The 56,737-nt window shown below is 71.4% G+C and carries 51 protein-coding genes, 1 tRNA gene and 1 pseudogene (2 of these 53 running past the window's edge); 26 read left to right on the plus strand and 27 right to left on the minus strand.

Annotated features, from left to right (window positions below):
- On the plus strand, positions 1-1,166 hold the 3' portion of the coding sequence (locus tag ACGF5O_RS02960) for a lysine N(6)-hydroxylase/L-ornithine N(5)-oxygenase family protein (RefSeq protein WP_393808145.1). It extends 241 nt beyond the left edge of the window; only the last 1,166 of its 1,407 coding nucleotides appear in the window; its start codon lies beyond the left edge, outside the window; it ends in the stop codon at positions 1,164-1,166.
- Between the two features lie 67 nt (positions 1,167-1,233).
- Here the strand turns inward: ACGF5O_RS02960 and ACGF5O_RS02965 are convergent, their stop codons facing one another.
- Positions 1,234-3,030, minus strand: coding sequence for a bifunctional metallophosphatase/5'-nucleotidase (locus tag ACGF5O_RS02965; protein WP_393808146.1), 1,797 nt, complete (start codon positions 3,028-3,030; stop codon positions 1,234-1,236).
- A 244-nt stretch (positions 3,031-3,274) separates the two neighbouring features.
- Between ACGF5O_RS02965 and pyk the strand changes: the two genes are divergently transcribed.
- Positions 3,275-4,711 (plus strand): pyruvate kinase, encoded by a 1,437-nt coding sequence (pyk, locus tag ACGF5O_RS02970; protein WP_393808147.1) that lies wholly within the window; start codon positions 3,275-3,277, stop codon positions 4,709-4,711.
- Between the two features lie 88 nt (positions 4,712-4,799).
- On the opposite strand, the gene ACGF5O_RS02975 is transcribed toward pyk, so the two are convergent.
- Positions 4,800-4,874, minus strand: a tRNA-Leu gene (locus tag ACGF5O_RS02975).
- 100 nt (positions 4,875-4,974) lie between these two features.
- On the opposite strand from ACGF5O_RS02975, the gene ACGF5O_RS02980 reads away from it, so the two are divergent.
- Complete coding sequence (locus tag ACGF5O_RS02980; protein ID WP_393808148.1) at positions 4,975-5,628, plus strand: ANTAR domain-containing response regulator; 654 nt, start codon at positions 4,975-4,977, stop codon at positions 5,626-5,628.
- A gap of 139 nt (positions 5,629-5,767) precedes the next feature.
- On the opposite strand, the gene ACGF5O_RS02985 is transcribed toward ACGF5O_RS02980, so the two are convergent.
- From ACGF5O_RS02985 to ACGF5O_RS03025, 9 genes are all read right to left on the minus strand, one after another.
- A complete protein-coding gene (locus tag ACGF5O_RS02985) occupies positions 5,768-6,484 on the minus strand; it encodes an ABC transporter ATP-binding protein (RefSeq protein ID WP_393808149.1) in 717 nt (238 codons plus the stop codon).
- A complete protein-coding gene (locus ACGF5O_RS02990) occupies positions 6,481-7,383 on the minus strand; it encodes an ABC transporter ATP-binding protein (RefSeq protein ID WP_393808150.1) in 903 nt (300 codons plus the stop codon). The genes ACGF5O_RS02985 and ACGF5O_RS02990 overlap by 4 nt, the downstream gene beginning before the upstream one ends.
- A 5-nt stretch (positions 7,384-7,388) precedes the next feature.
- Positions 7,389-9,230 (minus strand): branched-chain amino acid ABC transporter permease, encoded by a 1,842-nt coding sequence (locus ACGF5O_RS02995; RefSeq protein WP_393808151.1) that lies wholly within the window; start codon positions 9,228-9,230, stop codon positions 7,389-7,391.
- Between the two features lie 5 nt (positions 9,231-9,235).
- On the minus strand, positions 9,236-10,168 hold the full coding sequence (locus ACGF5O_RS03000; protein ID WP_393808152.1) for a branched-chain amino acid ABC transporter permease: 933 nt from the start codon (positions 10,166-10,168) through the stop codon (positions 9,236-9,238).
- A 112-nt stretch (positions 10,169-10,280) separates the two neighbouring features.
- A complete protein-coding gene (locus tag ACGF5O_RS03005) occupies positions 10,281-11,519 on the minus strand; it encodes a branched-chain amino acid ABC transporter substrate-binding protein (protein ID WP_393808153.1) in 1,239 nt (412 codons plus the stop codon).
- A 306-nt stretch (positions 11,520-11,825) separates the two neighbouring features.
- Complete coding sequence (locus ACGF5O_RS03010) at positions 11,826-12,443, minus strand: Tat pathway signal sequence domain protein (RefSeq protein ID WP_393808154.1); 618 nt, start codon at positions 12,441-12,443, stop codon at positions 11,826-11,828.
- Positions 12,440-12,859 carry a hypothetical protein gene (locus ACGF5O_RS03015; protein WP_393808155.1) on the minus strand — a complete coding sequence of 140 codons (420 nt, stop codon included), beginning with the start codon at positions 12,857-12,859 and terminating at the stop codon, positions 12,440-12,442. The genes ACGF5O_RS03010 and ACGF5O_RS03015 overlap by 4 nt, the downstream gene beginning before the upstream one ends.
- Positions 12,860-12,932: 73 nt before the next feature.
- Positions 12,933-13,418: a PaaI family thioesterase gene (locus ACGF5O_RS03020; protein ID WP_393808156.1), complete on the minus strand. Its 486-nt coding sequence runs from the start codon at positions 13,416-13,418 to the stop codon at positions 12,933-12,935.
- Positions 13,419-13,506: 88 nt separating this feature from the next.
- The gene (locus ACGF5O_RS03025) at positions 13,507-15,801 is read right to left on the minus strand and encodes an FdhF/YdeP family oxidoreductase (protein WP_393808157.1); all 2,295 of its coding nucleotides are present in this window, start codon (positions 15,799-15,801) and stop codon (positions 13,507-13,509) included.
- 233 nt (positions 15,802-16,034) lie between these two features.
- Here ACGF5O_RS03025 and polA point away from each other — a divergent pair, with 233 nt between their 5' ends.
- The gene (gene polA, locus ACGF5O_RS03030; protein WP_393808158.1) at positions 16,035-18,764 is read left to right on the plus strand and encodes a DNA polymerase I; all 2,730 of its coding nucleotides are present in this window, start codon (positions 16,035-16,037) and stop codon (positions 18,762-18,764) included.
- A gap of 651 nt (positions 18,765-19,415) precedes the next feature.
- Positions 19,416-19,793: a hypothetical protein gene (locus ACGF5O_RS03035; protein WP_393808159.1), complete on the plus strand. Its 378-nt coding sequence runs from the start codon at positions 19,416-19,418 to the stop codon at positions 19,791-19,793.
- Here ACGF5O_RS03035 and ACGF5O_RS03040 read toward each other — a convergent pair.
- The gene (locus tag ACGF5O_RS03040) at positions 19,729-20,568 is read right to left on the minus strand and encodes a DUF4184 family protein (RefSeq protein WP_393808406.1); all 840 of its coding nucleotides are present in this window, start codon (positions 20,566-20,568) and stop codon (positions 19,729-19,731) included. The genes ACGF5O_RS03035 and ACGF5O_RS03040 overlap by 65 nt on opposite strands.
- Before the next feature lie 326 nt (positions 20,569-20,894).
- On the opposite strand from ACGF5O_RS03040, the gene ACGF5O_RS03045 reads away from it, so the two are divergent.
- The 3 genes from ACGF5O_RS03045 (at position 20,895) to ACGF5O_RS03055 (ending at position 23,952) form a co-directional block, all read left to right on the plus strand.
- Complete coding sequence (locus ACGF5O_RS03045; RefSeq protein ID WP_393808160.1) at positions 20,895-22,652, plus strand: lytic transglycosylase domain-containing protein; 1,758 nt, start codon at positions 20,895-20,897, stop codon at positions 22,650-22,652.
- A gap of 151 nt (positions 22,653-22,803) precedes the next feature.
- Positions 22,804-22,938 (plus strand): SPW_0924 family protein, encoded by a 135-nt coding sequence (locus ACGF5O_RS03050; RefSeq protein WP_362581481.1) that lies wholly within the window; start codon positions 22,804-22,806, stop codon positions 22,936-22,938.
- A gap of 21 nt (positions 22,939-22,959) precedes the next feature.
- Complete coding sequence (locus ACGF5O_RS03055; protein WP_393808161.1) at positions 22,960-23,952, plus strand: DUF3068 domain-containing protein; 993 nt, start codon at positions 22,960-22,962, stop codon at positions 23,950-23,952.
- On the opposite strand, the gene hrpB is transcribed toward ACGF5O_RS03055, so the two are convergent.
- Together hrpB and ACGF5O_RS03065 are read right to left on the minus strand one after the other, a co-directional pair.
- Entirely contained in the window at positions 23,942-26,449 is a 2,508-nt protein-coding gene (gene hrpB, locus ACGF5O_RS03060; RefSeq protein ID WP_393808162.1) for an ATP-dependent helicase HrpB, read from the minus strand. The two genes, ACGF5O_RS03055 and hrpB, sit on opposite strands and share 11 nt — an antisense overlap.
- Before the next feature lie 105 nt (positions 26,450-26,554).
- Entirely contained in the window at positions 26,555-27,403 is an 849-nt protein-coding gene (locus ACGF5O_RS03065) for a class I SAM-dependent methyltransferase (protein ID WP_393808407.1), read from the minus strand.
- Between the two features lie 368 nt (positions 27,404-27,771).
- On the opposite strand from ACGF5O_RS03065, the gene rpsA reads away from it, so the two are divergent.
- The 5 genes from rpsA (at position 27,772) to ACGF5O_RS03090 (ending at position 33,465) form a co-directional block, all read left to right on the plus strand.
- Positions 27,772-29,268: a 30S ribosomal protein S1 gene (rpsA, locus tag ACGF5O_RS03070; protein WP_123977983.1), complete on the plus strand. Its 1,497-nt coding sequence runs from the start codon at positions 27,772-27,774 to the stop codon at positions 29,266-29,268.
- A 357-nt stretch (positions 29,269-29,625) separates the two neighbouring features.
- Positions 29,626-31,152 carry a flavin monoamine oxidase family protein gene (locus tag ACGF5O_RS03075; protein ID WP_393808408.1) on the plus strand — a complete coding sequence of 509 codons (1,527 nt, stop codon included), beginning with the start codon at positions 29,626-29,628 and terminating at the stop codon, positions 31,150-31,152.
- A 157-nt stretch (positions 31,153-31,309) separates the two neighbouring features.
- Positions 31,310-32,248: a PAC2 family protein gene (locus ACGF5O_RS03080; RefSeq protein WP_393808163.1), complete on the plus strand. Its 939-nt coding sequence runs from the start codon at positions 31,310-31,312 to the stop codon at positions 32,246-32,248.
- Positions 32,249-32,395: 147 nt separating this feature from the next.
- Positions 32,396-33,028: a dephospho-CoA kinase gene (gene coaE, locus ACGF5O_RS03085; protein ID WP_393808164.1), complete on the plus strand. Its 633-nt coding sequence runs from the start codon at positions 32,396-32,398 to the stop codon at positions 33,026-33,028.
- Positions 33,029-33,078: 50 nt separating this feature from the next.
- Entirely contained in the window at positions 33,079-33,465 is a 387-nt protein-coding gene (locus ACGF5O_RS03090; protein ID WP_393808165.1) for a tetratricopeptide repeat protein, read from the plus strand.
- A 252-nt stretch (positions 33,466-33,717) separates the two neighbouring features.
- Here the strand turns inward: ACGF5O_RS03090 and ACGF5O_RS03095 are convergent, their stop codons facing one another.
- The gene (locus tag ACGF5O_RS03095; RefSeq protein ID WP_393808166.1) at positions 33,718-34,017 is read right to left on the minus strand and encodes a DUF6343 family protein; all 300 of its coding nucleotides are present in this window, start codon (positions 34,015-34,017) and stop codon (positions 33,718-33,720) included.
- 65 nt (positions 34,018-34,082) lie between these two features.
- Here ACGF5O_RS03095 and ACGF5O_RS03100 point away from each other — a divergent pair, with 65 nt between their 5' ends.
- Together ACGF5O_RS03100 and ACGF5O_RS03105 are read left to right on the plus strand one after the other, a co-directional pair.
- Positions 34,083-34,997, plus strand: a complete 915-nt coding sequence (locus tag ACGF5O_RS03100; protein WP_393808167.1) for an acyltransferase domain-containing protein — start codon at positions 34,083-34,085, stop codon at positions 34,995-34,997.
- Between the two features lie 127 nt (positions 34,998-35,124).
- Positions 35,125-35,814 carry a class I SAM-dependent methyltransferase gene (locus ACGF5O_RS03105; protein ID WP_393808168.1) on the plus strand — a complete coding sequence of 230 codons (690 nt, stop codon included), beginning with the start codon at positions 35,125-35,127 and terminating at the stop codon, positions 35,812-35,814.
- Between the two features lie 67 nt (positions 35,815-35,881).
- Here the strand turns inward: ACGF5O_RS03105 and ACGF5O_RS03110 are convergent, their stop codons facing one another.
- Positions 35,882-36,505 (minus strand): RNA-binding S4 domain-containing protein, encoded by a 624-nt coding sequence (locus ACGF5O_RS03110; RefSeq protein ID WP_393808169.1) that lies wholly within the window; start codon positions 36,503-36,505, stop codon positions 35,882-35,884.
- Positions 36,506-36,717: 212 nt separating this feature from the next.
- Here ACGF5O_RS03110 and ACGF5O_RS03115 point away from each other — a divergent pair, with 212 nt between their 5' ends.
- Entirely contained in the window at positions 36,718-37,419 is a 702-nt protein-coding gene (locus tag ACGF5O_RS03115; protein ID WP_393808170.1) for a uracil-DNA glycosylase, read from the plus strand.
- Between the two features lie 48 nt (positions 37,420-37,467).
- Here the strand turns inward: ACGF5O_RS03115 and ACGF5O_RS03120 are convergent, their stop codons facing one another.
- Together ACGF5O_RS03120 and ACGF5O_RS03125 are read right to left on the minus strand one after the other, a co-directional pair.
- On the minus strand, positions 37,468-38,946 hold the full coding sequence (locus ACGF5O_RS03120) for a LamG domain-containing protein (RefSeq protein ID WP_393808171.1): 1,479 nt from the start codon (positions 38,944-38,946) through the stop codon (positions 37,468-37,470).
- 182 nt (positions 38,947-39,128) lie between these two features.
- Entirely contained in the window at positions 39,129-39,797 is a 669-nt protein-coding gene (locus ACGF5O_RS03125; RefSeq protein ID WP_393808172.1) for a GntR family transcriptional regulator, read from the minus strand.
- Between the two features lie 138 nt (positions 39,798-39,935).
- Here ACGF5O_RS03125 and ACGF5O_RS03130 point away from each other — a divergent pair, with 138 nt between their 5' ends.
- Together ACGF5O_RS03130 and ACGF5O_RS03135 are read left to right on the plus strand one after the other, a co-directional pair.
- Positions 39,936-41,417: an NCS1 family nucleobase:cation symporter-1 gene (locus tag ACGF5O_RS03130; protein WP_393808173.1), complete on the plus strand. Its 1,482-nt coding sequence runs from the start codon at positions 39,936-39,938 to the stop codon at positions 41,415-41,417.
- 5 nt (positions 41,418-41,422) lie between these two features.
- The gene (locus tag ACGF5O_RS03135) at positions 41,423-42,151 is read left to right on the plus strand and encodes an aspartate/glutamate racemase family protein (RefSeq protein ID WP_393808174.1); all 729 of its coding nucleotides are present in this window, start codon (positions 41,423-41,425) and stop codon (positions 42,149-42,151) included.
- A 36-nt stretch (positions 42,152-42,187) separates the two neighbouring features.
- On the opposite strand, the gene ACGF5O_RS03140 is transcribed toward ACGF5O_RS03135, so the two are convergent.
- Complete coding sequence (locus ACGF5O_RS03140; protein WP_393808175.1) at positions 42,188-42,640, minus strand: GNAT family N-acetyltransferase; 453 nt, start codon at positions 42,638-42,640, stop codon at positions 42,188-42,190.
- Positions 42,637-43,050: a RidA family protein gene (locus ACGF5O_RS03145; RefSeq protein WP_393808176.1), complete on the minus strand. Its 414-nt coding sequence runs from the start codon at positions 43,048-43,050 to the stop codon at positions 42,637-42,639. Before ACGF5O_RS03145 ends, ACGF5O_RS03140 begins: the two co-directional genes overlap by 4 nt.
- An 89-nt stretch (positions 43,051-43,139) precedes the next feature.
- Here ACGF5O_RS03145 and ACGF5O_RS03150 point away from each other — a divergent pair.
- From ACGF5O_RS03150 to ACGF5O_RS03160, 3 genes and pseudogenes are all read left to right on the plus strand, one after another.
- Positions 43,140-43,307, plus strand: a pseudogene (locus ACGF5O_RS03150) (nucleotidyltransferase domain-containing protein); the annotation flags it as partial.
- 75 nt (positions 43,308-43,382) lie between these two features.
- Positions 43,383-44,114, plus strand: coding sequence for a hypothetical protein (locus ACGF5O_RS03155; RefSeq protein WP_393808177.1), 732 nt, complete (start codon positions 43,383-43,385; stop codon positions 44,112-44,114).
- 541 nt (positions 44,115-44,655) lie between these two features.
- Positions 44,656-46,518, plus strand: coding sequence for an FUSC family protein (locus tag ACGF5O_RS03160; RefSeq protein WP_393808178.1), 1,863 nt, complete (start codon positions 44,656-44,658; stop codon positions 46,516-46,518).
- A 24-nt stretch (positions 46,519-46,542) separates the two neighbouring features.
- On the opposite strand, the gene ACGF5O_RS03165 is transcribed toward ACGF5O_RS03160, so the two are convergent.
- Complete coding sequence (locus ACGF5O_RS03165) at positions 46,543-47,499, minus strand: endonuclease/exonuclease/phosphatase family protein (protein ID WP_393808409.1); 957 nt, start codon at positions 47,497-47,499, stop codon at positions 46,543-46,545.
- 301 nt (positions 47,500-47,800) lie between these two features.
- Here ACGF5O_RS03165 and ACGF5O_RS03170 point away from each other — a divergent pair, with 301 nt between their 5' ends.
- Positions 47,801-48,457 carry a DUF899 domain-containing protein gene (locus ACGF5O_RS03170; RefSeq protein ID WP_393808179.1) on the plus strand — a complete coding sequence of 219 codons (657 nt, stop codon included), beginning with the start codon at positions 47,801-47,803 and terminating at the stop codon, positions 48,455-48,457.
- Between the two features lie 165 nt (positions 48,458-48,622).
- The gene (locus tag ACGF5O_RS03175; RefSeq protein ID WP_362581441.1) at positions 48,623-48,802 is read left to right on the plus strand and encodes a hypothetical protein; all 180 of its coding nucleotides are present in this window, start codon (positions 48,623-48,625) and stop codon (positions 48,800-48,802) included.
- Between the two features lie 14 nt (positions 48,803-48,816).
- Here the strand turns inward: ACGF5O_RS03175 and ACGF5O_RS03180 are convergent, their stop codons facing one another.
- The 3 genes from ACGF5O_RS03180 to ACGF5O_RS03190 all read right to left on the minus strand — a co-directional run bounded on the left by ACGF5O_RS03180 (position 48,817) and on the right by ACGF5O_RS03190 (position 52,274).
- On the minus strand, positions 48,817-50,805 hold the full coding sequence (locus ACGF5O_RS03180) for an ABC transporter ATP-binding protein (protein ID WP_393808410.1): 1,989 nt from the start codon (positions 50,803-50,805) through the stop codon (positions 48,817-48,819).
- Positions 50,806-51,105: 300 nt separating this feature from the next.
- Positions 51,106-51,543: a hypothetical protein gene (locus tag ACGF5O_RS03185; RefSeq protein ID WP_393808180.1), complete on the minus strand. Its 438-nt coding sequence runs from the start codon at positions 51,541-51,543 to the stop codon at positions 51,106-51,108.
- A complete protein-coding gene (locus tag ACGF5O_RS03190) occupies positions 51,540-52,274 on the minus strand; it encodes an ATP-binding protein (RefSeq protein ID WP_393808181.1) in 735 nt (244 codons plus the stop codon). Before ACGF5O_RS03190 ends, ACGF5O_RS03185 begins: the two co-directional genes overlap by 4 nt.
- Before the next feature lie 369 nt (positions 52,275-52,643).
- Here ACGF5O_RS03190 and ACGF5O_RS03195 point away from each other — a divergent pair, with 369 nt between their 5' ends.
- From ACGF5O_RS03195 to ACGF5O_RS03205, 3 genes are all read left to right on the plus strand, one after another.
- Positions 52,644-53,504, plus strand: coding sequence for a helix-turn-helix transcriptional regulator (locus ACGF5O_RS03195; RefSeq protein WP_393808182.1), 861 nt, complete (start codon positions 52,644-52,646; stop codon positions 53,502-53,504).
- A complete protein-coding gene (locus ACGF5O_RS03200) occupies positions 53,505-53,780 on the plus strand; it encodes a DUF397 domain-containing protein (protein ID WP_089100964.1) in 276 nt (91 codons plus the stop codon).
- Between the two features lie 104 nt (positions 53,781-53,884).
- Entirely contained in the window at positions 53,885-54,667 is a 783-nt protein-coding gene (locus tag ACGF5O_RS03205; protein WP_393808183.1) for an SAM-dependent methyltransferase, read from the plus strand.
- A 36-nt stretch (positions 54,668-54,703) separates the two neighbouring features.
- Here the strand turns inward: ACGF5O_RS03205 and ACGF5O_RS03210 are convergent, their stop codons facing one another.
- The 3 genes from ACGF5O_RS03210 to ACGF5O_RS03220 form a co-directional block, all read right to left on the minus strand.
- Positions 54,704-54,829, minus strand: coding sequence for a hypothetical protein (locus ACGF5O_RS03210; protein ID WP_393808184.1), 126 nt, complete (start codon positions 54,827-54,829; stop codon positions 54,704-54,706).
- A gap of 55 nt (positions 54,830-54,884) precedes the next feature.
- Positions 54,885-56,372, minus strand: a complete 1,488-nt coding sequence (locus ACGF5O_RS03215) for a glutamate synthase subunit beta (protein WP_393808185.1) — start codon at positions 56,370-56,372, stop codon at positions 54,885-54,887.
- A gap of 244 nt (positions 56,373-56,616) precedes the next feature.
- Positions 56,617-56,737: the 3' end of a DUF1772 domain-containing protein gene (locus tag ACGF5O_RS03220; RefSeq protein WP_393808411.1), read on the minus strand. The gene runs 359 nt beyond the window's last position; only the last 121 of its 480 coding nucleotides appear in the window; its start codon lies beyond the right edge, outside the window; its stop codon occupies positions 56,617-56,619.

A 56,737-nucleotide genomic window follows, 5' to 3' on the forward strand; every position in this document is an offset into this window, starting at 1 on the left:
TCCTCAACTACCTCAAGGCCCGCGACCGGCTCTTCCCCTTCTACTTCGCCGAGCGGTTCCACATCCGACGCGCCGAGTACGACGCCTACTGCCGCTGGGTCGCCGAGAGCCTGCCCGGACTGTGCTTCTCCCACCAGGTCGACGCCGTCCGCTGGAACTCCGAACGCGACCTGTTCGAGGTCGACTTCACCCGGCTCGACGCCGAGGGCGAGGCCGAGTCGCTCGGCCGTACGTACACGAGGAACGTCGTGCTCGGGGTCGGGACCGTCCCCTACGTGCCGGACCCGCTCAGGCCCCTCGTGGAGTCCCCGGGCGTCCCGGTCATCCACGCGGCCGACTACCTCGACCACCGCGAGGCCTTCCTCGCCGCCGAGCACGTCACCGTCGTGGGCTCGGGACAGTCCGGCGCCGAGGTCTTCCTCGACCTGCTGCGCAACCGGCCCGCCGGCCGCGAGAAGCTGCACTGGATCGGGCGCGGCGAGGCGTTCGCGCCCATGGAGTACTCCAAGCTCGGCCTGGAGCACTTCACCCCCGACTACACCCGCTACTTCCACGCCCTCGCCGAGCCCGTCCGGGACCGGCTCGTCTCCGCCCAGTGGCAGCTGCACAAGGGCATCGACGCCGACACCATCGCCGCCATCCACGACGAGCTGTACCGCCGTACGCTGCACGGCGGCTGGCCCGAGGCGGTCCTGACCCCCGGCGTCCAGGTCCGTACCGCCGGACGCGTCGCCACCACCAAGGTCGAGCTCCACCTCGAACACGTCCAGCAGGGCAACCGCTCCCGGCTCACCACCGACGCCGTCGTCCTGGCCACCGGGTACCGCGAGCGCCCCCTCGGCCGCCTGCTCGCCGGACTCGACCCCTACCTGCGCCGGGACAACAGCGAACGGCCGCGCGTGGACGAGCGGTTCCGGCTCGTCCTCGACCCGTCGGTGACCGGAGCGGCCTACGTCCAGAACGCCGAACTCCACACCCACGGCGTCGGCGCCCCGGACCTCGGCCTGGCCGCCTGGCGCAGTGCCACCATCCTCAACACTCTGACGGGCAAGGACCCCTACCCGCTGCCCGCGCGCACGGCCTTCACCAGCTTCGGCCTGGAGCGGCCGGAGGAGCGGGTTCCGGCGCAGCAGCAGCCGAGGCAGCTCACGCCGCTGGTCGACTGAGCGGCGGGGCGCCGGTCCCCGGACCGGCGCCCCCTCGAATCCGTCAGAGACTGCCTCAGAGACTCCGTCAGAACACCGGCGTGCCGTCGCGGGTCAGCTTCCAGTCCACCGACGCGAAGTCCTTCGGGTCCAGGACGCCCTTGGCGGTGACCCACTCCGCGATCCGGGTGCGGATCTCCGTCGACTCCGACCACAGCTCCTTGGCCGAGGCGACATGCGGGAACGCACCGCCGCCGTTGGCACGGTAGTTGTTCACCGCGAGCACGAACTGCTGGGCGTCGTCGAGGGCGGCACCCTGGTAGGTGAGGTTCCTGATCCGGGACCCGGCCGCCTGCGCGACGTCGATCTCGTACGTCAGGCCCGAGACGTAGTCGTAGTTGTAGTCCGGGCGGCTGTTGGCGTTCGTCAGCTTCTCCACGTCGACGGTGACGTCGGCGGCCGTCCGGACGAAGTACTCCGCCGAGTACTCCAGGTACGCGCGGATCTGGGCGCCCGTCATCAGCTTGGCGACCAGCGTGTTGTCGTACACGTACAGGCTCGACAGGTCCCGGATGGTGACCTGGCCGGCCGGGATCTCGGAGGTCCGGGAGAACGGCGAGGCCTGCGCGAGCACCGGCAGCGACGCGTACTCGGTGCCCGCCAGGGCCGCCTTGACCACGTCCTCCTGGACCTTGGTGATCAGGTCGATGATCGGGGCGTCCTTGTAGCGGGCCTCGACGGTGGTGAGGGTCTCGGTCGCGGTGCCGACGACCTGGTTGACGTACGCGACGACCTCGGCGTGCTCGTCCTTCAGGAGCCGGGTGATCCTCGGGTCGTCGGCGACCGTGCCGGAGTTCAGCAGCGAGGCCGCGACCGACTCGACCTGCCAGGCGCCCTTGTCGAACACCAGCTCGATGTCGAAGAGCGAGAGGCGCTCGGCGTAGCACAGCGGCTCGGAGAGGACGACGGTTCTGCCGGTGGCCTCGTTGACGACCTTCAGCTCCGGGATCTCCACGTGTGCGTGCCCGACCAGGATCGCGTCGATGCCCGGCACCTGCCTGGCCACGTTCGCCGCCGCGTTCTCCACGTACGGCACCTGGTCGCCGTAGGAGGACGTGCCCGAGGAGCCGGAGTGGGCCGAGACCACGACCACGTCCGCGCCCATCGCCTTCAGCTTCGGCACCCACTTCGCGGCCTGCTCCTCCAGGCCGGGGAAGGCCAGCTTGCCCTGGACGTAGGCCTTGTCCCAGATCGCGATGCCCGGGTTGGTCAGGCCGAGGACGGCGACCTTCACCGGCGGGGCGCCCGGGACGTGGAACTTCTTGATGAGGTACGGCGGGAAGGCCGGCCGCAGGGTCTTCGCGTCGACCGCGTTGGCGCCGAGCAGCGGGAAGTCCAGCTGGTCCTCGAACTTGCGCAGGGTCTCGATGCCGTAGTTGAACTCGTGGTTGCCGAGCGCCGCCGCGTCGTACCCGATCGCGTTCATGGCCTGCGCCATCGGGTGCACCGGGCCGCCCTTGGCGGTGATCGGGTCGACCTTGGCGTAGTAGTACGTCAGCGGGGTGCCCTGGATGGTGTCACCGGCGTCGAGCAGCAGGGTGTTGCGGCGGCCCTTCGCCTTGCGCACCTGCTCGACCAGGGTGGAGATGCGCGCCAGGCCCATCGCGTTGCCGGCCTTGTCGGAGTACTCCGCGTCCTTGAAGTAGTCCCAGTTGAAGACGTGCCCGTGCAGGTCGGTGGTGCCCATGACGGTGAGGGAGTACCGCCTCGGGTGCCGGGCGGGCCTGCCCGACGCCTGCGCCGGGGCCGCCGCCGCGCCGGCGACCGCCACCCCCGCTCCGGTCGCGGCCGAATTCTCCAGGAACTTCCGGCGGTTCAAGGGCATGTCTGCATCTCCTCGGGATTTGGTCAACGACGCGCGTAGATTCTGTCCTGCGCACGACCGTCGACAACAGGCCCGGGAGGTTTCGATCTGGTGACCTGAGCATGCCGCATTCAACAAGTGCGAGATGCTCATAGGAGCGGGGTGCCGCACAATTCAACACTTGTCAATAGGCCTTCACGCAAAGGTTGTTGGGTCGTCATGTGCGACCAATTCTCTACCCGCCGGTAAGGCCTAGGCTCGAAACATGCGCCGAGCAAAGATCGTTTGTACTCTGGGGCCCGCCACCGACTCGTACGACCAGATCAAGGCCCTGGTCGAGGCCGGCATGGACGTCGCCCGATTCAACCTCAGCCACGGCAGCTACGCCGAGCACGAGGAGCGCTACCAGCGCGTCCGCAAGGCCTCCGACGAGACCGGTCGCAGCGTCGGGATGCTCGCCGACCTTCAAGGCCCGAAGATCCGGCTCGGCCGTTTCACCGAAGGCCCCGTACTCCTCGAACGCGGTGACACCTTCGTCATCACGGTGGAGGAGGGCGCCGAGGGCGACCGGCACCAGTGCGGAACGACGTACTCGGGCCTCGCGGGTGACGTCACCCCCGGTGAGCGCGTCCTCGTGGACGACGGCAAGGTCTGCCTGGAGGTCACCCACGTCGACGGCCCCCGGGTGCACACCACGGTGGTCGAGGGCGGCATGGTCTCCGACCACAAGGGCCTCAACCTCCCCGGCGTCGCCGTCTCCGTACCCGCGCTCTCCGAGAAGGACGAGGCCGACCTGCGCTGGGCGCTGCGCACCGGCTTCGACGTCATCGCCCTCTCCTTCGTGCGCAGCGGCCGGGACATCGAGGACGTCCACCGCATCATGGACGAGGAGGGCCACCGCCTCCCGGTGATCGCCAAGGTCGAGAAGCCGCAGGCCGTCGAGAACATCGACGGAATCGTGGCGGCCTTCGACGGCATCATGGTCGCCCGCGGCGACCTCGGCGTGGAGATGCCGCTGGAGCAGGTGCCGATCGTGCAGAAGCGCGCCGTCAAGCTGGCCAAGCGCAACGCCAAGCCGGTCATCGTCGCCACCCAGATGCTCGACTCGATGATCGAGAACTCGCGCCCCACCCGCGCCGAGGCCTCCGACGTCGCCAACGCGGTCATCGACGGCACGGACGCGGTGATGCTCTCCGGCGAGACCAGCGTCGGCAAGTACCCGATCGAGACCGTCCGGACGATGGCGAAGATCGTCGAGGCCGCGGAGGAGGACATCCTCGCCCAGGGCCTGCCGGAGCTGACCGAGAGCAACAAGCCCCGCACCCAGGGCGGCGCGGTCGCCCGCGCCGCCGCCGAGATGGGCGACTTCCTGGGCGCGAAGTTCCTGGTCGCGTTCACCCAGTCGGGAGACACCGTCCGGCGGCTCTCCCGCTACCGCTCGCCGATCCCGCTGCTCGCCTTCACCCCGGAACCGGCCACCCGCTCCCAGCTCAACCTCACCTGGGGCGTCGAGACCTTCCTCGGTCCGCACGTCGACTCGACGGACAAGATGGTCGACCAGGTGGACGAGCTGCTGCTGAAGTACGGACGCTGCAAGAAGGGTGACGTCGTCGTCATCACGGCGGGCTCCCCGCCCGGTGTCTCCGGCTCCACCAACATGGTCCGGGTCCACCACATCGGTGAGGACGACAGCCCCAAGTGACGCGCGAAGGGCCCCTCCGCCCGGCGGAGGGGCCCTTCGACCACGCGATCGGCCACGCAATTACGCGACCTTGGAATCCAAGGAAAAGTGCCCCGGGTCGGACTCGAACCGACACTGTACGGGTTTTGAATCCGTTGCCTGCTGCCAATTGGGCTACCGGGGCTCGAAGAATCAAAGGTGATCCCCGACCCTCCGCGCGTCCACCATACCGTAGCTAGGTAGGCTCTTGTCAGCAGTACCCCTGCCCTGAACGAGGAGCCCCCGTGACCGCCGCCGAGTCGCCCCAGCCAGTCGACGCACCCGACGACAAGTCGCATGTGCCTCCGCTGACGACCCGTGTCGTCATCGCCGAGGACGAGGCCCTGATCCGGCTCGACCTCAAGGAGATGCTGGAGGAGGAGGGCTACACGGTCGTCGGTGAGGCCGGGGACGGCGAACAGGCCGTCGAGCTGGCCCGCGAGCACCGCCCCGACCTGGTCATCCTCGACGTCAAGATGCCCAAGCTGGACGGCATCTCGGCGGCCGAGAAGATCGCCGAGGAGTCCATCGCCCCGGTCCTGATGCTCACCGCCTTCTCGCAGCGCGACCTGGTCGAGCGGGCCCGCGACGCCGGCGCGATGGCGTACCTGGTCAAGCCGTTCAGCAAGAGCGACGTGGTCCCGGCGATCGAGATGGCCGTCTCCCGCTTCAGCGAGCTGAAGCAGCTGGAGGCGGAGGTCGCCGACCTCTCCCAGCGTCTGGAGACCCGCAAGCTGGTCGACCGCGCGAAGTCCGTCCTCCAGACCGAGTACGGCCTGACCGAGCCGGCCGCGTTCCGCTGGATCCAGAAGACGTCGATGGACCGCCGCATGTCGATGCAGCAGGTCGCGGAGGCGGTCATCGCGGACAGCGACGAGAAGAAGTCCGGCAAGGGCTGACCCGCACCCGCACCAACGCCAAGGCCCGTGCTCCTGAGAAGGGAGCACGGGCCTTTGTGACACCGCTCGGGGGGCGCCCCTGAAAGGGGCGCGGGGAACTGCGCGACCAGCCCCCACCGACCGTCAGGCGACCGACTGCCTAGTCCTCGCCCAGGTAGGCCTTCCGCACCGACTCGTCGGTCAGCAGATCCTGCCCACTGCCCGACAGCACGATGTTCCCGACCTCCATCACATGCCCCTGGTCGGCCAGCGACAACGCCGCCTGCGCGTTCTGCTCGACCAGCAGGATCGTCGTCCCCTGGGCCTTCAGCTCCGCGATCGTCGCCATGATCTTCTGCATCATGATCGGCGACAGACCCATCGACGGCTCGTCCAGCATCAGCAGCTTCGGCTGGGACATCAGCGCCCGCCCCATCGCCAGCATCTGCTGCTCACCGCCCGAGAGGGTGCCCGCGGCCTGCTTGCGCCGCTCACCGAGGATCGGGAAGAGCTCGTAGGCCCGCTGGATGTCCTTCTCGATGCCCGGCTTGTCGTTGCGCAGGAACGCCCCGAGGCGCAGGTTGTCCTCGATGGTCATGCGCGGGAAGATGTGCCGGCCCTCGGGGGAGTGGGCCAGGCCCAGCGACACGATGTTGTGCGCCGGGACCTTCTTCAGCGACCTGCCGTTGAACCGGATCTGCCCGCCGACCGGCTTGAGCAGCCCGGACAGCGTGCGCAGGGTCGTCGTCTTGCCGGCGCCGTTGGTGCCGATCAGGGTGACGACCTGGCCGGCCTCGACCTTGAAGGAGATGCCCTTGACGGCCTCGATCTTGCCGTAGGCGACCCGCAGGTCCTCTACTTCGAGCAGTGCGGTCATCGGTCGGTCTCCTTGCCGGGCACGGCGTCGGTCGGGTTCTCGGCGTCGGCTGCCGCTTCCGCCGCCTCGACCTCGGCGACCTCCTCGTCGCCGGGCGCGTTCTCGAAGGGCTCGCCCAGGTAGGCGGCGACGACCCGCTCGTCGCCCTGCACGGTCGCGCTGTCGCCCTCGACGAGCTTCTCGCCCTGTACCAGGACGGCGACACGGTCGCAGAGGTTGAAGATGAAGCGCATGTCGTGCTCGATGACGAGCACGGCGATGCCCCTGTCGCGGATCGCGAACACCAGTTCCTCGGTGGCGCGGGTCTCCTGCGGGTTCATGCCGGCCGTCGGCTCGTCGAGCAGCAGCAGACCCGGCTCGCTCGCCAGCGCCCGCGCGATCTCCAGCTTGCGCTGCTCGCCGTAGGGCAGGTTGCGGGCGAGGTGCTCGGCCTTCTTCTCCAGGCCCACGAACTCCAGGAGTTCCATGGCCCGGGCCCGGGAGGCCGCCTCGGCCCGGTGGAAGCCGGGGCCGCGCAGCAGGGCGGACCAGAGGCCCTCCTTGGTGCGGGTGTGACGGCCGACCAGCACGTTCTCCAGGACCGTCATGTTGGCGAACAGCCGGATGTTCTGGAAGGTACGTGCGATGCCGGCGGCCGTCACCTTGAAGGACTTCGGCGGCAGGACCTCGCCCTTGTAGCGGACCTCGCCCTCGGTGGGGATGTAGAGGCCGGTGAGGCAGTTGAAGAAGGTGGTCTTGCCGGCGCCGTTCGGGCCGATCAGGCCGACGATCTCACCGCTGCGGACGGTGAAGTCGACACCGCGTACGGCGGTGAGACCGCCGAAGCGCATGGTCACGCCGCGTGCGTCGAGCACGACCTCGCCGGGGGCGGCGTCCTTGACGGTTGTTTCCGTGGTCATCGTGGTCAGGCCCCTGCCTTGGTGAGGACGGCGGGCGCTTCGGCCTCTTCGTGGAACTCGAGCTGGCGGCGCCGGTTGGGGATGAGGCCCTCAGGACGGAAGCGCATCAGCAGGATGAGCGTGACACCGAAGGCGAAGAGCTGGTAGTCGCCGAGGAACTGGAGCTTGGCCGGGATCAGGTACAGCAGGGACGCGCCGACCAGCGGGCCGGAGATGGTGCCCATGCCGCCGAGGACCACCGCGGCCAGCAGGAACGCCGAGTTGGGCGGCACCACGTAGGCGAACTGGTACTGCTCCGGGGTCACCGTGTAGGTGACGTGCGCCTGCACCGAGCCGGACAGGCCCGCGAGGCAGGCGCCCAGCGCGAACGCGATGAGCTTGACCCGGAAGCCGTTGATGCCCATGGCGAGCGCGGCGGTCTCGTCCTCGCGGATGGCGACCCAGGCGCGGCCGATACGGGAGTCGCTGCTGCGCCGGAAGACGATGACCACGATGAACGTGATGATCAGCATCAGCAGCAGGTAGTTGGCGAACCGCCCGATGGTGGAGCCGAGGATCTGGTGCTCGGCGCCGAAGTCGAAGCCGAGGATGTCCAGGTTCGGGATCGAGGAGATGCCGTTGGAACCGTTGGTGACGTCCGGGCCCGAAGTGCCGTCCAGGTTGAGGACGGTGATCCGGAAGATCTCACCGAAGCCGAGGGTGACGATGGCCAGGTAGTCGCCGCGCAGTCGCAGGGTCGGGGCGCCGATGACGACACCGAAGATCATGGCGACGACGGCGCCGAGCAGCGCCGAGGCCCAGAACGGCCACTGCACGTGCAGCGGCGAGGACGGCGAGCCGGAGACCAGGGCCGCGGTGTAGGCGCCGACACCGAGGAAGGCGACGTATCCGAGGTCGAGGAGGCCGGCGAGGCCGACGACGATGTTCAGGCCGAGCGCGACGGTCGCGAAGATCAGGATGTAGACGCCGATCGTCGCGTACTGGTCGTTGGACTGGGTGAACGGGAAGGCCGCGGCGGCGAGGAAGGCGCCGGTCATGGTGATGTTCCGGTGCTTCCCGGTGATCGCCGAGACCCGGGCCACGATCCCGGCCTTGGAGAGGGAGGCGAAACCGAAGCCGGCGGTGATCAGGAAGCCGATGAACAGCTGGTCGTACGACGTGCCGATGCCGTAGCTGAAGACGATCAGGCCCACGGCCATGGCCGCGACGATGACGAGGATCTCGGCCCAGGACGGCAACGGGGCCGCGGGGGCCGGGGTTTTGGCGGCGAAGGCCGCGCGGAAGGTGTTCCAGTTCTGCCGGGAGTTGTGCCTGAACAGCTCCCAGCCGGTGTCGTCCGGGTCGACCGGGTCGGGCTCCGGCCGCTCGAACGGCAGGGCGAGCGCGCCGACCAAGGAGGCCAGGGTCGCGATCGCGACGATGAAGCCGCCCGGGTCCAGGTTCACCACGCCGCCGAGTTTCACGCTGATGGCGATCACGGTGTACCAGGCGGTGCCGAAGGTGCCGAGCGCGGCCATCTTCAGCGCGCTGTCGGCGCTGCCCGGGGTCAGCGCGCCCAGGCCCTTCACGCCGTAGGAGGCGAGGCCGAACAGGGTGGTGAGGATGCCGCCGATCAGCACCAGGACCTGCAGGCCGCCCGGGTAGCCGTAGACGGTGAGGTCACCGGGGAATTCGGAGGTCCAGGTCCACGACATGAACGTGGAGACGATGGCGAGGACGCCGCCGCCGGTGGCGAGGGCCCGGCCGATCGGGGCCGGCAGTCCGATCAGACCGGACGCGGCGGGCGCCGGGGCGCTCGCGGTCTCGGGGGTCTCGGGGGTCTCGGATGCGGTGGTCTCAGTGGTCATCGGTGTCACGCCCTGTCCGCGACGCGTTCGCCGAGCAGGCCCTGAGGCCTGAACAGCAGTACGAGGATGAGGAGTACGAACGCCCAGACGTCGGCCCAGGACTGGCTGCCGAACTGGCTCATGCCGGGGATGTCCGAGATGTAGGCGGTCGACAGGGCCTCGGCGACGCCGAGGACGAGGCCGCCGAGCATGGCGCCGTAGATGTTGCCGATACCGCCGAGGACGGCCGCGGTGAAGGCCTTCAGGCCGAGCAGGAAGCCCATCTTGAAGTCGATCTGGCCGTACTTGAGGCCGTAGGCGACACCGCCGACGGCGGCGAAGGCGGCACCGAGGGCGAACGCGATCACGATGATGCGATCGGTGTTGACGCCCATCAGCTTCGCGGTGTCCGGATCCTGGGCGGTGGCCTGCATGCCGCGGCCGGTGCGGGTGCGCATCACGAAGTACGCGAGGAAGGCCATGCTGAGCGGGGCCACGACCACCAGGAAGATGTCACCGGTCTGGATCGTGACGTTGCCGATGTTGAAGGGGCCGCCCGGAATGGTGGGGAAGGTACGGGCGGACTTGGCCTCGGGGTACCAGGCCCACACCGCCTGCTGCAGGGCCAGCGAGAGGCCGATGGCGGTGATGAGGGGGGCGAGACGCGGGGCGGTGCGCAGTGGCCGGTAGGCGAACCGTTCCGCTCCGACGGCTACCAGGACGGCGACGATGATGGCGCCCACCAGCATCAGGGGGAGAGCTATCCACATCGAGGTGCCGCTCGGCAGTACGTACGCGTAGACCGTGAGCGCGCCGAAGGCGCCGGTCATGAAGATCTCGCCGTGGGCGAAGTTGATGAGCTGGACGATGCCATAGACCATCGTGTAGCCGATGGCGACCAGCCCGTACATGGATCCCAGTAGCAGGCCGTTGACCAGCTGCTGCGGCAGTTCGTTCACCGCATGTCCTCCGAGACGTTCGGAAAGTTCGACGAATGAGGCCGGATGCGAGTCCGCGCGGGGCGCCAGTGGAACAGCGCCCCGCGCGGCTCGGTGATGCGTGCGGGTTGGGTCAGCTGCTCGGCGTGAACGTGCCCGAGGTAGCCGCCTTCCAAGCCCCGCCGTCGACCTTGTAGACGGTGAGCTGCTTGTTGGTCGCGTCACCGTACTCGTCGAAGGAGACCTTGCCGGTCACACCGTCGAAGGAGACGTTCTGCACCGCGGCGGTGATCTTCGCGCGGGCGTCGGACGGCAGCTTGCCGCCGTTGTCGTCGACGACCTTCTTCACGGCCTCGATGATCGCCCAGGCCGAGTCGTAGGAGTAACCGCCGTAGGCGCCGTACGCCTCGGTGTAGCCGCCGGCCTTGTAGTTGGCGACGAACTCCTTGGCGGAGTCGAGGGTCTCGACCGGGGCGCCGACCGAGGTGGCCATGTCGCCGGTGGCCGCGGTGCCCGCCAGCTTGATGTAGTCGTCGGCGTAGATGCCGTCACCGCCGACCAGCGGGACCTTGGCGCCCGCGGCCTTGAGCTGCTTGCTCAGCGGACCGGCCTGCGGGTACTCGCCGCCGTAGTAGACCACGGTGGCGCCCGAGTTCTTCACCTTGGTGACGACCGCGGAGTAGTCCTTGGAGTCGGGGTTGATGTGCTCGGTGCCGACCACCTTGCCGCCGAGCTTCTTGAACTCCCCGGTGAAGGTGGCGGCGAGGCCCGCGCCGTAGGTCTTCTTGTCGTCGATGATGAAGGCCTTGGTCAGCTTCGCCGTGTTGTATACGTACTGCGCGGCGAACGGGCCCTGGATGGCGTCCGTGGTCGCGGTACGGAAGTACGACTTGTACGGACGGGCCTTCGACGTCTGCCAGTTGTCGCCCTGGGTCAGCGCCGGGTTGGTGTTGGCCGGCGAGACCTCGACCAGCTTCGCGTCGTCGAACACCTTCTGCATCGACTGGGCGACGGAGGAGTTCAGCGGGCCGACCACGCCGTAGACGCTGTTGTCGCCGACGAACGCGGAGGCGTTCGCCTGGCCGGAGGAGGGCTGCGCCTGGTCGTCCTTGGCCTCGATCTTGAAGGTGACGCCGTCGACGTACTTCTTCTTGTTGGCCTGCTTGACCGCGAGGTCCACCGAGTTCTTGATGCCCAGGCCGAGCGCGGACAGGTCGCCGGTCAGCGGGGCGTCGACGCCGATCGTGACGGTGGTGCCACCGCTGCCGGAGTCGGAACCCTTGTCGCCGCTGTCGCGCGAACCGCAGGCCGTGAGGGTGAGCGCTCCCGCTGCAAGCGCGGCGGTGATGGCGATGAGCGAACGTTGACGCACGATCAGTCCTTTCCCCTGAACAACCGCATCCCCGTGGAAACGGTCGAGTCCCGCGCGTCTGGTTGAGGTAAGAATCCGGTGACGCCGTGACTGGCCGTGACTCTAGGCGGGCGCGGGGAATGTGGAGGAGGGTCTGACCCATGCTGTGACGCTCTTGTTATGACACGAGGTAATGCAGAGCGGTACACGGTGCGGAGAAGAGTGGAATTCAGGCCGATTCGCCCCGTCCGCATGCTGAGAACCCGCAGGACCCGCCGCCGTTGTATCAGGCGTCTCGGGAGTTTTGGTAGTTACCGGGATCGGTCGCTAACTGTTGCTACAGGCGACTTTCAAGGCGTGCGAGAGGTGCTGTGCGTAGCGGGACCCCAGGATGAAACTCTGTACTTGTATTGCACGGGTATTACGCAGAGTTACGTCCAGGAAAGGCAGTCCGGCATCCTTCGGAACCGTCGCGCAATCGGTCACATGCATCGTGATCGTGATCTCGCGGGGTGAGCCCGCTTTTGTCCGAAAGGGGGCGGGTGGCGACTCGGTCAGGGTGAGGCCGGCGTAGGGCTGGGTCACCCTGGGTACGGTGACCGGCGGCCCGTCCGTCACGGTCATGCGCACCGCGAAGCTGAAGCTGCGTGGCGGGGCACCCGGGGGAGTGGCCCGGCCGTCCAGGAAGGCGAACGCCACCGCCTGTGCGGGGTAAGGGACTTCGGGCGGCGCCGGCGTCGGTGGGTGCGGGCGGGTCGCGATCAGATAGCCGCCGCCGGCGAGGAGGGCGGCGGCCGCGGCGACGGCGAGGGCGCGGCGGCGGGCGGGGTGCGGGGGAGGGGAGACGGCCGCCTCGGGGGCGTCCGGTGCGTCCTGGGCCTGGGTGCCCTCTCCCGGTTCGACGGGGCCGATGCCGCTCGTTCCGCTCGTGCCGCCCATGCTCATTGCCAGGGGCCTCCCGTCGGTGTCCCGTTGCGGTAGCGCCCGGCGCAGGCGGCACGCGACCGACGGTCGATCAACCGGTAGGCGGCAGCGGCCCCTTGGTCGCGTTCCACGGCCCGTGCGGCGTCCACGACGGTCCGGAGGATCTCGTACTGCCCGTTGGACAGTCCCATCGACTGGTAGTCCCCGTAGGTGTCGCTGTCGAGCACCTCGCGCGACCAGTGGGCGACGATCGAGGCGCACAACTCGGCGGCGGAGGTCGTGGAAGGGGACGCGGAGGGAGGAGCGGCGGCGGGCGCGGAGGGTGTGGGGCCCGTCGAATCGCGATCGGGGGCACCGGGATCGCCGCAGCCGGTCAGCAGAGCGAGCCCGAGCACCAGTGCGGTCGGCCCGGGCAGGCCGCTTCCTCGCCGTCCCATGCCCCGAAATTACGGGGGCGGACGGCGGGGAGCAATGGCTTCGGTGCCCGGCGGGCCCCGGCTCGGGGCCGGGTCAGCTCCTGACCTCGGAGGGGAGCCTCGTGCCGTCGAGGTCCCGCAGCAGGCAGGTCAGGCGGGCCGTGCACACCCGCCGGCCCTCCTCGTCGCTGATCACGATCTCGTAGGTCGCCGTGGAACGCCCCCGGTGTACCGGCGTTGCCACGCCGGTGACCAGGCCGGAGCGGGCCCCGCGGTGATGCGTGCAGTTGAGGTCCACGCCGACCGCGATCTTCGAACTGCCGCCGTGCAGCATCGAACCGACCGAGCCCAGGGTCTCCGCCAGCACCGCGCTGGCACCGCCGTGCAGCAGCCCGTACGGCTGGGTGTTGCCCTCCACCGGCATGGTGCCGACGACCCGCTCCGCCGAGGCCTCCACGATCTGCACGCCCATGCGGTTGCCGAGGTGGCCCGCCGAGAACAGGGCCTGCAGGTCGACACCGAGCGCGGCGTACTCGTCGATGACCTCCTGCGGGAACTTCACGTGCTGCTGCTCGCCCATGGGCCGGCTCCGTTCGTCGTGCGGCTGTCTCCCTACTGAGCAAACGCTCAGTAGGCCGCCGATTCTTCCAGACGCGCTGAACAGGCGCTCAGACGGCGGCCGTCGGCCCCCGCACTCCGGCCTCCAGGCGGATCACCACGGACTTGCTGGCCGGCGTGTTGCTGGTGTCCGCGGTCGCGTCGAGCGGCACCAGCACGTTGGTCTCCGGGTAGTAGGCGGCCGCGCAGCCCCGGGAGGTCGGGTAGTACACCACCCGGAAGCCCGGCGCCCGGCGCTCCACGCCGTCCTTCCACTCGCCGACCAGGTCCACGTACGACCCGTCGGCCACGCCCAGCAGCCGCGCGTCCTCCGGGTGCACCAGGACCACCCGGCGGCCGTTCCTGATGCCCCGGTAGCGGTCGTCCAGGCCGTAGATCGTGGTGTTGTACTGGTCGTGCGAGCGCAGCGTCTGCAACAGCAGCCGCCCCTCGGGCAGTTCGGGGTACTCGACCGGGGCCGCCGTGAAGTTCGCCTTGCCGGTGGCCGTCGGGAAGCGCCGCTCGTCGCGCGGGGCGTGCGGGAGCGCGAAGCCGCCCGGGTGCGCCACGCGCGCGTTGAAGTCGTCGAAGCCGGGGATCACGCGCGCTATTCGGTCCCGGACCGTCGCGTAGTCCTTCTCGAACTCCTCCCACGGCGTACGGCTGTTCTCGCCGAGCACCCGGCGGGCCAGTCGGCAGACGATGGCCGGCTCCGACAGCAGGTGCGGACCTGCGGGCGCCAGGCGGCCCCGCGAGGCGTGCACCATGCCCATGGAGTCCTCGACGGTGACGAACTGCTCGCCGCTGCCCTGGAGATCGCGCTCGGTCCGGCCGAGCGTCGGCAGGATCAGCGCCCGCGCCCCCGTGACGACGTGTGAGCGGTTGAGCTTGGTCGACACGTGCACGGTCAGCCGGGCCCGCCGCATCGCCGCCTCGGTGACCTCCGTGTCGGGGGTCGCGGAGACGAAGTTGCCGCCCATGGCGAAGAAGACCTTCGCGTCGCCGTCGCGCAGCGCGCGGATGGCCCGGACCACGTCGAAGCCGTGCTCGCGCGGGGGCGCGAAGCCGAACTCCTTCTCCAGGGCGTCCAGGAAGGCCGGGGCCGGCCGCTCGAAGATGCCCATGGTGCGGTCGCCCTGCACGTTCGAATGGCCGCGGACCGGGCACACGCCCGCGCCGGTACGGCCGATGTTGCCGCGCAGCAGAAGGAAGTTGACGACCTCACGGATCGTCGGCACCGAGTGCTTGTGCTGGGTGAGCCCCATGGCCCAGCAGACGATGGTGCGCTCCGAGGCGAGCACCATGTCGAGGGTCTGCTCGATCTCCGCGCGGGTGAGTCCGGTCGCGGTGAGCGTCTCGTGCCAGTCGGCGGCGCGGGCGGCCTCCGCGAACTCCTCGAACCCGTGGGTGTGTTCGCGCACGAACTTCTCGTCGACCGCGCCCTCGGTCTCCAGTACGAGCTTGTTGAGGAGACGGAACAGGGCCTGGTCGCCGCCGATGCGGATCTGCAGGAACAGGTCGGTGAGGGCGGCGCCCTTCACCATGCCCTGGGGGGTCTGCGGGTTCTTGAACCGCTCCAGGCCGGCTTCCGGGAGCGGGTTGACACTGATGATCTTCGCGCCGTTGGCCTTGGCCTTCTCCAGCGCGGAGAGCATCCGGGGGTGGTTGGTGCCCGGGTTCTGCCCGGCCACGATGATCAGGTCGGCCTTGTACAGGTCCTCAAGGCTGACACTGCCCTTGCCGATGCCGATCGTCTCGCTCAGCGCCGAGCCCGAGGACTCGTGGCACATGTTGGAGCAGTCCGGCAGGTTGTTGGTGCCCAGCTCGCGCGCGAACAGCTGGTACAGGAACGCGGCCTCGTTGCTGGTCCGCCCCGAGGTGTAGAAGACCGCCTCGTCGGGGGAGGAGAGTGCCGCGATCTCCTCGCCGATGATGTCGAAGGCCTGCTCCCAGCCGACCGGCTCGTAGTGCTCGGCGCCCTCGGCGAGATACATGGGGTGGGTGAGCCGGCCCTGCTGGCCGAGCCAGTAGCCGCTGCGGTGGTGCAGGTCGGCGACCGAGTGCGCGGCGAAGAACTCGGGGGTCACCCGCCGCAGGGTCGCCTCCTCGGCCACCGCCTTCGCGCCGTTCTCGCAGAACTCGGCCGCGTGCCGGTGATCGGGCTCCGGCCAGGCGCAGCCGGGGCAGTCGAAGCCGTCCTTCTGGTTCACCCGCAGCAGCGTCAGCGCGGTGCGCTTCACGCCCATCTGCTGCTGGGCGATGCGCAGCGTGTGGCCGATGGCGGGCAGCCCCGCGGCCGCGTGCTTCGGCTCCGCCACCTGCGGGGCGTCCTGGACCGGGTCCTCCTTGGGCGGCTTCGTCGCCATCGCACGCTCTCCCTCTACGCCGGCACCACTGCCATGTGCACCCGATACTCGCACGCGCCACCGACAACCATCGAGCACGGGCGGCCGAGGAGGGAGCAGCGGAGGGAGCCGAGGAGAGGGGCGAGGAGGGAGTCGCGGAGAGAGGGGAACGGAACCGGTGTCCGACCGCCCGGGCCCGCCGCAACCCGAACCGTCGGCCCTCACTGTCAGTGCGGCGTGGCAGGATCGGGGGCGTGGCAGAGACAGCAGCGAAGCAGACCGACAAGACCCCCGGCGGCCCCCGTCCCCGGCTGATGCTCATGGACGGGCACTCGCTGGCGTACCGCGCGTTCTTCGCGCTGCCCGCGGAGAACTTCACGACCGCGACGGGGCAGCCGACGAACGCGATCTACGGCTTCGCGTCGATGCTGGCCAACACCCTGCGTGACGAGGCGCCCACGCACTTCGCGGTGGCGTTCGACGTCTCCCGCAAGACCTGGCGCTCCGCGGAGTTCACCGAGTACAAGGCGAACCGTTCGAAGACCCCGGACGAGTTCAAGGGCCAGGTCGAGCTGATCGGCGAGCTGCTCGACGCCATGCACGCGCAGCGCTTCGCCGTCGAGGGCTTCGAGGCCGACGACATCATCGCCACCCTCGCCACCCAGGCCGAGGCGGCGGGCTTCGACGTCCTGATCGTCACCGGCGACCGCGACTCCTTCCAGCTGGTCACCGAACACACCACGGTGCTCTACCCGACGAAGGGCGTCTCCGAGCTGACCCGGTTCACCCCGGAGAAGGTTTTCGAGAAGTACGGCTTGACGCCCGCCCAGTACCCCGACTTCGCGGCCCTGCGCGGCGACCCGTCCGACAACCTGCCCGGCATCCCGGGCGTCGGCGAGAAGACGGCCGCGAAGTGGATCAACCAGTTCGGCTCCTTCGCCGAGCTGGTGGAGCGCGTCGACGAGGTCAAGGGCAAGGCCGGCCAGAACCTCCGCGACCACCTGGAGTCCGTCAAGCTCAACCGCCGGCTCACCGAGCTGGAGCGCGCCGTGGAGCTGCCGAGGACGGTCGCCGAGCTGGAGCGCGCGCCGTACGACCGCAAGAACGTCGCGATGATCCTGGACACCCTGGAGATCCGCAACCCGTCGCTGCGCGAGCGGCTCTACGCCGTCGACCCCGGCGCCGAGGAGACCGAGTCGGCGCCGGTCGCCGAGGCGGGCGTGGAGGTGGACGGTTCCGTCCTCGGCACCGGCGAGCTGGCCGGCTGGCTGGCCGAGCACGGCACGGAGCAGCCGCTGGGCGTCGCCACCGTCGACACCTGGGCGCTCGGCACCGGTTCGGTCGCCGAGGTCGCGCTGGCCGCGGCCGGGGGACCGGCGGCCTGGTTCGACCCGGCGGAGCTGGACGAGGCTGACGAGAACGCGTGGGCGGCCTGGCTGGCCGACGCCGCCCGGCCCAAGGTCTTCCACAACGCCAAGGGCGCGATGCGGGTCTTCGCCGAGCACGGCTGGACCATCGAGGGCGTCACCATGGACACCGCGCTCGCCGCGTACCTGGTCAAGCCCGGCCGCCGCTCCTTCGACCTGGACGCGCTGTCCCTGGAGTACCTGCACCGCGAGCTGGCCCCGGCCGCCGCGGCCGACGGCCAGCTGGCGTTCGGCGCGGACGACGGCGCCGAGGCCGAGGCCCTGATGATCCAGGCCCGCGCGATCCTCGACCTCGGCGAGGCCTTCGAGGAGCGGCTCCAGGAGGTCGGCGCGGCGGACCTGCTCCGTGACATGGAGCTGCCCACCTCCGTCCTGCTCGCCCGGATGGAGCGGTACGGCATCGCGGCCGACCGCGCGCACCTGGAAGCGATGGAGCAGATGTTCGCGGGCGCGGTCCAGCAGGCGGTGAAGGAGGCGCACGCGGCGGCCGGCCACGAGTTCAACCTGGGCTCGCCCAAGCAGCTCCAGGAGGTCCTCTTCGGCGAACTGGCGCTCCCGAAGACGAAGAAGACCAAGACCGGCTACACCACCGACGCCGACGCGCTCGCCTGGCTCGCCGGCCAGACGGAGAACGAGCTGCCGGTGATCATGCTCCGGCACCGCGAGCAGGCCAAGCTGCGGGTCACGGTCGAGGGCCTGATCAAGACCGTCGCCGCCGACGCCCGCATCCACACGACGTTCAACCAGACCGTCGCCGCGACCGGCCGCCTCTCCTCCACCGACCCGAACCTCCAGAACATCCCGGTCCGCACCGACGAGGGCCGCGCGATCCGCCGTGGCTTCGTCGTCGGCGAGGGCTTCGAGTCGCTCATGACCGCCGACTACAGCCAGATCGAGCTGCGCGTCATGGCCCACCTCTCCGAGGACGAGGGCCTGATCGAGGCGTTCACCTCCGGGGAGGACCTGCACAACACGGTCGCCTCCCAGGTGTTCGACGTCGACCGCTCGGCCGTCGACGCGGAGATGCGCCGCAAGATCAAGGCGATGTCGTACGGCCTCGCGTACGGGCTCTCCGCCTTCGGCCTCTCCCAGCAGCTGAACATCGACGCGGGCGAGGCCCGGGCCCTGATGGACACGTACTTCGAGCGGTTCGGCGGGGTCCGCGACTACCTGCGCCGCGTCGTCGACGAGGCCCGCGCCACCGGCTACACGGCGACCCTCTTCGGCCGCCGCCGCTACCTCCCCGACCTCAACAGCGACAACCGGCAGCGCCGGGAGGCGGCCGAGCGGATGGCGCTCAACGCGCCCATCCAGGGCACGGCGGCGGACATCGTCAAGATCGCCATGCTCCGGGTGGACGGCGCGCTGCGCGAGGCGGACCTGAAGTCCCGCATGCTGCTCCAGGTCCACGACGAAATCGTCCTGGAGATCGCCCCCGGCGAGCGGGACCGGGTCGAGTCCGTCCTCCGCGACCAGATGTCCAACGCGGTCCACCTCCGGGCCCCTCTGGACGTCTCGGTGGGCGTCGGCCCGGACTGGGAGTCGGCGGCCCACTAGCGCCTCCGGCGAGCGCCGGCAGAGGGCGCGTTTCCGAGGCGGCCGCCAAAGGGCGTGTCTCCGAGGGGCCGACAGGAGGCGTGTTCCCGAGGGGCCGACAGGAGGCGTGTTTCCGAGGCGGTCGACAGAGGGCGCCGTTCCCCGATCCTGGTGGAGCGGCGCCGTCCCTTCTTGCGGTCCTGCGGCGACGGTGCCGTCGCCATCACCGCCTTCCGCCTCCGCCTTCCGCCTCCGCCTTCCGCCTCCGCCTTCCGCCTCCGCCCTCCTTCTCCGCCTTCCGCCTCCGCCCTCTGCCTCCGCCCTCTGCCTCCGTCCTCCGCCTCCGCCCTCTGCCTCCGTCCTCCGCCTCCGCCCTCCTCGTCTCCCTTTCTTCTCCTCTCTCGCTCCTTCTTCTTCGCCGCCCCCCTTCCTTTTCCTTTCTCCGCCGCAACGGTGCTCAGCCACGACGGCGGCCTCCGGCGGTGCCGGACCCGCCGGATGCGCATCGTTCGGCATCGCCGGAAAGCGCCGCTGGGGCTGCTCGCCGTTGCGGCGGAGAAAAGAGGGGGCGCTGGAGCGAGGGGAGCCGGAGTAAAAAAGGGGGCGCCGGCCCGTCACTCGCGTGGACCCCGTCAGAACGCCTCGGCTTCCGCCACCGGCAAGGATGCGGCCATGGGTATACGTATGGTTCACCGCCGGACGCCCCAGAGCAGGCCCCCGGCCAAGGCCCGTTCCGCCTCCGCCTCCGCCGAGGTCACGGCGTCCCCGTCGGCCCCGGCCCTGGCGGCCGGCGCCAGCTCTGCCCGCATCCCCGCCGACCTCGCCGTCACCGTGCGCCGAGCCGTCACCCGGCTCCGCCGCAGGCTCCGCGCCCGCCCCGGCCTGCGCCAGTGGTTCGACCTCGCCCGCAGCTACCTCGCGCTGCTCCTCACCGCGCTCCCCGGCCCCCGCCGCCCCCGCACCATGACCGTGTTCGTGGCGAGCCTCACCGAACGGCAGACGCGCTCCGCCGCACGCCGTCGGGCACCGGAGCCGGACGCCACACCCTGACCGCCACGGCGTACCCCAGAACCCCCGCCAGCAGCCCCGCGCCCGCTCCGAAGAGCACGGTGGGGAGCAGCTCCCAGGGCTTCGCCGTAGCCCCCCGGTACTCCCACCACCGCGTCGCCCGCTGCACCGCCGCGAGCAGGGGGCAGCCGGTGATCGCGGCGCCGGCCCAGCACCGGTCCCGCACCGACAGCAGCGGCACCCCCACCGGCTCCCCGGCCGGCGCCCGCCGTACCGCGCGGACCGCGAACACGGAGACCACGGCCGCACCGACCACCGAACTGCCGTACTGGAGCAGGGTGTACAGCGGCATGCCCGCGACGCTCCGGCCGATGGCCGGGATCAGCCGCGTCCCCCAGCGGTCGTGGTGCGTGAACGCGTCCCAGACGACGTGCGTGAGCCCGCCGGCCACGGCGGAGACGTACCACCACGCGGCGACCGGGAGCCCCGCACGCGCGCGTGGCGCCCCGCAGCGCAGCAGCGCGGCCACCCGCCCCTGCCGGGCCCGGGGCGCGAGGGCCACGAGGGGTTCCCGCACCAGCAGCCACAGCGCCACCAGCGCCCAGGCGAACAGCACGTCGACGGTGAGGACACCGGTGAAGGAGTGCGTGACATCGCCGAACTCCATCGCGTCCGGCACCGCGCTCGCCGCGTAGTAGGTGAGGTCGGGCGCGAAGGACCCCGCGACCAGCACCGCCGGCACCAGCCGCCCGCGCCCGGTCCCGTCGCCCCGCACGGCGGGCAGCACGGCGGCGGCATGGCTGAGAGTGAACGGCACCCGGGCCCCCTGGAGGAAGTCGTCGAAACGGTCGCCGGCCGTAGCGCCGAACAAGTGATCGCGTACGACAAGTATCCGCCACACCACCATCGTTCAACGGGGGATGGCCAACTGGTGAAAATCGGGCACCGCCGGGTGTCCGCGGAAGGGAAGTTGTCGTAGGGTCGCCTGGGTCGCCGCCCCGGCGTGCATGGCCGGATGCGCTACCTCATCACGCGAAAGAGGTAACAGGGGGCAACCACAGCACCGGGTCGACCGTCACACCAGGGGCGAGCGGACAGACGGAGACGGGCGCTCAGAAGGCGTCCATGGGAGGGGTTCACCTTATGGCGGCGCAATTCGGCAGGCGGCTGCGCAAGGGAGCGGCGACGACCGCCGCGGCCGCGTTGGCGGTGGCGGCTCTGTCCGCGTCCCAGGCACCGGGCGCCACGTCCGGAGACACGGGCAGACAGGCCAACGCCGGTGCCAGCACCTCCGCGCCGGACGGATCCGGGGCCGCCGACGGCGCCACCGGCAACTCGCCGTACTACACGGACCTGCCGCCGCTCAACAGCCCCAACCCCAGCGCGAGCCCCTCGGCCTCCGCGCCGAGCATCGGCACCGCCGTCTCCCGCGGCGCGGCCGAGGCCGGCATCCCCGCCACCGTCCTCGACGCCTACAAGAAGGCCGAGGCGGAGCTGCGTAGTTCCAAGCCGGGTTGCAACCTGCCCTGGCAGCTGCTCGCCGCCATCGGCAAGGTCGAGTCCGGCCAGGCCCGCGGCGGTGACGTCGACGCCGAGGGCAACACCCTGCACCGGATCCTCGGCCCCGAGCTCGACGGCAACGGCTTCGCGCTCATCAAGGACACCGACGGCGGCCAGTACGACGGCAACAGCCAGTACGACCAGGCCGTCGGCCCCATGCAGTTCATCCCCTCGACCTGGGCGTGGGCCGGCCGCGACGGCAACGGCGACGGCGTCAAGGACCCCAACAACGTCTACGACGCGGCGCTCGCCGCCGGCCACTACCTGTGCCGCTACGGCTGGGACCTGTCCGTCCAGGCCGACATGAACAGCGCGATCCTCAGCTACAACAACTCGCAGGACTACCTCAACCTGGTGCTGTCCTGGTACGAGTTCTACCGCAAGGGCACCCACTCGGTCCCGAACGGCACGGGAACGCTGCCCACGCACCGCAGCGACGGCTCGACCGGCTCCGGCGGTTCCGGTTCCGGTTCCGACGGCTCCACGACGAAGCCGACCACCAGCACGCCGAAGCCCACCGAGCCCACGCCGAGCACCCCGAGCACGACGCCGACCGTGCCGCCCACGGCCACCGACACCGTGGACCACCTGGAGGACGCGGGCACCGCCACGCTCACGGCGATGGCAGGCGACGCGTTCGGCAAGCAGATCAGCACGCGCGCGGAGACCAAGGCCGGCCGGACCGTCGCCAAGGTCCGGGTCCGCTTCACCATCGTCGGGGACACGGACGCGACCTTCAGCGGCGGCGAGGACACCGCCACGGTCACCACCGACAGCAAGGGCGTCGCCGTCGCGCCGGCGCTCCAGGCGGGCGAGAAGACCGGCGACTTCACGGTCCACGCGAGCGTGGTCGGCCGCACGGTCAAGGGCGTCGACTACGACGCGACCGTCACCGCGCGCGCCGCCGACACCCTCGCCCTCGTCAACACCACGGCGCTGACCTGCACCCCGGGCGGCGAGTTCGCCGACCAGGTGCAGACGAAGGCCACCTACCAGGGCGCCGTCGCCGACAAGGTCGCCGCCACCGCCACGCTGGTCAAGTCGGCGGACGACCCGAGCGAGAACGACAAGGGCCCGTACTTCAAGGACGCGAACGGCAACGCCGTCCGCACCCTCACGGACCTCCAGACGGACGCGGACGGCCTGCTCACGCTGCCCAAGCTGTACGCGGACGACACCACCGGCACGTTCCTGCTGCGCATCACCACCACCGGTGGCGCCACGCTCACCGTCGAGCTGACCGTCGCCGCGGCCGACTCCTCGTCGAGCCCGTCGCCGAGCGCCTCCGCCTCCGCGTCGGCCTCCTCCTCCGCCTCCCCGAGCGCCTCCGCCTCCTCCTGATCCACCGTCGCACGACCACCAGGGCGCCCTCCCGCCGACGCGGGACGGCGCCCTCGTCGTCGTACGACCTGTTCTCATCTCACCCTCCCGTTGCTACCGTGCCCGGACCTGACGATCCATCAGGAAGTCGTCGGCCGTAGGGAGGCCCCGCATGCGCGCCCTGATCGCCGCCGCGAGCGGTCTCGTCCTCGCGGTCGTCCTGGTCGTGACGATCAGCGCCGTGGGGTCGCCGGACGGAAGGACGTCCCCCAAGCCGCTGCTCACCACGGTGCCGTCCCACCCGTAACCGCCGCCCCGGGAGGCCGAGATGCGCCGCAAGGCCAGTCTGGTCCTGCTCGCCTGTGCCGTGTTCTTCGCCGCGCTGTCCCCGCTGCTGCGCTGGTACGCCTTCCCGCGGCTCGCCAAGATCCCGGCGAACCAGTACCAGGACATGGTCCTGGTGGCGAAGAACGCCACGCTCCTCGACTACGGCACCATGACGGCGAAGAAGGTCCCCCAGGTCACCATCGTGCAGACCCTCAAGGGGAACGTGGAGGCGGCGAAGAAGATCGAGAAGACGGCGGGCCGGGACGTCGTCGTCTGGGACGGCCTCTCCTACGTCCAGGGACCCGACGGCAAGATGGTCTCCGAGATCCCCGAGCGCTACATCTTCGACGCCCACAGCCAGGAACCCGTGCACGCCACCGGCGAGATGGTCGACGGCGACCCGGTGACCCGGGACGGCATCGAGTTCAAGTTCCCGTTCCTCACCGAGAAGCGGGACTACGAGTACTTCGACGCGCAGACCCGCACCACCAACCCCATCCACTACAAGGGGACGCAGACCTTCCGGGGCGTCAAGGTCTACTACTTCGAGCAGACCATCCCGTGGACCAAGGTCCCCATGCCCAAGAAGATGCCGGTGCAGGGCATCACCCCGGAGACCGTGGCCAAGACCGGCACCACCCGCTGGTACACCACCGTCCGCAAGTTCTGGGTCGAACCGGCCACCGGGGCACCCGTCTACGGCGAGGAGATCCACAAGGAGGAGCTGTGCGGCGGCACCCTGCTCGGCGGCCGTGCCAAGGTGACGGCCTTCGCCGGCGACGTGAAGATGCGCGAGGACTACATCGAGAGCACGGTCGCCCTGGTCAAGCACAACCGCACCCTCGTCCTGCTGCTGACCTCCTACCTGCCCTGGGGGTTCCTCTCCCTCGGCATCGCGCTGCTCGCCCTCTCCCTCTACCTGGAGGCCCGCAGCCGCCGCCCGGCCGATCCCGAGCCGGTCGACTCCTCGGTCCCGGAGCCGGTCAGCGTCTGAGCCGCGCGTTGGTGTGCCGGGTGGGCTCGGCCGTGGCGGGATCCTCGGGCCAGGGATGCTTCGGGTACCGCCCGCGCAGCTCGGCCCGTACGCCCCTGTAGCCGTCCTGCCAGAACGAGGCGAGGTCGGCGGTGACCGCGGCGGGCCGCCCGGCGGGGGACAGCAGATGCACGAGCACCGGCACCCCGGCCACGGCGGGCGACTCCTGCAGGCCGAACATCTCCTGCAACTTCACGGCGAGCACCGGCTGTTCGGGGTTCGCGTAGTCGACCCGGATCCGCGACCCGCTCGGTACGGCGATCCGCTCCGGCGCCAGCTCGTCGAGCCGTCCCGCCTCCCCGCCCGCCCATGGCAGCAGCCGCCGCAGCGCCTCCCCGGCGTCGATCCGGCCGAGATCGGCCCGCCGCCGGGCCCGGCCGAGCTCCGGCTCCAGCCATTCGTCCACGCGCGCGTGGAGCGCGTCGTCGGAGACGTCGGGCCAGGGCTCCCCGAGGTGCAGCCGGAGGAAGGCGAGGCGTTGCCGCAGTACGGCCGCGTCGGGCGTCCACCGCAGCAGGCCGAGCCCTTCGCGCCGCAGCCCGTCGAGCAGTGCGTCGCGTACGAGTGCCGGGTCGGCGTCCCGCAACGGCCGCACCGTCAGCTCGATCGCCCCGAGCCGCTCCACCCGCCGCGCGACGACGTCCCCGTCGGCCCAGCGGACCTCCTGGTCCTCCGCGTACAGCGGGGCCGCCGCCGACCTGGCCGTGTCCTCGTCGACCACCGCGGCGAGCCGCACGCGCGCGTGCCCGCTGCCGACCGGGCGGTCCGCCACCGCCACGGCGATCCACGGCGCGCCGCGCAGCGGGCTGCCGTCGGCGAGCTCGGCCCGGGTCCCGGAGGCCATCAGGTACGACCCTCCGTCTGCCCTGGCGACCCGCTCGGGGAAGGCGAGGGCGGCGACACGTCCCACGGCGCGGTCGTCCACACCGGCCGCAGAGGTGCCCTGGCCGTCCACGCCGGCCGCCGAGGTCCCCTCTCTGTCCGCCCGGAGCCGCCGTACCTCCGCGAGCCAGCGCCCTGCATAGGCGTCTCCGCCCCGCCGGGCGGTGCGCAGCGCGGCCGCCAGATCGTCCCCGTACTCCCGCGGCGGCTCCTCGCTCAGCAGCGCGACCGCCTCCGCACCTCCGCCCGGGGTGTCCAGCAGCGCCCGTCCCAGCCGCGGATGCACCCCCAGCCGGGCCAGCCGTACCCCCCGTTCCGTCGCCCGTCCGGCGGAGTCGACCGCACCGATCGCCGTCAGCACCTCCCGGGCCGCCGCCATCGCCCCGGCCGGCGGCGGGTCGAGCAGCGCCAGTCCCGAGGCCCCCGGATCGCCCCAGCAGGCCGCCTGGAGGGCGAACGCGGTCAGATCGGCCACCCTGATCTCCGGGGCCGGAAAAGCCGTCAGCCGAGCGTCCTCGGCCTCGGACCAGCACCGGTACACCGCCCCCGGCGCCTCCCGCCCGGCCCGCCCGGCCCGCTGCCGACCGGCGGCGCGGGACGCCCGTACCGTCGCCAGCGCACTCAGCCCGCGCGCGTGGTCCACCCGCGGCTCCCGCGCGAGCCCCGAATCGACGACCACCCGCACCCCGGGGACGGTGAGCGAGGACTCGGCGACCGCGGTCGCCAGCACCACCCGGCGGCGCGCCCCGGGCGCCAGCACCGCGTCCTGCACGGAGGCCGGCGCCCTGCCGTGCACCTGGAGCACCTCCACGTCCCCCAGGTCACCCAGCCGGCCGGCCACCCGCGCGATCTCGCCCACGCCGGGCAGGAAGCACAGCACGTCCCCGTCCCGCTCGGTCAGGGCCCGCCGCACCACCGACCCCACATGGGCGAGCAACGCCGGGTCGACCCGCATCCCGTGCGGTGGCCGCACCGGACGCGCCGGCGGCACCCACACCGTCTCCACGGGGTACGAGACACCGGCCGCCTCGGCCACCGGCGCCCCGCCCAGCAGCCGCGACCACCCCTGCGCGTCCGTCGTCGCCGACGCGGCCACCAGGCGCAGCTCCGGCCGCAGGGTCTCCCGCACGTCGCAGAGGAAGGCCGCCACCGTGTCGGCGTCCAGATGGCGCTCGTGGCACTCGTCGAGGATCACGACGTCGACGCCGGACAGTTCCTGGTCGCGTTGCAGACGCTGCAACAGCACACCGGTCGTGACGACCTCCACGCGCGCGTGCCGGCCCACGACCCGCTCGCCGCGCACGGTGTAGCCGACGCTCCGCCCGACCTGCTCGCCGAGCAGCCAGGCCATCCGGCGGGCCGCCGCGCGGGCGGCGATCCGGCGCGGCTCGGCCACCACCACCCGCCGCGCCGGCCCCTCGCCGAGCAGCCCGGCCAGCGCCAGCGGCACCAGCGTCGTCTTGCCGGTGCCGGGCGGTGCCACCAGGACGGCGGTGCCGTGCCCGTCCAGGGCGTCGCGCAGACCGGGCAGGGCCTCCCGCACGGGGAGCGCGTCCAGGGCGTCGTAACGGATCACGCCCCTAGTGTCGTACGCGACCGAAAGCGCCCTTCACGCGCGCGTGTCCTTACGGCCTCACGCGCGCGTGCCGTTCCAGAGGCGTTCGGTCGCGTCCCGGGACGTTCAGTCGCGCTCGCACACGAAGATCGCCGTCCCGGGGATCAGACCGCCCCGCAGCGGGGACCAGCCACCCCATTCGGACGTGTTCCAGGCCGGCCATTCCGGCTCCACCAGGTCGACGAGCCGGAAACCCGAGGCGGCGATGTCCCGGACCCGGTCGCCGAGCGTGCGGTGGTGCTCGACGTAGACCGCGTGGCCGTCCTCGTCCTGCTCGACGTACGGCGTCCGGTCGAAGTAGGAGGACGAGACCGAGAGCCCCTCGGGGCCGGGCTCGTCCGGGAACGCCCAGCGGATCGGGTGCGTCACCGAGAAGACGAACCGCCCGCCGGGACGCAGCACGCGGCGCGCCTCGCGCAGCACCAGACGCGGATCGGCGACGAAGGGGAGCGCCCCGTACGCCGAGCACACCAGGTCGAAGGAGGCGTCCGCGAAGGGCAGCGCGCCCGCGTCCGCACAGACCAGCGGAAACGATCCGCCGATGCGCAGCGCGTGCTGGAGCTGGCGGTGCGAGAGGTCCAGGGCGACCGGCCGGGCCCCCTGGGCGGCCAGCCAGCGCGCGCACTGGGCCGCGCCGGCGCCGATCTCCAGGACGTCCTTGCCCTTCAGCTCCTCCGGCGGGCCGAGCAGCTCCGCCTCCACCTCGTCGAGGCCCTCGGGACCCCATACGAAACGGTCGTCGCCGAGGAACGTGCCGTGCTCGACCTGGTACTCGTCGGCGTTGCGGTCCCACCAGCCGCGGTTGGCCCGGCTGCTCTCCGCGACCCCGGCGGCACGCCGGGTGGCTTCGGGTTCGGCCTCGGCGCCGGCCGTCGCACCGGCCTCTTCCTGGTCGAACGAATCGGGCTCTTGGATGATCGGCTCCCTCGTCGTACTCTTCCGTGCAACCCGTCGGCGGGTGTGTCACGGAGGGGGTCTCTCAGGCGTGCGTGGCCTGGTGGGACGTTTCTTGTGCCGGGTATGCGGTGTTCCGCCCCGGGTGTGCGCCTTCGCGCATTGACCCTGCCCGGCTGCCCCCGTATGCTACAAGTTGCGCTGCGGGCCTGCGCACCTCAGACGTAGCAGGCTGCGCTCGCATCTGTATGTATGTCCCCTCGGTTGTCGAGGCGTCACCAGTGTTTCGGGTGGCGCTTCCCAGGCTGTCCGGCTTCTGCAGAGCGAAACAGGCTCCCGGCGTAAGCAGTACCTACGACTTCAATGTCCGTACCGGAGCCCTTTCTCACATGACGAGCAGCACCGAGACCACCGCCACCACCCCGCAGGTAGCGGTCAACGACATCGGTAACGAGGAAGCCTTCCTCGCCGCGATCGACGAGACGATCAAGTACTTCAACGACGGCGACATCGTCGACGGCGTCATCGTGAAGGTCGACCGGGACGAGGTCCTGCTCGACATCGGTTACAAGACCGAAGGTGTCATCCCGAGCCGCGAGCTCTCGATCAAGCACGATGTCGACCCCAACGAGGTCGTCGCCGTCGGTGACGAGATCGAAGCCCTTGTTCTCCAGAAGGAGGACAAGGAAGGCCGCCTGATCCTCTCGAAGAAGCGCGCCCAGTACGAGCGTGCCTGGGGCACCATCGAGAAGATCAAGGAAGAGGACGGCATCGTCACCGGTACCGTCATCGAGGTCGTCAAGGGTGGTCTCATCCTCGACATCGGCCTCCGCGGCTTCCTCCCGGCCTCCCTGGTGGAGATGCGCCGCGTCCGCGACCTCCAGCCCTACGTGGGCAAGGAGCTCGAGGCGAAGATCATCGAGCTGGACAAGAACCGCAACAACGTGGTCCTGTCCCGCCGTGCCTGGCTGGAGCAGACCCAGTCCGAGGTCCGCCAGACGTTCCTCACGACCCTCCAGAAGGGTCAGGTCCGTTCCGGTGTGGTCTCCTCGATCGTCAACTTCGGTGCCTTCGTGGACCTGGGTGGCGTCGACGGTCTGGTCCACGTCTCCGAGCTGTCCTGGAAGCACATCGACCACCCGTCCGAGGTTGTCGAGGTCGGCCAGGAAGTCACCGTCGAGGTCCTCGACGTCGACATGGACCGCGAGCGCGTCTCCCTGTCGCTGAAGGCGACCCAGGAAGACCCGTGGCAGCAGTTCGCCCGGACCCACCAGATCGGTCAGGTCGTCCCGGGTAAGGTCACCAAGCTGGTTCCGTTCGGTGCGTTCGTCCGCGTGGACGAGGGCATCGAGGGTCTGGTCCACATCTCCGAGCTGGCCGAGCGCCACGTGGAGATCCCGGAGCAGGTCGTCCAGGTCAACGACGAGATCTTCGTCAAGGTCATCGACATCGACCTCGAGCGCCGCCGCATCAGCCTCTCGCTGAAGCAGGCCAACGAGGCCTTCGGTGCCGACCCGGCCACGGTCGAGTTCGACCCGACCCTGTACGGCATGGCCGCGTCCTACGACGACCAGGGCAACTACATCTACCCCGAGGGCTTCGACCCCGAGACCAACGACTGGCTCGAGGGCTACGAGACCCAGCGCGAGGCGTGGGAGCACCAGTACGCCGAGGCGCAGCAGCGCTTCGAGCAGCACCAGCAGCAGGTCATCAAGAGCCGCGAGGCCGACGCTGCCGCTGCCGAGGAGGGTGGCGACGCCGCGGGTGCCGCTCCGGCCGCCGGTGGCGGTTCGTACTCATCCGAGGGTGCCGACACCTCCGGTGCGCTGGCTTCGGACGAGGCGCTTGCCGCGCTTCGCGAGAAGCTCGCGGGCGGCCAGAGCTGATCGCTCGCCGCTGGGCTTAGCCGATAGCTGAGGGACCGCACCTTTCGAGGTGCGGTCCCTCGGTTTTTTTTGGGGGGGTGCGCGTTTGTGTGTTCGTGCCGGCTTGTTGTGGCTGATCGCGCAGTTCCCCGGGCCCCTGGAGGAAGTTGGCCGTGCCGCCCGCCGCAACGGCCCCCTCCGTAGAAATGTGTGCGATACACGAGTAACCGCTGTGCCGTAACGCGGCGCTGGGACGCTTCCCCGGTCTTCGTTCAAGATCGGAAGGGGAGTCGCGACATGACACAGCCTCAGTACGGGTCGGGGACGAGTCGGCGGTCGTTTCTGAGAAACGTCGGTCTCACCGGTGGCGCCGGCGCCATGTTCGCCACCATGGGAGCGCTCGGACTCGCTCCCACCGCCCAGGCCGCCCAGCGCGAACAGCCCTTCCGGCCGCTCAGCGCCGGCGACTTCACCCTCACCGGGCGCGCCGCGGCCAAGGTCGTCATCCTCGGCGGCGGCATCGCCGGCCTCGCGACCGCCTACGAACTCGGCAAAGCCGGCTACGACTGTACGATCCTGGAGGCCCGGGACCGCACCGGCGGACGCAACTTCACCGTGCGCGGCGGCGACTCCACCACCGACCTCTACGGCAACACGCAGACCGCGCGGTTCGCCGACGGCCACTACATGAACGCCGGCCCGGCCCGGATCCCGCAGTGGATGATCACCCTCGACTACTGTCGCGAACTCGGCGTCCCCATCCAGGTGTTCACGAACGTCAACGCCGACGCCTACCTCTACAACGAGTCCGCCGGCATGACGAAGCCGGAGCGGTACCGCACCGCCAAGGCCGACGTGTACGGCTACGTCTCGGAGTTGCTCGCCAAAGCCACGAACAAGGGCGCGCTGGACAAGGAGTTGACGGCCACCGACCAGGAGCGGCTCGTCGAGTTCCTCAAGGACTGGGGCGAACTCGGCGACAAGCTGACGTACGAGGGCGGTGAGCGGCGCGGTTACACGACCGTGCCGGCCGCCGCCGGCACCCCCGGAGTGCTCCTCGGCGACGTCCCGACCGCCTCCGCGGTGCTCGCGAGCGGGGTCGGGCGCTACTTCTCGTTCGAGTTCGGCTTCGACCAGGCCATGCTGATGTTCCAGCCGGTCGGCGGCATGGACCAGATACCGAAGGCGCTCACCCGGGCGATAGGCGACCGGCGCATACGGACCGGAGCCGTCGTCTCCAGGATCACCGACACCGGGCACGGCGTCACCGTGACGTACACCCAGGGCGGCCGTGCCAAGGCCGTCGAGGCCGACTACTGCGTGGCCGCCATGCCGCCCAACATCCTCGCCAAGGTGCCGCACAACCTGGGCGCCGGAGTGCAGAGCGCCCTGGAGGCCGTCACCCCGTCGTCGGCCGCCAAGATCGGCCTCGAATACCGTTCCCGCTGGTGGGAACTGGACCACCGCATCTACGGCGGCATCACCGAGACCGACCAGGACGTCACCCACATCTGGCACCCCTCGTACGGCTTCCACGGCGAACGGGGCGTTCTCATCGGCTACTACAACTACGACGACGACGCCGACTCCTACGCCAGGCTCACCCCGGCCCAGCGCGAAGCGCGCGCGGTCGCGGCCGGCGTGAAGATCTACGGCGACAAGTACCGCACCGAACTCGCCTCCTCCTTCTCCCACCACTGGCGCCAGACGCCCCACCTGGAGGCTGCCTGGCACGACACCCCCGGCGGCCCCGACGACGCGCGCTACAAGTCCCTGAACGAGCCGGCCGGCCGGGTCTCGTTCGCCGGTGACTGGCTCAGCTACACGGACGCCTGGCAGCACGGCGCGTTCAGCTCGGCACGCAGGGCGGTGACCGCGCTGCACGCGCGCGTGCTGGCCTCCTGACCCCGGCACGCGCGCGTGAGTGCGTCCGTACCGGACCGCTCACGCGTGCGTGCACCCTCATGAGAAGGCGGTGAGAGGCGCCTGTTCGGGGTTCCGGCGGGAATGCCTGTGGTCAGTGTCGCGTTGTCCCGTACGAACACGAGGAGGAGCGGTCACAGTGCTTGATCCGCAGGGTTTGTACGCATGGGAGCCGAAGGGGCTGGCGGTCGTCGACATGGCGCTGGCCCAGGAGTCGGCCGGTCTTGTCATGCTCTACCACTTCGACGGATACATCGACGCGGGTGAGACCGGCGACCAGATCGTCGACCGGCTCCTCGACTCGCTGCCCCACCAGGTCGTCGCCCGCTTCGACCACGACCGGCTCGTGGACTACCGGGCACGTCGCCCGCTGCTGACCTTCAAGCGGGACCGCTGGACCGAGTACGAGGAGCCCAGCATCGAGGTCCGCCTCGTCCAGGACGCCACCGGCGCCCCCTTCCTGCTGCTCTCCGGCCCCGAGCCCGACGTCGAGTGGGAGCGCTTCGCCGCCGCCGTGCAGCAGATCGTGGAGCGGCTCGGCGTCCGCCTGTCCGTGAACTTCCACGGCATCCCCATGGGCGTCCCGCACACCCGCCCGGTCGGCCTCACCCCGCACGGCAACCGCACCGACCTGGTCCCCGGACACCGCAGCCCCTTCGACGAGGCCCAGGTGCCCGGCAGCGCCGAGTCCCTGCTTGAGTTCCGCCTCATGGAGGCCGGACACGACGTCCTGGGCGTCGCCGCGCACGTGCCGCACTACATCGCCCGCTCGCCCTACCCGGACGCCGCCCTGACCGTCCTGGAGTCCGTCACGGCCGCGACCGGCCTGGTCCTCCCGGGCATCGCGCACGCCCTGCGCACGGAGGCGCACCGCACCCAGACCGAGATCGACAGCCAGATCCAGGAGGGCGACGAGGAGCTCACCGCCCTCGTACAGGGCCTTGAGCACCAGTACGACGCGGCCGCGGGCGCCGAGACCCGGGGCAACATGCTCGCCGAGCCGGTGGAGATCCCCTCGGCGGACGAGATCGGCCTCGAGTTCGAGCGCTTCCTCGCGGAGCGGGAGGGCGACAATTAGGGCGCCGTCCAGGGCGACAACCAGGGAGACGACCGAGGCCCGCCCACTCGTGAACACGCACCGGCCGGAGCGCGGCGCCCCGGCCGGTGTCTCGGCGAGCGGGCCCTGTCACGGCCGGTGCCGGTGGCAGGGCCTAAGCTTCGGGGCATGCTGAAAGTTGGCCTCACCGGCGGCATCGGCGCCGGCAAGAGCGAGGTGTCGCGGCTGCTCGTCGGGCACGGCGCGGTGCTGATCGACGCGGACCGCATCGCGCGGGAGGTCGTCGCGCCCGGGACCCCCGGTCTGGCGGCCGTGGCCGAGGCCTTCGGCCCGGAGGTGCTGGCCGCCGACGGCAGCCTGGACCGGCCGAAGCTCGGCTCGATCGTCTTCGCCGACCCCGAGCGGCTCGCCGTACTGAACTCGATCGTGCACCCCCTCGTCGGGGTCCGCTCCCGCGAACTGGAGAGCGGGGCCGCCGCCGACGCCGTGGTCGTCCACGACGTCCCGCTCCTCGCGGAGAACGGCCTCGCGCGGCTCTACGACGTGGTGGTCGTCGTGGACGCCGCCCCCGAAACCCAGCTGGACCGGCTGACACGGCTGCGCGGGATGACCGAGGACGACGCGCGCGCCCGCATGGCCGCGCAGGCCACGCGCGAGAAACGCCTGGAGATCGCGGACATCGTGATCGACAACGACGTCCCCCTGGAGGTGCTCCGGGAGCGCGTCGGGGAGGTGTGGGCCGACCTGGTGCGCCGCGCGCAGGAGTCCGGTGCGAGCGAGCGGAATGCGTCTTCGAAATAGCGGGCACGCGTCCGGGCGTTGAACCGCTTCAGTGAGGGAAGGACTTTGCCGTGCCCGAGACCAGCGGTTCGACCGGACGTACTCCGGAGACGCATGTCATCGACTTCCGTGCCGCCGAGCAACTGCTCAACGCACGGGACCCGCGGGGCGCGGTGAAGCTGCTCGACGGAGTGATCGCCGCGCACCCCGAGAACACCGCCGCCCGGCTGCTGCGCGCGCGGGCCTTCTTCGCCGCCGCGCAACTGCGCCCCGCCGAACTGGAGTTCACCATCGTCCTGGAGCGGGAGCCGGACAACGCGTTCGCCCACTTCGCGCTCGCCCGCACCTACCAGCGCCAGGGCCGCGCCGACCTCGCGATACGCCACTTCCGGCTGGCGGCCGCCCTGGACCCGAACCCGGAGTACCTGAAGGCCGCCCGCTTCGACAGCGGCGCGTGAGCCGACGGAGCGTGAGCCCGCGGCGCGAGAGCCCGCGGCGCGTGAGCCCGCGGCGCGTGAGCCCGCGGCGCGTGAGCCCGCGGCGCGTGAGCCCGCGGCGCGTGAGCCCGCGGCGCGTGAGCCCGCGGTGTGTGAGCCCGCGGCGCGAGAGCCTGCGGTGTGTGAGCCCGCGGTGTGTGAGCCCGCGGCGCGAGAGCCCGCGGCGCGAGAGCGTGCGGTGTGTGACGCGACCGGGCGTGTCCGGATGCTGCCTCATGGGTGGCCGTGCTGCGGCGGGCGCCGGAACGGCGGCGGGCGGGTGTCCGCGGGCCGGTACGGCGGCACATCCCGGCCCGGCTGGTAGTGCGGACCCTGCCGGATGTGCCTGAGAATCATGGCCATGTCGACGGTGGCCACCAGCCACAGCACCCCACAGGCGGCGGCCCAGCCGGGACGCCCGACCAGCGCGAACGCTGCGGTGCCGAAAATGGCCCAGACCAGCCCCCACACGCTCAGCCACAACCGCGCTCGCAGCGCACTGCGGGCGGTCACCGGTTCACTGCCCGTACGCATCCCGGATCACCATTCCTGTCTGCAACGTACTCCTCGACCGGACGTTCACCAAGGGGGACCTCGCCGTGCTGCCGGACGCCGCCGACCTGCCCGACCTGCTCCTCGACCTCGCCGTGCCGCACGAGGACATCAACGAGGTGGTGGCACTGAGACGGGCTGTGACCGCCGACCCCGGACTGCGGCGGCTGCTGGAAGAGGGCGCCGAGGACGTGACCGGCGCCGTCCGGGAGGTGGACGACCCGGCAGGGCTCGGTGACCGGGCCGCCCAGGCGCCGGCCGCCCTCGGCGAGTACTTCCTCGTGTACGTCTTCCTCACGGCGGCGCCGCACGTCCGCGCGGTGCACCGGGCCCGCGGCATTCCCGACGACGTCTCCCGCCACACGCTCGCCGACCTCGGCCGGGGCATGGCACTGCACCGCCGGCGGTACGGCACGGGAGGGCTGGGCGTACGCCAGGCGCACTGGCTCACCCGGCACTTCTGCGGGCGGCTCTACCAGCTGGGACGGCTGCAGTACGAGCGGACGGCACTCGGAGAGCGCACGGCGCGGGCGATCGGATCGGCCGGTACCGAGGTCACCGGCGGTGAGCCCTCCCTGGACCTGCACATCCCCGACTTCCTCGGGCCGCTCACCCCGGTCGCCTGCGACCGCTCCCTGGACCATGCCCGTGAGTTCTTCGCGCGGCACTTCCCCGAGGAGCCCCACGCCGTCGCGACCTGCCACTCCTGGCTGCTCGACCCGCAGTTGCGCCGGTACCTCCCGGCGGACTCCAACATCGTCCGGTTCCAGGAGCGGTTCCGCCCCGGGTGGCAGGACCCGGAGCCGGCCGACACCACACCGGTCGGCTTCGTCTTCGGCGACCCGGACCTGCCGGTGCCGGACCTGCCCCGGCGGACGTCGGTGGAGCGGATGGTCGGCGACCATCTGCGGGCGGGCGGCCACTGGTACGTCGGGCACGGATGGTTCCCGTGGGACCAGTGACGACCGCCAACCGCGCCCTTCCGCAGGAAAGTTCCCGGCGGGCTTTCGAACTGCTCGAACGAGTGAACTGTCGGGGTGCGGGAACGGCGTTGCGGAGACCGGCCGTTGTTCGGGCATGACGGTTGAAATGCGTGAGGGATACGAGGGAACGGGCCCGGGAGCGATCACCCCGGACGGCTGCGCGGTCGAGCTCTACTCGCGTCTGACCGCAGGCGCCGAGCCCGACGTCATCGAGGCGGCGGTCCCGGCCGGCGCCCGCATCCTGGAGCTGGGCAGCGGCGTGGGACGCGTGACCCATCCGCTCCTGGAGCGCGGGTTCACGGTCACCGCGGTGGACGAGTCGGCGGAGATGCTGGCGCGCGTGCGCGGGGCCCGCACCATACGCAGCACCATCGAAGGGCTCGACCTGGGCGAGAAGTTCGACGTGGTGATGCTCGCGTCGTTCCTGGTGCACACCGGGGACCCGGAGGTGCGCAGGGGCATGCTGCGCACCTGCGCGGCGCACGTGGCGGACGACGGCTGCGTGCTCATCCAGCGGGAGGGCGCGGACTACCACGCCGCGGTGCCGCGCGAGCGGGTCGACCCCGGCGGCTACACCGTCCGGATCGTGTCGGCCGAACCGGTCGGGGACGGGGTGAACTCGGTCCGCGCGGAGTACGAGTTCCCGGACGCCACCTGGACCCAGACCTTCCTGGCCCGGCCGCTCACCCGGGAACAGTTCGAGGAGGCACTCGCGGAGACGGGACTGGAGGTGGCCGAGTATCTGACCGAGGACGGGACGTGGGTGAGGGCGGTACCGGCGGCTCAGCCCGGGTGACCCCGCCGAGCGGGCGGTGAGCAGGGTCCACAGGCCGGGCCGAACCGTGTGGGGCGGGCCGGACGGATCACCGCCCGCCGGGACGTCCACCGCTCGGCCGGTCCGCCGAGCCCATTCCACCCGCGCCGGTGCCACCCGCGCCGCCCATCCCACCCATGCCGCCGAGGCCGCGCAGTCGCTCCAGGTCGCGGCGGTCGCGCTTGGTGGGGCGGCCGGCGCCGCGGTCGCGCATGCCGATGGGGGCGAAGGCCTCGCGGGGCGGGGGCGGCGGCGAGTTGTCGATGTAGCACACGGCGGCGACCGGGGCGCCGACCCGCTTGCGGATCAGCCGCTTCACGATGACGACCCGCTCCCGCCCCTCGTGGCGCAGCCGCACCTCGTCGCCGACGCGCACGGAGTGGGCGGGCTTGACCCGCTCGCCGTTCACCTGGACGTGTCCGCCCCGGCAGGCGGTGGCTCCCATGGATCGGGTCTTGATCAGGCGGACGGCCCAGACCCAGCTGTCGATCCGCACGTTCTCCCCGGGAGCGGGGCCCGCGGCCTCGGCGGCGGCGACGGCCGCGGCCACGGCGGCAGGGTCGACGGCTTGGGCGACAGCGGCGTCGGTGCCTTCGGCAGGCTCGGCCTCGATGGGGGCGCCGGTCCCACCGCTCGCCTGCTCCCCGCCCTCGCCCGCATCCTCAGAAGCCATGCCCCGACCTTAGCTCCCCGAGCCGAAATCGACGGAACGGTTATACCGACGCCCACAACCGCGCCCCCAAAGGGGCGCGGGGAACTGCGCGATCAGCCACACACAGCCCGCAGCCGCCATCCCGCACGGACCGACACGGCGCTCCAGCGCTCCCCGCCGCCACTCCACCCGAGCCGCTCCGGCAAACCCCTCCCCGGCCCTACCGTTGATCCGTGAACCCCACCCCCGACACCCGGCTCGCCCGCCTCGACCAGCGTGTCAGCGACTGCCGGGCCTGCCCCCGCCTGGTCGCCTGGCGGGAGGACGTGGCGCGTACCAAGCGCGCCGCGTTCGCAGACTGGACGTACTGGGGCCGGCCCGTCCCCGGCTTCGGGCCCGCCGATGCCCGGCTGCTGATCATCGGCCTCGCCCCGGCCGCGCACGGCGGCAACCGCACCGGCCGGATGTTCACCGGCGACCGTTCCGGGGACGTGCTGTACCAGGCGCTGTACGACGTCGGGCTCGCCTCGCAGCCGACCTCGGTGAGCGCCGACGACGGCCTGGAGCTGTCCGGCGTGCGGATCACCGCGCCCGTGCACTGCGCCCCGCCCGCCAACAAGCCGACCCCCGAGGAGCGTGACACCTGCCGCCACTGGCTGGTCGAGGAACTGACGCTGCTGCGGCCGACGCTGCGCGCGGCCGTCGTACTCGGCGCCTTCGGCTGGCAGGCCGCGCTGCCGGCGTTCGCGGAGGCGGGCTGGAGCGTACCGCGGCCCCGCCCGGCCTTCGCCCACGGCGCCAGGGTCGGCCTCGGCGGGCTGGACCTCTTCGGCTGCTTCCACGTCAGCCAGCGGAACACCTTCACCGGTCGCCTCACCCCCGAGATGCTCCGCGACGTGCTGCGGACGGCGGCGGAGGCGGCCGGACTGGAGTGAGGGCGCCGGTGCGCGGGCCGGGGTGAGGGCCGGAGCGGGGAGCGGGGCTCAGACGATCCGGGCCGCCGCCACCGGGCGGTCGTCCACCGTGTGGGTGCCGGTGGACGCGGAGGAGTTGACGCTCCAGCGGTACCGGGAGAACTCGCCGGTGGCGTCGGAGGCGTAGAACATCATGTGGCCGATGCCGACGCCCTGGAAGCTCTCGCCGTCCACGTTGCTGACCATGCGGGTGTCCGGGTAGCGCGGGTAGTTGCTGAGGCCGTAGACGCCGTGCGGGTCGGAGGTGCAGTCGACGATCTCGACGGCGTACTGGGTCTCGCCGGTGAAGTCGGCGACCCCGCTGAAGACGCCCTTGACCTCGCGGACCATGACGATGTGCCCGGTGTTCGCCGCGTCCTGGCCGTTGTAGTCGACGGCGATCAGATCGCCCGGCCGCAGGTCGGCGACCTTGCGGATGCGGCGGAAGCGGGGGCCGGCGGTGCCGTTCCGGAACGCCGAGCAATAGTCGGCGGCCTCCGGGCCCTTCTCCTGGAAGTACTGGAGGAAGTAGGCGTCGGTGGCCCAGCCGTAGGTGTGTCTGAGCAGCGCCGTGACGAAGGACGAGCAGCGGGCCCGGGCCACCCAGCCGGCGAGGTCGTCCGGGCGGCCCCAGGTCACGGTCGCCGAGGTGTCCATCAGATAGACGTTGTTCGCGCGTGCCGTACGCCCGCTGACCAGGGCGATCTCATCGGCGTCGAGGGCGCGGCCGTAGGCGCGGACGTCGTCGACCGCGCCCTTGAACCGGTTCACGTAGCCGCCGTCCCAGCGGGCCCGGCCGATGCTGAAGCCCTGGGTCGCGGCCCAGGACAGGGTGGTGTCGGCGCTGCCTTCCAGGACGCCGTTCACATGGAGCCGGACGCGGGCGCCGTCCCAGACGCCTGCCAGGTGGGTCCAGACTCCCGTCTTGGTCACCGGGGCGGCGGCGAGCGCCGAGACCTTGGTGCTCTGGTCCTCGCTGCGCACCTTGAACGCCCAGGTCCCGGCCGTGTCGTCGTACTGGAGCAGGAAGCGGCTGACGTCGGTGCCGTCCTGGCTCACGACCGTGTACATGTTCGTGAGCACGGCGTCGTCGGCCAGCCGGACCCAGGCCGTGACCGTGAACGGTGCGGTGGTGTCCAGGACGGAGGCGGTGGCGGCGTAGGCACCGGCGGTGCCGTCGAAGCCGAGTTCGCCGCCCGCCCGCAGAGCGGTCCAGCCCGCTCCCGGGCCCAGGGCGACCGGGTGGTCCAGGCCGGAGCGGTCGGCGCCGGAGCCGTCCAGCGGCCAGTGCCCGGCCAGTCCGGTCGGCAGATAGCCGGCCGCCAGCAGCCGCTGGTACCGCACCAGCTGCTCGGCCTCGGCCAGATGCGGTGCGGCGACCGGGGTGAACGGTGTGTCCAGCGGTTCGTCGGCGGCGGCCGTCCCCGTACCCGCCGTCATGCCGGCCACCGCGCCCATCCCCACCAGCGCGGCCCCGCTCAACAGCCCCCGCCTGCTCACCATCGTCATGCCCTCCCCGTCCGGTCCGCTCGAAACCGCCTCCGGTCCGCTCGGAACGGCCTCCGGTCCACTCGGAACCGCCTCCGGCCCGCCCGGATCCGTTTCGATCTTCACTGGTGAGGAGAACTCTAGGAGATTCCTTTGCGAACTGGTGTTCCTGTGGACGGCTGACGGGTGGCCGGATTCCGCGGCTAGGCGTCGGTGTCCTCGCCGAACAGGTGCCGCACCGTCGACCGGTAGTTGGCCTGGACGTGGCCGAGCGCGCGGGCGCGGGCGCGGTCCGGGTCGCCGGAGGCGATCGCGTCGTACAGCTCGCGGTGCTCGGTGAGGAGCTGCGGCCACTCCTCGTTGCGCCGGGTGAGCCAGCGGAGCCGGCCGTCGACCGGTTCCATCACCGAGATGAGCAGACTGTTGCCGGCCAGGGCGAGGATCCGGTCGTGGAAGCGGGTGTTGATGTCGGTGATCGTCTCGGCGTCGTCCGCCCGGGTGGCCGTGGCCGCCTGGTCGAGCAACTCCCGCAGCTCCGCCAGCGCCTCGGGTGTCGCACGTGCCGCCGCCAGCCCGGCCGCGTACACCTCCAGCGCCTCGCGCAGCTCGAAGAGTTCCTTGACGTCGGTCGGGGTCAGCCGGCGCACGACCGTGCGGCGGGCCGACTCGAAGAGGACGAAGCCCTCCGCGACCAAGGCCCGGATCGCCTCCCGGACCGGTACCCGGGACACCCCGAACCGGTCGGCGAGCTCCCGTTCCACCAGCCGGTCGCCCGGGCCCAGCCGTCCGGCGATGATGTCCTGCCGCAGCGTCGCGAGGACGCGCTCGCGCACCGCGCCCAGAGGTTCGATCTTCGTGGTGGGGGAGCCCATGAGGTCATTTTCGCCGACCGGGAGGGCTTTTACGGAGCCGTAACGGGACGGACATCGGTCGGAACGCTTGACGGGAGCACCATGACCGCAGTTTGGTATACCAAAAGCTGGTACACCGGTTGGTTCCCTGGAGGCCCCGTGTCCCTCGCCGACCGCGCCGAAGCCACCGGCGCAACCGTGTTCGTCCCCGATCCCCGGCTCACCAACGAAGACCTCGCCCCCGCCGAGCGGCGGAACTGGAAGGTCTTCGACCTCTTCGCCATGTGGATGTCCGACGTCCACAACCTCGGCAACTACACCTTCGCCGCCGGCCTGCTGGTCCTCGGTATGAACGTCTGGCAGGTCTTCACCTCCCTCCTCGTCGGCTTCGTGCTCATCTACGTCGGCATGAACTGGATGGGGAAGATCGGCCAGCGCCACGGCGTACCGTTCCCGGTGGTCAGCCGGATCAGCTTCGGCGTCTGGGGTGCCAACATCCCGGCGCTGATCAGGGCCGTGATCGCCATCATGTGGTACGGCATCCAGACCTATCTGGCGTCCGTCGCCGTCAACGTGATGCTGCTGGCCGCCTGGCCGGGCCTGAAGTCCCTCACCGAGAGCTCCTTCCTGGGCCTGGACACGCTGGGCTGGATCTCCTTCGTCTCGCTCTGGCTGATCCAGGCGGCGATCATCAGCCGGGGCATGGAGACGATCCGCAGGTTCCAGGACTTCTGCGGCCCCGCGATCTGGCTGGTCATGATCGCGCTGGCCGTCTGGATCCTGGCCAAGGCCCACTGGACCATCTCGCTCACCTCCACCCCGCACCCGGTCTCCCTCGGCGAGCAGTGGCGGCAGTGGTTCGGCGCGATCGGCCTGATCCTCGCCACCTACGGCACCCTGATGCTCAACTTCTGCGACTTCTCCCGCTTCGCGCCCGACTACCGCACCGTCCGCCGCGGCAACTTCTGGGGCCTGCCGATCAACTCCACGGCCTTCGTGGTCGTCTCGGTGATCGTCACGGCCGGCTCCCTGGAGGTCTTCGGCGAGGCCATCACCGACCCGGCCGAACTGGTCGCCAAGGTCGGCAACACCTGGGTCCTGGTCGTGGCCGCGCTGACCTTCGCGGTCGCCACCATGGGCGTCAACATCGTGGCCAACTTCGTCTCACCCGCGTACGACCTGGCCAACGTCTGGCCGCAGAAGATCAGCTTCCGGGTGGGCGGCATGATCAGCACGGTCGCCGCGCTGGTCGTCACGCCCTGGAACCTCTTCTCCAACCCCACCGTCGTCAACTACTTCCTCGGCGGACTCGGCGCCTTCCTGGGCCCGCTGTTCGGCGTGATCATGGTCGACTACTACGTGATCAAGCGCGGCAAGGTGGACGTCCAGCAGCTCTTCGACGCGTCCCCCGGCTCCCCGTACCACTACCGCAAGGGCGTCAACCCCAAGGCCCTGTGGGCGTTCCTGCCCTCGGCGGCGGTCGCGGCCGTGCTCGCGCTGGTGAAGACGTTCAGCGACGTGGCGCCGTACTCCTGGTTCATCGGCACCGCCCTGGCCGCGGGCCTGTACCTGGCGCTGTGCCGCCACGACCGCGCGCCGGCCCCCGCCCCTGACCCCGTCCCCGTCACCGAGGAGGTCTGAAGGACGTGCGGATCGTCGTCACCAACTGCAACACCACGCAGGAGATGACCGCGGAGATCGTACGAGGTGCCCGGGCCGCCGCAGGCCCGGGCACCGCCGTGACCGGACTGACCCCCGACTGGGGGCCCGAGTCGGCGGAGGGCTGGCTGGACAGCTACCTGTCGGCGGCGGCGGTCCTGGACGCGCTGCGGACGTACACCGGTCCGCCGTACGACGCGGTGGTCATGGCCGGTTTCGGCGAACACGGGCGGGAAGGCGTCCGGGAGCTGGTGGACGTGCCGGTCGTCGACATCACCGAGGCCGCCGCCCATCTCGCCTGTCTGCTGGGCCGCCGCTACGGCGTCGTCACCACCCTGGACCGGTCGCGCGGGCAGATCGAGGACAGCCTGGAGACCGCCGGAGTGGCCCGCAACTGCGTCGCCGTCGCCGGCACCGGACTCGGCGTCCTCGACCTCGCCGGTGACCCCGGGCGCACGGAGGCCGCGTTCCTCGCGGCGGCCGAGCGGGTCCGGGACGCCGGCGCCGAGGTCCTGGTCCTCGGCTGCGCCGGGATGACGGGGCTGCAGCGGGCGGTGGGGGAGAAGCTCGGGGTCCCGGTGGTCGACGGGGTCGGCGCCGCGGTGAAGCTGGCCGAGTCGCTGGTCGCGCTGGGACTCACGACCAGCCGCGCGGGCAGCTACCGGAAGCCGCTGGCGAAGAGGCGGGTGTGGGGGGCCGCGCCGGGGCGGCCGTAGCCCGGGTGTCCGCCCGGAGGCGGAGCCGGGGCCGGCTCAGGGCCGCCACACGTACCGCACATCCGGCTCGCGCTCCTCGTTCCCGCTCCCGTCCGTGTGCTCGGCGGCGACGAAGCCGTGCCGCTCGTAGAACCGGTGCGCGGGCTTGTTGACCTGGAAGGTCCAGAGCGTCAGCCCCGCCGGGGAGCGCTCCTTGGCCAGCGCGACGAACCGGTCACCGATGCCGCGCCCCCGCCACTCCGGGGCCAGGTACAGCTGGGACAGCAGATCCCCCGCGAGCACCATCATGCCCACGACGCGCCCGCCCGCCTCCGCGACCCACGTCTCCCGCGCCGGCACCACGACGTCCCGGATGTACGCGCGCACCTCGTCGTCCGAACGGGGCCGGACGACGGTGGGCAGGGCGGCGCCGAACGACCGCAGCCAGACATCGGCGACCCCGGCGGCATCCGGACCACCGGCGCGGCGCAGTACGACCGCGGCGTTCACGCCCGCGCCCCCTCGGGCACGACGGCCGTGGCCGTGATCTCCACCAGCTGTCCGGTGTAGCCCAGACAGGCCACCCCGACCAGCGTCGACGAGTGCGGCCCGGCACTGAGGCCGGAGGCCTCGACCACCTCCCACACGGCGGACAGCACCGCGGGCTCACCGCTCACGACGTACACGTCCGTCGCCAGCACGTGCTCCAGGTCGCTGCCGACCGAACGGAGCTGCTCCCGCAGGTTGGCGATCACCCGCTCGGCCTGCCGCGGCGGATCCCCCTCGCCGACGAGCTTCCCCTCGTCGTCCAGCGGAACGGAACCGGCGAGGAACGCGAGCTTCGTACCGGCCTCGACGACGGAGACGTGCGAGTAGCCGGGCGGCGGGAAGAGAGCCGGGGTGGTGACACGCTGGATCACAGCAGCTCCTGAAGTGAACGGCGGACAACCGGTCGATCATCCGCGCCCGCACCGGGCGACCGCACCCGAATTTCCCGCCCCACCGGCCCGCCCGCCAGACCGGTCATGCCGTGCTCGCGGCCCGCGGGGAGTGGGTGGCGAACGAGAAGCGGCTGCTGGAGCGCGCCGGGTTGCGGGGCGTCGACGACATCCTCGGCGGATTACGGCCGGAATCCGGGGAGTTGGTCCAAGCCGTGGCTGCGGCGGAGCTGCTGTTCGGCTTCGCGGGACCCATTCGAGGCGCTCGAAAAACGCTTGGGAATACCCGAGTTACCGCTGCTACCGTCCTTCGCGTGGCGAAACTCAATCAGATCATCGCGGTCGAGAAGGGCATCAAGTCCAAGGCTCATCAGGACCTGACGGCGGCTCATCACGGGTTGCAGAAACCCGCGTTGCTGGCCGGTATCTCGCGGACGTATCAGCCGAAGGACGAGGAGGGCGAGCAGTTGCCGCCCGAGTCCACGCGGGTTCAGGTGAAGGCCGAGGACGTGCTGCGGGAGACCTCGGCCACGCTGACACGGCTCTTCGACGTGACCGCCACCAAGGACTGGGCCAACTGCGAGGCCAGGGCCGACGTGACGGTGGACGGGCGGGTGCTGGTCGCCGGCGTGCCCGTCTCCTACTTGCTCTTCCTGGAGAAGCAGCTCGTCGATCTCAATACCTTTGTACGGAAGCTGCCGGTGCTCGACGCCTCCGAGTCGTGGGCGCAGGACCCCTCCACCGACGCCTGGAAGACCGATCCGGTGCGGACCCTGCGTACCAGGAAGGTGCCCCGCAACCACGTGAAGGCCGAGGCCACCGAGAAGCATCCGGCCCAGGTCGAGGTGTACTACGAGGACGTGCCGGTGGGGTACTGGACCACCGTGAAGTTCTCGGGCGCCCTGCCCGCACGGCGCGTCAACGAACTCCTCGACCGGGTCGAGAGGTTGCAGCAGGCCGTCAAGTTCGCGCGTGAGGAGGCGAACGGCGCCGACGTCGTCGACCAGCGGGTCGGGGACGCCGTGTTCGGCTATCTCTTCGGATAGCCGTCCCAGACTCCCCGGCCCTCGCGGCCGGGGTGCGCGAGGAGCGCAAAGCTGAAGCTGAGCCTTGTCGTGAAGAGCGGTCGTACCCCACAGAACACGGGGCGGACCGCGTTGAATCTCAGACTCTCGCTCCAGACTCAGCATTCGCCGCCGATCGCCGGATCGACCGGGCCCGGGCCCCAGTACGTCGAAATGCAGGTTCAAGTCCTGCCCGCGCAGCTCGATGCGTGGTGGTCCAAAGGAAGGACGCGACGACCTTACGACTGACCCGGGTCCTCAAGTGTGCCGGCGTGTGACGACGGGCGGCATTCCGGGGCCCGGGGGCAGGCTACGCCCCCGGGCCCGCTCGCCTTCCGCCCCGAATCGGGCCCGCACGGAATTGCGTTCATAAAGAACGCGGCTCTCCGGCGCACTCGTCACACCCACGAAATGCGAACGCACCTTTTCGCACGGGAACGCGATCTACCGTGGGACACACAAGCCGACAGCCCGGCCACCGTCGCCCGAAGGCACACCCCGCCCTCGTCCGGACAGGAGCCCCGTGTCCCGTCGTATCGCCCTGCCGCCCTGGCTCGCCCACGCCCTGCGCGCCCAGCGCGGGCCCGTGTCCTGGAGCGCCGTGACGAGAGGGGCGCTGGCCGCCGGGCCGTTGCTGCTCGCCGCGGTCCTGCTGCACCGCACCTCCCTCGGTGTCGTCGCCGCCATCGCCGCCATGCTCGCCGGGATCAACGACCGGCCGGGCAGCCGGCGGTCCGCCGTCCGGCGGCTCGGGGCGCCCGCGGCGGCCGGCGCGCTCGGGCTGCTCGTCGGCACGTACGGCGGGGAACACCTCACCGCCGTGCCCCTGACCCTGCTGCTCACCGCCCTCGGACTGGTCGCAGGCGGCATGAGCGCCGTCGGGCCCGTCGCCTCCGGGGCGGGTACCCAGCTGCTGGTCGCCGCCGCCATCGGCGCCGGAATGCCGGTCGCCGAGGCCGGCTGGCAGCGCGCCCTCGCCTTTCTCGCCGGCGCCGGCTGGCTGGTCCTGCTCCGCCTCGCCCTGCCCACCCCCGGCGCGCTCGCCGGCGACTTCCGCTTCGACGGGGAACGGGACGCCGTCGCCGCTGTGTACGACGCCGTCGCCGACCTGCTCGACGCGGTCGGCGGGGAGGCCGCGGGCCGCCGGCGCGTCGCCCTCACCGCCGCGCTCGACCACGCCCAGGACGCGCTCACCGGGCCCCGGCTGCGGCGCTACGCCAGCTCCGCCGCCGAACGCCGGCTGCACGCCCAGTACGCCGCCGCCCTGCCCCTCGCCGAGGCGGCCACCGCCCTCGCCTGGGCCGGGGAGCCGGTATCCGGGCGGGCGGCCGAGGGGCCCCGGCGGCTCGCCGCCGCCGTCCGGGCGAACGGCGGCACCGGTCCGCTGCCCGCACCCTCGCGGTCCGCGCCCGCGCTGCGCGCCCTCGACGACGCCCTGCTGCGCGCCGCGGAGGCCTTCGACCGGGCCGAGCCCGAGGGCGGCGGGCAGCGTCCGCCCGCCCGGCGCCGCACCGCCGTCGACATCGTGCGGGCCGCGCTCGGCAGCGGCGGCCGGGAGTACGGACTGCGGGTCGCCCTCTGCTTCGGGGCCAGCGCCGCCATCGCCCAGGCCCTGCACCACGCCCGCTGGTACGGAGAGCACCAGCACTGGTACTGGCTGCCCGCCACCGCCGTCTTCCTCGTCAAGCCCGACCTCGGGCCGCTCGCCTCCCGGGTGCTGTGCCGGGCCGCGGGAACCGTCCTCGGCGCCCTCGTCTTCGCCGGCCTCGCCGCCGTACTGCCCCGGCCCGAGGGCCTCGTCGTGCTGGTCGCCCTCTGCGGGGCGGTGATCCCGGTGTCCACCCGGCACTTCGGCGCCCAGACCGCCGTGGTCACCGTCCTCGTGCTCGCCCTGGTCATGGTCGGCGGCGAACCGCAGGCCTCCGTCAGCCGGATCGGCGAGACGCTGCTGGCCTGCGCGCTCGTACTGGTCGTCGGCCATCTGCCGATGCCGGGGCGGCGCGGCGGCGCGGTACGCGCCCGGCTCGGGTCGGCCGGGCGGGCCGCGCACGCCTACCTCGACCACGTCCTGAGCGGGTCCGGCGACCGCGGCGAACGCTGGGCCCTGCGCCGCGAGGCCTACCGCACCCTCGCCGAGGCCCGTGCCGCCATCGCCCTCGGCGCCGCCGAACTCCCCGCCCTCGCCCGGCACACCGAGGGCACGGACGCGGTGGCCGCCGTACTCGAACGGCTCGTGGACACGACCACCGCGTGTGCCGTGCACCTCGACGAGACGGGGCGGCTGACCGACCGGCACACCCGCCAACTCGAAGACCTGGCGGGAGAGCTGGAGCGCGGAGGGCGACGGCTCGGGGTCGCGGTGCCGCGGATGCCGGTCGCGGCGTAGGCGGCCGCCGCCGCGCCGTACGCCTCAGTCCGCGAACCGTGCCCACACCGGCGCGTGGTCCGAGCCCGCGACCCCGCGCCGTTTCGCCGGGTCCTCGCCGACCGACGGCAGGTCCGGCGGTGCGGTGGTGCCCGGCAGGCCGGTGCCCGCCTCCGTCAGCCGGTGCACCAGGCGGTGGCTGAGGAGTATGTGGTCGATCAGTTCGCGCCGTCCGGAGTCGACGCGGGAGTAACGCTGCTCCGCCGGTATGCGCGGGGCGACGTCCCACAGCCGTACGGCGTCGCCCTTGTCCGCGTGGTCGTAGCCGGCGGTGCCGAGTTCGGAGCCGGGCGGACCGAGGAGGATCTGGGTGGTGGCCGCCTGTACCTCGTCGTTGAGGTCGCCGAGGACCGCGACGTCGCGGGACGCGCCCTGTCCGGCGAGCAGTCCGTCCGCCAGCGCCCGCAGCGCCGTCGCCTCGGCGGCGCGCCGGTAGAGGGCGTACGCCCCGTAACGCGCCCGTTCGCCCTCGTCGTGCGGGTAGAAGCGGTCGCCCGGATAGGTCAGGAGCTTGGACTTGAGGTGGGCCACGGCCACCGTGAGCGGTCCGGCCGGGGCCTGCACCGTGACCGCCAGGAAGCCCCGCCCGGCCTGGGCGGCGGTCGCGCCCGAGTCGTCCGTCTGCACCGGACGCAGGCCGGGCGGGAAGGCGGCCGTGTCGGCGGCCACCGTCAGCTCGGCACGGGCCAGGAAGCCGACCCGGATGCCCCGGCCGTCGGGATGCGAGGAGAGGGTGAACCGCCAGTTCGGGCCGAGCAGTTCGGCCAGATCCGCCAGGGCGTCGGGGTCGCCGACCTCCTGTACGCCGAGCAGGGTCGGGTCGAGCGGGCCGATCACGGCGGCGAGGGCGGCGAGCTTCGCCTCGTAGGCGGACTTGTCCTTGGGGCCGTAGGGACCGCCGGGCCGGTAGAGGTTTTCGAGGTTCCAGGTGCCCAGGAGCATGCCGGGCTCCTTCCAGGAGGTGGTGCGGCCAGCGTGCTCGTCCGGGCCGCCCGGCGACAGGGCCAGGACCGGATGCGCGGTTCGGCTCACGCGGTCCGCGGACCGTGCCCTACGTCGGGGCGACGAGCTCCGCTCCCGCCGGCCCCGTCGGGGATGCGCCTGCGGTCGTCCGGGAACTGACGGACCGGCGCCCGGGCTCACAAGGCTGCCGAAGGCACGGAAAAAAACTTCGGCCGCGCCGATGAGTTCTCTCCGCTCCCGCGGTCACCACCCGGAACCGACCGTTGGAGCAGGAGGGCCCATGTCGCTTCCGGAGATCGTCTCGCGTGAGCGGTGGCGTGCCGCGCGTGCGGAGTTACTGCGCAAGGAGGAGGCACTCACCCGGGCGCGGGAGGCGCTGAGCGCCGAGCGGCGCAGGCTGCCCATGGTCGAGGTGGACCCCGAGTACGTCTTCGAGGGCGGCGACGGCAAGGCGACCCTGCTGGACCTCTTCGACGGGCGGCCCCAACTCGTCGTCCACCACTTCATGTTCGCCCCGGAATGGGCGACCGGCTGCCCCTGCTGTGCCGCCTTCCTGGACCAGATCGGCCACCTCGCCCATCTGCGGGCGCGCGGCACGGCGTTCGCGGTGGTCTCCCGGGCGCCGTTCACCAGGATCCTGCCGTTCAAGGCGCGGATGGGCTGGACGGTGCCCTGGTACTCGTCCTGCCACACCCACTTCGACCGCGACTTCAACCGCGACTTCGAGGCGACCATCGTCGTGGACGACGAACCGGTCGAACGGCCCGGCGTCAGCTGCTTCCTGCGGGAGTACGACCGGGTCTTCCACACCTACTCGGTGTACGACCGTGGCCTCGACGGACTCGGCCCGACCACCTCCCTGCTCGACCTGACGGCCCTCGGCCGGCTGCCGGAGGGAAGTGACCGCGTCCGATATCACGACGAGTACGAAGACTGACACAGCCGGTCACGGAAGTGGCCGAAAGTCAGCCGAAAGTCAACGGACCCTCACCGTCCGCGCCGACGGTGTGTCGGGTATGTCTCAGTAGCGTCACCGGGCGAGCCATTCGTGTTCTCCAGAGCGTTAACTCCTACAGGTAGGACGCATTTCTGGAGGTGCAGGATGGTGAACGGGCGAACCGTGCTCGAGCGCTTTCCCGCAGGCGGACCGCGAGGATCATGGCCTGCGGAGGAGTTCGCGCAGGCCCGGCGGCTGGAAGGACTGCCCGCCGAGGTCGTGATGGATCTGGCCACGGACACGTTCCTGGTCATCGTGCGCGGTACCGGCGGCCTGGAGAGCTGAGCGGGCTCCGACCGCTAACCGGCCTTGCGGACCGGCAGTTTCGCCGTGAACTGGTCCGCCTGGAGCGTGTACAGCTCCGCGTAGACCCCACCGCTGGCCAGGAGTTCGTCGGGGGTGCCCGACTCCACCACCCGGCCCTGTTCGAGGACGTGCACCAGATCCGCGTGCCGGACCGACGCCAGCCGGTGGGTGATCAGGACGACGGTCTGCCCGCTGCCCGCGAGGGCGCGGATCTTCTCGAAGACCTCCAGCTCGGCCCGGGCGTCCAGGGCGGCCGTCGGCTCGTCCACGATCAGGATGTGGCCGCGCCGGTAGGCGGCCCGCGCGATGCCCAGCCGCTGCCACTGGCCGCCGGACAGCTCGTGCCCGCCGCTGAAGTTGCGGGCCAGCAGGGTGTCCAGGCCGCGCGGCAGGTCCTCGACCACCTCCTCCGCGCCCGCCTCCGCGACCGAGGCGGCCAGCCGCTCGTCGGTGAGCGGTGCCGACGAGCGGCCGACGGCCACGTTGACCTTGGCGGTGAACGGCCAGCGCTTGAAGTCCTGGGCGACCATGGCGATGCGCTCGGCGAGCCGGTGCCGGTCGGCCCGGGCCGCGTCGACGCCGTCCCAGAGGATGCGGCCGCGGTCCGGCTGGTACAGCCCCGCCAGCAGCTTGACCAGGGTGGTCTTCCCGGACCCGTTCTCGCCGACCAGGGCGACGATCCGGCCGAGGGGGATGCTGAGCGTGACGTCGTCCAGGGCGGGGCGGGCGGCACCACTCGGATGCGCGCCTGGACCGTCGCCCGTCTGATTGCCCGTCTGATCGCCCGTCTGATCGCTCGGATACCTGAAGGTGACGTTCTCGAAGCGGATCTCCCGGGGATCGTCGGGGAGCGGGTCGCCGCCGACCGGGATCGCCCGTTCGGCCGCCTCGACGTAGAGCCGCTCCAGGTCGCCCACGAACAGCGCCTCCTCGTGCAGCGTGTTGATCTCCAGCACGAGGGTGTTGAGGCTCGCCGAGCCGCTGCGGATCGCGATCACCGCAGTACCGGCCACCGACAGGGCCATCGCGCCGCTCAGCAGCAGCCCGCCCAGCGTCGCGTACGTGGCGACGGTCGCGAGGCCGGTCCAGGCCGCCGCGACCAGACCGGTACGGGCCGCGAGCCGGGCCAGCCGGGCCTGCTCGGCCTCCGCCGTCTCCGACATCGCCCGGTAGTGCCGCAGCAGGAACGGTCCGACCCCGTGCACCCGGATCTCCGGCGCCGCCTCCGGCTCGGTGAGCAGGGCGCTGATCAGGTGGCCGGCGCGGGCGTGCTGCACCCAGGTGTGGTACGACTCGTAGCGGCGCCGGGCGTTGGTCAGGGCGCCCCAGGCGCTCGGGATCGTCATCGTGACCAGCAGCGGGAGCAGCGCCGGGTGCAGCACGGTCAGCACACCGGCCGCGGTGACCAGCGAGATCATCGCGTTCACCACGCGCGTCCCGTACATGATCATGCGGCGGGCCGAAGTGGCGCCGTACTGCGCGGTGTCCAGCAGCTTGTGGAAGGCGTGGTCCTCGATCGCGGCGAGTTCGACGGCCGCGGCCCGCTCCAGGTACATCTCGGTCGCCACCCGCTCGACCTTGGGTTCCAGGCGGCCGGTGGCGTATGTGGACGCGGCGCGCAGCAGGGCGGCCACGAACATGACGGCGGCCATGACCACCAGGGCGGGAGCGGCGCTGCGCAGCCGTTCCTCGATGGTGCCGGTGCCGGTGCCGGTGCCGGTGCCGATCAGCCGGCCGAGCACGCTGTTCACGGTGAGCAGGCTCACGGCCTGGGCCGCCCCGACGCCCATCTGCGCGGCCAGCACGATCCGGGTGGCCCCGGCGTCCGCCTGCCGGGCCAGCCGCAGACTGGACGCGAGCATGCCGGGCAGCCGGGTCATCATCGCGCGGAAGTCCAGCTCCAGGAAGGCGTTCCCGTGCTGGCTCCAGCCCATGTCGTAGCGGAGCGGCCCGCCGAACAGCAGTTGCTCCGACTCCGACATCTCGGGCGCCGCCGTGTCCCGCCTCTTCCTCACCGCGATCCTCCCCGGGGCCGTGAGCGAGCGTGTCCGCGTCCGTCCGTTCGTCCGTGTGCACATGTGTCCTTGGACGAACGGCCACTATCGCGGGCGGAGCCGCCACCGGGCAGGGCGCGCGACGGGGTTCGCGGGGCGCGGGGGAGTGCGCGAAGGGCAGGGCCGGGCCGTGGGGTGTGAGTTGTCGGCGGGCTTACGCCGGCCACGCTCCGGTCGGGCGGTCGCCGCCGTCGGGCGGTGCCGCCTGCCGGCCGAAGCCGCGCGGCGTCACGCGCTCAGGGGGCGGGACCACTCCGGTGTCGTCCCCGTCACCCGGCACAGGGCGAGGTACAGCGGTATCGGCGGGGTGTACGGCACCGTGCCGTCGGGGCGGTGGATCAGGCGGGCGGTGCCGGGAAGCGGGGCGCCCGTACCGTAATGGGCGGGGGCGGGCCAGGTGAGGGCGTCGTCGGAGTCGGTCGGGACGATCCACCACCAGCGCGTGCCGTCGGCGTACACGCATCCCACCCGCGGCAGCCGCGGTACCACCAGCGGCCCGAGCCGCGCCGGTACCGCCACCGCGTCGCAGCCCAGCGGTGCCGTCATGCCCTCGGGCATGGGGAACGACCCGGCGGCACCGCCCGCGGACGACGACCGCCGGTCGCGCTTCAGGCGGATCAGCGTGTCGAGGCCCAGGGAATGGCCGGTGCCGGACGCGCCGTTCATGCCTGCCTCCGCAGCGACACCGGTCCCAGCGCCTCGGACCGCTCCGCCGGGCCGGAGTCCGACGACGGCCGGGGCACCGTGGTGTGCGCCGGTTCGTGGGACGAGCCGCTCGACGGACCCGGAACGGGGCGAGCGCCCCAGCCCAGGTCGTTGCGGGGCTCCACGGTGTCCCGGGCGGCGTCGGTCTGGCGCGGCAGCTCCGCCCAGACCAGCAGCCCGGGCCCGTGCTCCTGAGCCCCCCACGCCTGGCACAGCGCCTCGACGAGGAGCAACCCCCTCCCGTGCTCCTCCTCCGGGCGCTGCGGGGACGGGTGGGGCTCGTCGGGCGCACAGCCCTCGTCCTGCACGGCGATGCGCACCGTGTCGTCGTGGTCGTGCAGTTCGCACACGACGCGACTGCTCGCGGTGTGCACGATCGCGTTGGTGACCAGCTCGGAGATGACCAGGGCGGCGGTGTCGCAGGTGTCCGCGCCGACCGACCAGCCGGCCAGCCGGGCGCGCACCAGGCGTCTCGCCTGGGCGGGGGAACCCGGATGCGCGGCCAGTTCGAACCGGAACCGGCGCTTGGCAGAGCCCTCTTCTGGGCCGGCTGTCTCCCCCACGTTCGAACGAGTTCGCACGGGAGGACCCCCATCAGCACCGAGACCGAGGCGGTCTGCGGCGGCGTCTGTTCCTAAGGGCGCGGACGGAATCACGCTTGCCACTATCTCCCCGCCGTGAACACTTGGCAAGTGTCACTCTGAAAAATGCAGAGTGCTGTGTGACGCGGTGAAGGGCCGTGGCACACTGCTTGCAACAGCATGTCGAGCGGCGCCAGTTGGGATGAGTGAGGATCCGACGGACCGATCCGGCCAATGCGATCGATGCGACCGAACAGGATGTTCCGGCTGTTGCGGCCCATTCGGTCCTACTGGTCGGTCCGGTCATTCCGTCGGATGTTCGAATGAGTCTTCGAATGGCGCCGCTGGGCTGTCAGCATGCCGGGTGACACCTGTATGTGAGTGAGCGTGTAGGTGTTGTCTGCCTGACCGTGTAGGTGTGTGGCGGCAGGGACGCCGGTGAACCCGGCCCGGCAACAGGGAACTTCGTGGAGGTGGAGCGTGAGCGAGCCGCGGTCCGCGCCGACGGTGGGTCAGGTGGTCCTCGGCCGGCGCCTCCTCGACCTGCGGGAACGCGCGGGGCTCAAGCGTGAGGAGGCCGCCCGCGTACTCCGCGTGGCGCCCGCCACGGTCCGCCGCATGGAGATGGCCGAGGTCGCGCTCAAGATCCCGTACCTCCAGCTGCTCCTGAAGGCCTACGGGGTGACCGACGACGAGGCCGACCTCTTCGTCCGGCTCGCCGAGGAGGCCAACAGGCCCGGCTGGTGGCAGCGGTTCCACGACATCCTGCCGGGCTGGTTCTCCATGTACGTCAGCCTGGAGGGCGCGGCGAGCCTGATCCGCTCGTACGAGCCGCACTTCGTGCCCGGGCTGCTGCAGACCGAGGACTACGCGCGCGGGGTGCTCAGGTCGGGCGCCGTCGGCCAGACCGAACCGGAGGAGATCGAACGCCACGTCGCCCTGCGGATGCAACGCCAGGAACTGCTCACCCGTGCCGAGGCGCCGCGCTTCTGGGCGGTGATGGACGAGACCGCCCTGCGCCGCCAGGTCGGTGGTCCGGAGGTGATGCGCGCTCAGATCGACCGACTGCTCGACATCACGAAGCTGTCCAATGTGACGCTCCAGGTCGCCCCGTTCTCCAGCGGGCCGCACCCGGGGACGTACGGGCCCTTCGTGCTGTTCCGATTCGCCATGCCCGAACTTCCGGACATGGTCTACAGCGAGTACCTGACCGGCGCCGTCTACCTGGACGCGCGCACCGAGGTGGCGACCCACCTCGAGGTCATGGACCGCATGGCGGCGCAGGCCGCTACGGCACAACGCACGAAGGAGATCCTCCGGGATCTCCGCAAGGAGCTGTGAATGGATCGCATAAAGCCCCAGTCCGGGCCGCGGAACCGCACCGAGCGGATCTACAACGGCATGCCTGCCCGCGAACTGGGCAGCGAGGGCTGGCACAAGCCGTGGAGCGGCGGCAACGGGGGCAACTGCCTGGAGGCGATGAAGCTGGCCGACGGCCGGATCGCCGTCCGCCAGTCGACCGACCCGGACGGGCCGGCGCTGATCTACACCACGGACGAGATGACCGCCTTCATCGAGGGTGCCAAGGCGGGGGAGGCCGACTTCCTGCTCTCCTGAACCCCTTCTGTCTCCCTCTGTCTGCTTTTCTTTCTCCTTATTCAACTTCTTTGTAATGGTGCTGAATTGATCATCGACCGCGGCAGACGCTTACGGAGTGCCTCGTGATCGACACCAGCAAGCCGCACCCGGCGCGCATGTACGACTGGTATCTGGGCGGCAAGGACAACTACCCCGTCGACGAGGAGATGGGGCGGCAGATGCTCGCCCTCGATCCCCGGGTGCCGGTGATGGCACGGGTCAACCGCGCCTTCATGCACCGTGCCACCCGGTGGCTGGCCGAGCACGGCGTACGGCAGTTCCTGGACATCGGCACGGGCATCCCGACCGAGCCCAACCTGCACCAGATCGCCCAGGGCAGCGCGCCCGACGCCCGGGTGGTCTACTGCGACAACGACCCGATCGTGCTCGCCCACGCGGCGGCCCTGCTGCGCGGAACGCCCGAGGGCGCGACGGAGTACCTCCAGGCCGACGTGCGCGACCCGGAGGCGATCGTCGCCGGCGCGCGGGCGGTCCTGGACCTCGACCGCCCGGTCGCGCTCTCGCTCGTCGCCCTGCTCCACTTCGTCTCCGACGAGGACGGGGCGCACGAGCTGGTCGGCCGGCTGCTGTCCGAACTTCCGTCCGGCAGCTACCTGATGATGACCCACGCCACCGCCGACTTCACCCCGGAGGAGTCGGCGGCGGCCGTCGCGAAACTGCGGGCGGCCGGGGTCACGCTGGCGCTGCGCTCCCGCGAGGAGTTCGGCCGCTTCTTCGACGGCCTCGAACTCGTCGAGCCGGGTGTGTCGGTGGTCCACCACTGGCACCCGGAGCTGGGCGAGCCGGTACCGGGACAGGACGACGGGGTGATCCCGGGCTACGGGGCGGTGGCGCGCAAGCCGTAGGTTCCGGGAGCCCACAGGTCCTCCGGAGCGCGGACTTCACAGCCAGGACCACATCCGCCGGGGCACGTCCACCAGTCGGGTTCCGGCGGGCCGGCGTGCCGAGTCGAGCACGGCCCGTACCGCCGTACCGAAGTCCGCCCGGCCGCGCACACCGAGGACCACCGCTCCGGCCCCCTCGCTCTTTACTCCCGCCCCTTCTTCCTCGGCGCCTGCACCCCTACACCGTCATCGGCCGGTCGTGCGGAGCTATCGGCGACGGCAGTCGCGAACTCCCCGTCAGATAGTGGTCGACGGCCGCCGCCACCGCCCGCCCCTCGGCGATCGCCCACACGATCAGCGACTGCCCGCGAGCCGCGTCCCCGGCGGTGAACACGCCAGGGACGTTCGTCGCGAACCCCGCGTCCCGGGAGACGGTGCCGCGCGGCTCCATCGCCACCCCCAGCTGGTCGATGAGCCCGTCCTCCCGGTCGGGCCCGGAGAAACCGAGCGCGAGCAGCACCATGTCGGCCGGGAGCGTCCGCCCGGTCCCCGGCACCGGCAGCCGCGCGGCGTCCACCTCCACCAGATGCAGCGACCGCACGTGCCCGCTTCCGTCGCCCGTGAAGCGAAGCGTCGACGCCGCGAACAGCCGCGCGTCCGCGTCCGCCGAGGGCGCCGTCTCCAGGTCCCGCGCCTCCTCGTGCGCCGCCGACAGCCGGTAGATCTTCGGGTACGTCGGCCACGGCTCGACGTCCTCGTCCCGCTCCGCGCCCGGCTGCGCGTAGATGTCCAGCTGGGTCACCGACGCGGCCCGCTCCCGCAGCGCCGTCCCCAGACAGTCCGCCCCCGTGTCACCCCCGCCCACGATCACCACATGCTTGCCGGCCGCCGACATCGGCGACTCGGCCAGATCCCCCTCGCACACCCGGTTGGCCAGCGGCAGATACTCCATCGCCTGGTGTATTCCGTCCAACTCCCGGCCCGGCACCGAAAGTTCCCGCCACGCCGTCGCCCCGGTCGCGATCACCACCGCGTCGTACCGGGCCCGCAGCTCCGCCGCCCGCAGGTCCCGCCCGACCGTCACGGACGTACGGAACTTCGTCCCCTCGGCCCGCATCTGCCCCAGCCGTCGCTCCAGATGGCGCTTCTCCATCTTGAACTCCGGGATGCCGTACCGCATCAGCCCGCCGAGCCGGTCGTCCTTCTCGTACACGGCGACCGTGTGCCCGGCCCGGGTCAGCTGCTGCGCCGCCGCGAGCCCGGTCGGCCCGGACCCGATCACCGCCACGGTCCGGCCCGACAACCGCTCCGGCGGCCTCGGCGAGGCGAACCCCTCCGCCCAGGCGTGGTCCGCTATGGCGCACTCGACGTTCTTGATCGTGACGGCGGGCTGGTTGATCGCGAGCACGCACCCCGCCTCGCACGGCGCCGGGCACAACCGTCCCGTGAACTCGGGAAAGTTGTTCGTTGCGTGCAGCCGGTCGCTCGCCGCCCGCCAGTCCTCCCGCGACACCAGGTCGTTCCACTCGGGGATCAGGTTGCCCAGCGGACACGCGTCGTGGCAGAACGGCACCCCGCAGTCCATGCAGCGGTCCGCCTGCTTGCTGATGATCGGCAGCAGCGCGCCGGGGACGTACACCTCGTCCCAGTCCCGGACCCGCTCCTCGACGGGCCGCCGCGGCCACTCCTCGCGTGGCGTGGTCATGAACCCCTTGGGATCGGCCATGGTCGTCTTCCTCGCGTGCGATTACCCCAGGCCGTGCGTCATCGGGCGGCACCCTTTCGGCCACGATACGTCCCCTCGGGCACGCCCGCAGAGTGGCTGACAGCGCTTCCCGGCAAGGCTTCCTCAGCGGGGAGCCAGCCGGGAGTCAGCCAGGAGCCAGGTTGGCGTCAGGCGGCTGTCAGGCGGGACCCGGGCCCGGTCCAGCCGGTAACCGGTCGAGGGCCGATCCGCTCCCACGTCCCCCTCAGGACAGGGCCAGTACATAGACGACCGCCGCCGCGGCCGACGCGACCGTGCGCGCGTGGTTCCAGAGCGTCCACTCGCGCACGTACACCGGCCAGTAGGAGGCGGCCTCCGGGGTGCCG

It is taken from the genome of Streptomyces sp. NPDC048291 (assembly GCF_043201715.1).
Taxonomy (GTDB): Bacteria; Actinomycetota; Actinomycetes; order Streptomycetales; family Streptomycetaceae; genus Streptomyces.

Excerpts from the sequence above, each read along its gene's own strand:
- ACGF5O_RS03110 (WP_393808169.1), bottom strand. The coding sequence starts at position 36,505 with ATGGCTTCTGAGGATGCGGGCGAGGGCGGGGAGCAGGCGAGCGGTGGG.
- ACGF5O_RS02985 (WP_393808149.1), bottom strand. The coding sequence starts at position 6,484 with ATGACCGCACTGCTCGAAGTAGAGGACCTGCGGGTCGCCTACGGCAAG.
- ACGF5O_RS03045 (WP_393808160.1), top strand. The coding sequence starts at position 20,895 with ATGGCGGCGCAATTCGGCAGGCGGCTGCGCAAGGGAGCGGCGACGACC.
- rpsA (WP_123977983.1), top strand. The coding sequence starts at position 27,772 with ATGACGAGCAGCACCGAGACCACCGCCACCACCCCGCAGGTAGCGGTC.
- ACGF5O_RS02990 (WP_393808150.1), bottom strand. The coding sequence starts at position 7,383 with ATGACCACGGAAACAACCGTCAAGGACGCCGCCCCCGGCGAGGTCGTG.
- pyk (WP_393808147.1), top strand. The coding sequence starts at position 3,275 with ATGCGCCGAGCAAAGATCGTTTGTACTCTGGGGCCCGCCACCGACTCG.
- ACGF5O_RS02965 (WP_393808146.1), bottom strand. The coding sequence starts at position 3,030 with ATGCCCTTGAACCGCCGGAAGTTCCTGGAGAATTCGGCCGCGACCGGA.
- ACGF5O_RS03095 (WP_393808166.1), bottom strand. The coding sequence starts at position 34,017 with ATGCGTACGGGCAGTGAACCGGTGACCGCCCGCAGTGCGCTGCGAGCG.
- ACGF5O_RS03215 (WP_393808185.1), bottom strand. The coding sequence starts at position 56,372 with ATGGCCGATCCCAAGGGGTTCATGACCACGCCACGCGAGGAGTGGCCG.
- ACGF5O_RS03015 (WP_393808155.1), bottom strand. The coding sequence starts at position 12,859 with ATGGGACGGCGAGGAAGCGGCCTGCCCGGGCCGACCGCACTGGTGCTC.
- ACGF5O_RS03180 (WP_393808410.1), bottom strand. The coding sequence starts at position 50,805 with ATGTCGGAGTCGGAGCAACTGCTGTTCGGCGGGCCGCTCCGCTACGAC.
- ACGF5O_RS03020 (WP_393808156.1), bottom strand. The coding sequence starts at position 13,418 with ATGGGCGAGCAGCAGCACGTGAAGTTCCCGCAGGAGGTCATCGACGAG.
- ACGF5O_RS03010 (WP_393808154.1), bottom strand. The coding sequence starts at position 12,443 with ATGAGCATGGGCGGCACGAGCGGAACGAGCGGCATCGGCCCCGTCGAA.
- ACGF5O_RS03125 (WP_393808172.1), bottom strand. The coding sequence starts at position 39,797 with ATGGGCTCCCCCACCACGAAGATCGAACCTCTGGGCGCGGTGCGCGAG.
- ACGF5O_RS03105 (WP_393808168.1), top strand. The coding sequence starts at position 35,125 with ATGCGTGAGGGATACGAGGGAACGGGCCCGGGAGCGATCACCCCGGAC.
- ACGF5O_RS03170 (WP_393808179.1), top strand. The coding sequence starts at position 47,801 with ATGTCGCTTCCGGAGATCGTCTCGCGTGAGCGGTGGCGTGCCGCGCGT.
- coaE (WP_393808164.1), top strand. The coding sequence starts at position 32,396 with ATGCTGAAAGTTGGCCTCACCGGCGGCATCGGCGCCGGCAAGAGCGAG.
- ACGF5O_RS03185 (WP_393808180.1), bottom strand. The coding sequence starts at position 51,543 with ATGAACGGCGCGTCCGGCACCGGCCATTCCCTGGGCCTCGACACGCTG.
- ACGF5O_RS03200 (WP_089100964.1), top strand. The coding sequence starts at position 53,505 with ATGGATCGCATAAAGCCCCAGTCCGGGCCGCGGAACCGCACCGAGCGG.
- ACGF5O_RS03035 (WP_393808159.1), top strand. The coding sequence starts at position 19,416 with ATGGGTATACGTATGGTTCACCGCCGGACGCCCCAGAGCAGGCCCCCG.
- ACGF5O_RS03120 (WP_393808171.1), bottom strand. The coding sequence starts at position 38,946 with ATGACGATGGTGAGCAGGCGGGGGCTGTTGAGCGGGGCCGCGCTGGTG.
- ACGF5O_RS02995 (WP_393808151.1), bottom strand. The coding sequence starts at position 9,230 with ATGACCACTGAGACCACCGCATCCGAGACCCCCGAGACCCCCGAGACC.
- ACGF5O_RS03165 (WP_393808409.1), bottom strand. The coding sequence starts at position 47,499 with ATGCTCCTGGGCACCTGGAACCTCGAAAACCTCTACCGGCCCGGCGGT.
- ACGF5O_RS03175 (WP_362581441.1), top strand. The coding sequence starts at position 48,623 with ATGGTGAACGGGCGAACCGTGCTCGAGCGCTTTCCCGCAGGCGGACCG.
- ACGF5O_RS03025 (WP_393808157.1), bottom strand. The coding sequence starts at position 15,801 with ATGGCGACGAAGCCGCCCAAGGAGGACCCGGTCCAGGACGCCCCGCAG.
- ACGF5O_RS03050 (WP_362581481.1), top strand. The coding sequence starts at position 22,804 with ATGCGCGCCCTGATCGCCGCCGCGAGCGGTCTCGTCCTCGCGGTCGTC.
- ACGF5O_RS03055 (WP_393808161.1), top strand. The coding sequence starts at position 22,960 with ATGCGCCGCAAGGCCAGTCTGGTCCTGCTCGCCTGTGCCGTGTTCTTC.
- ACGF5O_RS03075 (WP_393808408.1), top strand. The coding sequence starts at position 29,626 with ATGTTCGCCACCATGGGAGCGCTCGGACTCGCTCCCACCGCCCAGGCC.